56 protein-coding genes and 8 pseudogenes (1 of these 64 only partly in view) are annotated in these 55084 nt (G+C 58.0%); 29 read left to right on the top strand and 35 right to left on the bottom strand.

Translation table 11 applies throughout. The features are described 5' to 3' along the window. The 6 genes from purB to JFU48_RS25995 all read right to left on the bottom strand — a co-directional run. Positions 1-852, bottom strand: partial view of an adenylosuccinate lyase gene (gene purB, locus JFU48_RS26020; RefSeq protein WP_003223822.1) — the 5' portion only. 519 nt of this gene lie to the left of the window's left edge; the window shows 852 of its 1371 coding nt (coding positions 1-852); the start codon lies at positions 850-852; its stop codon lies beyond the left edge, outside the window. A 127-nt stretch (positions 853-979) separates the two neighbouring features. Continuing rightward, positions 980-1603 carry a high frequency lysogenization protein HflD gene (gene hflD / locus JFU48_RS26015; protein WP_003223824.1) on the bottom strand — a complete coding sequence of 208 codons (624 nt, stop codon included), beginning with the start codon at positions 1601-1603 and terminating at the stop codon, positions 980-982. Beyond that, the gene (mnmA, locus tag JFU48_RS26010; protein ID WP_003223826.1) at positions 1600-2724 is read right to left on the bottom strand and encodes a tRNA 2-thiouridine(34) synthase MnmA; all 1125 of its coding nucleotides are present in this window, start codon (positions 2722-2724) and stop codon (positions 1600-1602) included. The genes hflD and mnmA overlap by 4 nt, the downstream gene beginning before the upstream one ends. A 59-nt stretch (positions 2725-2783) precedes the next feature. After that, positions 2784-3230, bottom strand: coding sequence for an NUDIX hydrolase (locus JFU48_RS26005; protein WP_103486069.1), 447 nt, complete (start codon positions 3228-3230; stop codon positions 2784-2786). A 184-nt stretch (positions 3231-3414) separates the two neighbouring features. Next, on the bottom strand, positions 3415-4746 hold the full coding sequence (locus JFU48_RS26000; protein ID WP_201136773.1) for an IS4 family transposase: 1332 nt from the start codon (positions 4744-4746) through the stop codon (positions 3415-3417). 118 nt (positions 4747-4864) lie between these two features. Beyond that, entirely contained in the window at positions 4865-7090 is a 2226-nt protein-coding gene (locus JFU48_RS25995) for an NADP-dependent isocitrate dehydrogenase (protein ID WP_201138134.1), read from the bottom strand. A 481-nt stretch (positions 7091-7571) separates the two neighbouring features. Between JFU48_RS25995 and icd the strand changes: the two genes are divergently transcribed. Next, complete coding sequence (icd, locus tag JFU48_RS25990; protein WP_047601677.1) at positions 7572-8828, top strand: NADP-dependent isocitrate dehydrogenase; 1257 nt, start codon at positions 7572-7574, stop codon at positions 8826-8828. A 61-nt stretch (positions 8829-8889) separates the two neighbouring features. On the opposite strand, the gene JFU48_RS25985 is transcribed toward icd, so the two are convergent. Further along, complete coding sequence (locus tag JFU48_RS25985) at positions 8890-9171, bottom strand: cold shock domain-containing protein (protein WP_103486074.1); 282 nt, start codon at positions 9169-9171, stop codon at positions 8890-8892. Between the two features lie 224 nt (positions 9172-9395). On the opposite strand from JFU48_RS25985, the gene clpS reads away from it, so the two are divergent. Together clpS and clpA are read left to right on the top strand one after the other, a co-directional pair. Continuing rightward, on the top strand, positions 9396-9779 hold the full coding sequence (clpS, locus tag JFU48_RS25980; protein WP_201138133.1) for an ATP-dependent Clp protease adapter ClpS: 384 nt from the start codon (positions 9396-9398) through the stop codon (positions 9777-9779). A 30-nt stretch (positions 9780-9809) separates the two neighbouring features. After that, positions 9810-12080, top strand: coding sequence for an ATP-dependent Clp protease ATP-binding subunit ClpA (clpA, locus tag JFU48_RS25975; protein ID WP_003223837.1), 2271 nt, complete (start codon positions 9810-9812; stop codon positions 12078-12080). 998 nt (positions 12081-13078) lie between these two features. On the opposite strand, the gene infA is transcribed toward clpA, so the two are convergent. From infA to trxB, 4 genes are all read right to left on the bottom strand, one after another. Next, a complete protein-coding gene (infA, locus tag JFU48_RS25970; protein ID WP_002553999.1) occupies positions 13079-13297 on the bottom strand; it encodes a translation initiation factor IF-1 in 219 nt (72 codons plus the stop codon). Positions 13298-13409: 112 nt separating this feature from the next. Then, positions 13410-14117 (bottom strand): arginyltransferase, encoded by a 708-nt coding sequence (locus JFU48_RS25965; protein ID WP_003223840.1) that lies wholly within the window; start codon positions 14115-14117, stop codon positions 13410-13412. A 57-nt stretch (positions 14118-14174) separates the two neighbouring features. After that, entirely contained in the window at positions 14175-14855 is a 681-nt protein-coding gene (gene aat, locus JFU48_RS25960; RefSeq protein WP_201138132.1) for a leucyl/phenylalanyl-tRNA--protein transferase, read from the bottom strand. A gap of 62 nt (positions 14856-14917) precedes the next feature. Then, positions 14918-15877, bottom strand: coding sequence for a thioredoxin-disulfide reductase (gene trxB / locus JFU48_RS25955; RefSeq protein ID WP_201138131.1), 960 nt, complete (start codon positions 15875-15877; stop codon positions 14918-14920). 309 nt (positions 15878-16186) lie between these two features. On the opposite strand from trxB, the gene JFU48_RS25950 reads away from it, so the two are divergent. From JFU48_RS25950 to cysG, 6 genes are all read left to right on the top strand, one after another. After that, entirely contained in the window at positions 16187-18595 is a 2409-nt protein-coding gene (locus JFU48_RS25950; RefSeq protein ID WP_103486101.1) for a DNA translocase FtsK, read from the top strand. A gap of 78 nt (positions 18596-18673) precedes the next feature. Next, positions 18674-19294 carry an outer membrane lipoprotein chaperone LolA gene (lolA, locus tag JFU48_RS25945; protein ID WP_201138130.1) on the top strand — a complete coding sequence of 207 codons (621 nt, stop codon included), beginning with the start codon at positions 18674-18676 and terminating at the stop codon, positions 19292-19294. 190 nt (positions 19295-19484) lie between these two features. Then, on the top strand, positions 19485-20807 hold the full coding sequence (locus tag JFU48_RS25940; protein WP_003223849.1) for a replication-associated recombination protein A: 1323 nt from the start codon (positions 19485-19487) through the stop codon (positions 20805-20807). Then, entirely contained in the window at positions 20807-21181 is a 375-nt protein-coding gene (gene crcB, locus JFU48_RS25935) for a fluoride efflux transporter CrcB (protein ID WP_003223851.1), read from the top strand. The genes JFU48_RS25940 and crcB overlap by 1 nt, the downstream gene beginning before the upstream one ends. 15 nt (positions 21182-21196) lie before the next feature. After that, positions 21197-22477: a serine--tRNA ligase gene (gene serS, locus JFU48_RS25930; RefSeq protein ID WP_003223852.1), complete on the top strand. Its 1281-nt coding sequence runs from the start codon at positions 21197-21199 to the stop codon at positions 22475-22477. Further along, positions 22478-23872, top strand: a complete 1395-nt coding sequence (gene cysG / locus JFU48_RS25925) for a siroheme synthase CysG (RefSeq protein WP_003223854.1) — start codon at positions 22478-22480, stop codon at positions 23870-23872. Between the two features lie 117 nt (positions 23873-23989). Here cysG and JFU48_RS25920 read toward each other — a convergent pair whose 3' ends face one another. From JFU48_RS25920 to tusD, 6 genes are all read right to left on the bottom strand, one after another. Then, entirely contained in the window at positions 23990-24991 is a 1002-nt protein-coding gene (locus JFU48_RS25920) for a glutathione S-transferase family protein (RefSeq protein ID WP_201138129.1), read from the bottom strand. Between the two features lie 91 nt (positions 24992-25082). Further along, positions 25083-26084, bottom strand: coding sequence for a glycosyl transferase family protein (locus JFU48_RS25915; protein ID WP_201138128.1), 1002 nt, complete (start codon positions 26082-26084; stop codon positions 25083-25085). After that, positions 26081-26416: a TusE/DsrC/DsvC family sulfur relay protein gene (locus JFU48_RS25910; RefSeq protein ID WP_201138127.1), complete on the bottom strand. Its 336-nt coding sequence runs from the start codon at positions 26414-26416 to the stop codon at positions 26081-26083. The genes JFU48_RS25915 and JFU48_RS25910 overlap by 4 nt, the downstream gene beginning before the upstream one ends. Continuing rightward, positions 26413-26706, bottom strand: coding sequence for a sulfurtransferase complex subunit TusB (gene tusB / locus JFU48_RS25905; protein ID WP_201138126.1), 294 nt, complete (start codon positions 26704-26706; stop codon positions 26413-26415). The genes JFU48_RS25910 and tusB overlap by 4 nt, the downstream gene beginning before the upstream one ends. After that, positions 26706-27062, bottom strand: a complete 357-nt coding sequence (tusC, locus tag JFU48_RS25900) for a sulfurtransferase complex subunit TusC (RefSeq protein WP_201138125.1) — start codon at positions 27060-27062, stop codon at positions 26706-26708. Before tusC ends, tusB begins: the two co-directional genes overlap by 1 nt. A 1-nt stretch (position 27063) precedes the next feature. Beyond that, the gene (gene tusD / locus JFU48_RS25895; protein ID WP_201138124.1) at positions 27064-27456 is read right to left on the bottom strand and encodes a sulfurtransferase complex subunit TusD; all 393 of its coding nucleotides are present in this window, start codon (positions 27454-27456) and stop codon (positions 27064-27066) included. Here tusD and JFU48_RS30240 point away from each other — a divergent pair. Continuing rightward, the gene (locus JFU48_RS30240) at positions 27455-27589 is read left to right on the top strand and encodes a hypothetical protein (protein WP_274610514.1); all 135 of its coding nucleotides are present in this window, start codon (positions 27455-27457) and stop codon (positions 27587-27589) included. The genes tusD and JFU48_RS30240 overlap by 2 nt on opposite strands. 47 nt (positions 27590-27636) lie before the next feature. Here JFU48_RS30240 and JFU48_RS25890 read toward each other — a convergent pair whose 3' ends face one another. Then, positions 27637-28341: a YoaK family protein gene (locus JFU48_RS25890; protein ID WP_003223866.1), complete on the bottom strand. Its 705-nt coding sequence runs from the start codon at positions 28339-28341 to the stop codon at positions 27637-27639. 25 nt (positions 28342-28366) lie between these two features. Continuing rightward, positions 28367-28696 carry a DUF6388 family protein gene (locus tag JFU48_RS25885; protein WP_201138123.1) on the bottom strand — a complete coding sequence of 110 codons (330 nt, stop codon included), beginning with the start codon at positions 28694-28696 and terminating at the stop codon, positions 28367-28369. A 134-nt stretch (positions 28697-28830) separates the two neighbouring features. On the opposite strand from JFU48_RS25885, the gene JFU48_RS25880 reads away from it, so the two are divergent. Then, on the top strand, positions 28831-29181 hold the full coding sequence (locus tag JFU48_RS25880; RefSeq protein WP_103486093.1) for a hypothetical protein: 351 nt from the start codon (positions 28831-28833) through the stop codon (positions 29179-29181). Positions 29182-29283: 102 nt separating this feature from the next. On the opposite strand, the gene JFU48_RS25875 is transcribed toward JFU48_RS25880, so the two are convergent. After that, the gene (locus tag JFU48_RS25875) at positions 29284-29709 is read right to left on the bottom strand and encodes a GNAT family N-acetyltransferase (RefSeq protein ID WP_201138122.1); all 426 of its coding nucleotides are present in this window, start codon (positions 29707-29709) and stop codon (positions 29284-29286) included. A 148-nt stretch (positions 29710-29857) separates the two neighbouring features. Between JFU48_RS25875 and JFU48_RS25870 the strand changes: the two genes are divergently transcribed. From JFU48_RS25870 to JFU48_RS25855, 4 genes and pseudogenes are all read left to right on the top strand, one after another. Then, complete coding sequence (locus tag JFU48_RS25870; RefSeq protein WP_003223870.1) at positions 29858-30295, top strand: hemerythrin domain-containing protein; 438 nt, start codon at positions 29858-29860, stop codon at positions 30293-30295. 222 nt (positions 30296-30517) lie between these two features. Continuing rightward, positions 30518-31153: a lytic polysaccharide monooxygenase auxiliary activity family 9 protein gene (locus JFU48_RS25865; RefSeq protein ID WP_003223871.1), complete on the top strand. Its 636-nt coding sequence runs from the start codon at positions 30518-30520 to the stop codon at positions 31151-31153. A 40-nt stretch (positions 31154-31193) separates the two neighbouring features. Further along, positions 31194-32195 (top strand): annotated as a pseudogene (locus tag JFU48_RS25860) (chitinase); the annotation flags it as partial. A gap of 153 nt (positions 32196-32348) precedes the next feature. Further along, a complete protein-coding gene (locus tag JFU48_RS25855; RefSeq protein ID WP_003223873.1) occupies positions 32349-32939 on the top strand; it encodes an NUDIX domain-containing protein in 591 nt (196 codons plus the stop codon). Between the two features lie 126 nt (positions 32940-33065). On the opposite strand, the gene JFU48_RS25850 is transcribed toward JFU48_RS25855, so the two are convergent. Next, a complete protein-coding gene (locus JFU48_RS25850) occupies positions 33066-33581 on the bottom strand; it encodes a methylated-DNA--[protein]-cysteine S-methyltransferase (protein WP_201138120.1) in 516 nt (171 codons plus the stop codon). 150 nt (positions 33582-33731) lie between these two features. On the opposite strand from JFU48_RS25850, the gene ggt reads away from it, so the two are divergent. Continuing rightward, entirely contained in the window at positions 33732-35459 is a 1728-nt protein-coding gene (gene ggt, locus JFU48_RS25845) for a gamma-glutamyltransferase (RefSeq protein WP_201138119.1), read from the top strand. Between the two features lie 66 nt (positions 35460-35525). Then, complete coding sequence (locus tag JFU48_RS25840) at positions 35526-36059, top strand: cysteine hydrolase family protein (protein ID WP_201138118.1); 534 nt, start codon at positions 35526-35528, stop codon at positions 36057-36059. Between the two features lie 197 nt (positions 36060-36256). Here JFU48_RS25840 and JFU48_RS25835 read toward each other — a convergent pair whose 3' ends face one another. After that, the gene (locus JFU48_RS25835; RefSeq protein ID WP_045122389.1) at positions 36257-36898 is read right to left on the bottom strand and encodes a TetR/AcrR family transcriptional regulator; all 642 of its coding nucleotides are present in this window, start codon (positions 36896-36898) and stop codon (positions 36257-36259) included. Between the two features lie 142 nt (positions 36899-37040). Between JFU48_RS25835 and JFU48_RS25830 the strand changes: the two genes are divergently transcribed. Both JFU48_RS25830 and JFU48_RS25825 read left to right on the top strand, forming a co-directional pair. Further along, positions 37041-37499, top strand: a complete 459-nt coding sequence (locus JFU48_RS25830) for a GNAT family N-acetyltransferase (protein ID WP_201138117.1) — start codon at positions 37041-37043, stop codon at positions 37497-37499. A 128-nt stretch (positions 37500-37627) separates the two neighbouring features. Then, complete coding sequence (locus JFU48_RS25825) at positions 37628-38263, top strand: hypothetical protein (RefSeq protein ID WP_003223880.1); 636 nt, start codon at positions 37628-37630, stop codon at positions 38261-38263. 41 nt (positions 38264-38304) lie between these two features. On the opposite strand, the gene JFU48_RS25820 is transcribed toward JFU48_RS25825, so the two are convergent. Further along, complete coding sequence (locus JFU48_RS25820; protein ID WP_003223882.1) at positions 38305-38850, bottom strand: hypothetical protein; 546 nt, start codon at positions 38848-38850, stop codon at positions 38305-38307. An 83-nt stretch (positions 38851-38933) separates the two neighbouring features. Continuing rightward, a complete protein-coding gene (locus JFU48_RS25815) occupies positions 38934-39224 on the bottom strand; it encodes a DUF7693 family protein (RefSeq protein WP_003223884.1) in 291 nt (96 codons plus the stop codon). Between the two features lie 162 nt (positions 39225-39386). Between JFU48_RS25815 and JFU48_RS25810 the strand changes: the two are divergent. After that, positions 39387-40223: pseudogene (locus tag JFU48_RS25810) on the top strand (SulP family inorganic anion transporter); the annotation flags it as partial. 314 nt (positions 40224-40537) lie between these two features. Here the strand turns inward: JFU48_RS25810 and JFU48_RS25805 are convergent. From JFU48_RS25805 to JFU48_RS25795, 3 pseudogenes are all read right to left on the bottom strand, one after another. Beyond that, positions 40538-40834, bottom strand: a pseudogene (locus JFU48_RS25805) (integrase core domain-containing protein); the annotation flags it as partial. Beyond that, positions 40833-42209, bottom strand: a pseudogene (locus JFU48_RS25800) (IS30 family transposase). The pseudogenes JFU48_RS25800 and JFU48_RS25805, both read right to left, overlap by 2 nt. A 28-nt stretch (positions 42210-42237) precedes the next feature. Continuing rightward, a pseudogene (locus JFU48_RS25795) lies at positions 42238-42769 on the bottom strand (DDE-type integrase/transposase/recombinase); the annotation flags it as partial. A gap of 682 nt (positions 42770-43451) precedes the next feature. Here JFU48_RS25795 and tcmP point away from each other — a divergent pair. The 4 genes and pseudogenes from tcmP to JFU48_RS25775 all read left to right on the top strand — a co-directional run bounded on the left by tcmP (position 43452) and on the right by JFU48_RS25775 (position 47472). Then, the gene (gene tcmP, locus JFU48_RS25790; RefSeq protein ID WP_201138116.1) at positions 43452-44618 is read left to right on the top strand and encodes a three-Cys-motif partner protein TcmP; all 1167 of its coding nucleotides are present in this window, start codon (positions 43452-43454) and stop codon (positions 44616-44618) included. A gap of 250 nt (positions 44619-44868) precedes the next feature. After that, on the top strand, positions 44869-45612 hold the full coding sequence (locus JFU48_RS25785) for a phage Gp37/Gp68 family protein (RefSeq protein ID WP_201138540.1): 744 nt from the start codon (positions 44869-44871) through the stop codon (positions 45610-45612). Positions 45613-45628: 16 nt separating this feature from the next. Then, positions 45629-46961 (top strand): annotated as a pseudogene (locus JFU48_RS25780) (three-Cys-motif partner protein TcmP). An 88-nt stretch (positions 46962-47049) separates the two neighbouring features. Next, positions 47050-47472 (top strand): hypothetical protein, encoded by a 423-nt coding sequence (locus JFU48_RS25775; protein ID WP_201138115.1) that lies wholly within the window; start codon positions 47050-47052, stop codon positions 47470-47472. 98 nt (positions 47473-47570) lie between these two features. Here the strand turns inward: JFU48_RS25775 and JFU48_RS25770 are convergent. Continuing rightward, positions 47571-48319, bottom strand: a protein-coding gene (locus tag JFU48_RS25770) for an IS5 family transposase (protein ID WP_201138539.1) whose coding sequence is annotated in 2 segments (ribosomal slippage) — positions 47571-47872 and positions 47872-48319 — 750 coding nt in all. Because the reading frame shifts where the segments join, the coding sequence is not laid out codon by codon here. 64 nt (positions 48320-48383) lie between these two features. Beyond that, positions 48384-49586 carry an NAD(P)/FAD-dependent oxidoreductase gene (locus JFU48_RS25765; protein WP_201138114.1) on the bottom strand — a complete coding sequence of 401 codons (1203 nt, stop codon included), beginning with the start codon at positions 49584-49586 and terminating at the stop codon, positions 48384-48386. Between the two features lie 347 nt (positions 49587-49933). On the opposite strand from JFU48_RS25765, the gene JFU48_RS25760 reads away from it, so the two are divergent. The 3 genes and pseudogenes from JFU48_RS25760 to JFU48_RS25750 all read left to right on the top strand — a co-directional run bounded on the left by JFU48_RS25760 (position 49934) and on the right by JFU48_RS25750 (position 51709). Then, a complete protein-coding gene (locus tag JFU48_RS25760; RefSeq protein ID WP_127195457.1) occupies positions 49934-50497 on the top strand; it encodes an RrF2 family transcriptional regulator in 564 nt (187 codons plus the stop codon). Between the two features lie 163 nt (positions 50498-50660). Next, positions 50661-50966 (top strand): annotated as a pseudogene (locus JFU48_RS25755) (EAL domain-containing protein); the annotation flags it as partial. 332 nt (positions 50967-51298) lie between these two features. Then, positions 51299-51709, top strand: a complete 411-nt coding sequence (locus JFU48_RS25750; RefSeq protein WP_201138113.1) for a response regulator — start codon at positions 51299-51301, stop codon at positions 51707-51709. Positions 51710-51721: 12 nt separating this feature from the next. Here the strand turns inward: JFU48_RS25750 and JFU48_RS25745 are convergent, their stop codons facing one another. The 4 genes from JFU48_RS25745 to JFU48_RS25730 are packed head-to-tail and all read right to left on the bottom strand — an operon-like array spanning position 51722 to position 53468. Further along, complete coding sequence (locus tag JFU48_RS25745) at positions 51722-52126, bottom strand: DUF421 domain-containing protein (RefSeq protein ID WP_201138112.1); 405 nt, start codon at positions 52124-52126, stop codon at positions 51722-51724. A gap of 49 nt (positions 52127-52175) precedes the next feature. Then, the gene (locus JFU48_RS25740) at positions 52176-52697 is read right to left on the bottom strand and encodes a hypothetical protein (RefSeq protein WP_342216061.1); all 522 of its coding nucleotides are present in this window, start codon (positions 52695-52697) and stop codon (positions 52176-52178) included. Between the two features lie 5 nt (positions 52698-52702). Continuing rightward, complete coding sequence (locus tag JFU48_RS25735) at positions 52703-53203, bottom strand: CinA family protein (RefSeq protein WP_201138111.1); 501 nt, start codon at positions 53201-53203, stop codon at positions 52703-52705. After that, on the bottom strand, positions 53190-53468 hold the full coding sequence (locus JFU48_RS25730) for a hypothetical protein (RefSeq protein ID WP_201138110.1): 279 nt from the start codon (positions 53466-53468) through the stop codon (positions 53190-53192). The genes JFU48_RS25735 and JFU48_RS25730 overlap by 14 nt, the downstream gene beginning before the upstream one ends. Before the next feature lie 204 nt (positions 53469-53672). Between JFU48_RS25730 and JFU48_RS25725 the strand changes: the two genes are divergently transcribed. Both JFU48_RS25725 and JFU48_RS25720 read left to right on the top strand, forming a co-directional pair. After that, positions 53673-53930 carry a DUF6555 family protein gene (locus tag JFU48_RS25725; protein WP_201138109.1) on the top strand — a complete coding sequence of 86 codons (258 nt, stop codon included), beginning with the start codon at positions 53673-53675 and terminating at the stop codon, positions 53928-53930. Next, a complete protein-coding gene (locus JFU48_RS25720) occupies positions 53927-54214 on the top strand; it encodes a hypothetical protein (protein ID WP_242486718.1) in 288 nt (95 codons plus the stop codon). Before JFU48_RS25725 ends, JFU48_RS25720 begins: the two co-directional genes overlap by 4 nt. 4 nt (positions 54215-54218) lie before the next feature. Here the strand turns inward: JFU48_RS25720 and JFU48_RS25715 are convergent. Together JFU48_RS25715 and JFU48_RS25710 are read right to left on the bottom strand one after the other, a co-directional pair. Then, a pseudogene (locus JFU48_RS25715) lies at positions 54219-54756 on the bottom strand (hypothetical protein). 35 nt (positions 54757-54791) lie between these two features. Continuing rightward, the gene (locus tag JFU48_RS25710; RefSeq protein WP_201138108.1) at positions 54792-55013 is read right to left on the bottom strand and encodes a PLDc N-terminal domain-containing protein; all 222 of its coding nucleotides are present in this window, start codon (positions 55011-55013) and stop codon (positions 54792-54794) included. Between the last annotated feature and the right edge of the window lie 71 nt (positions 55014-55084).

The following is a 55084-nucleotide window of genomic DNA, read 5'->3' as shown; positions in this document are numbered from 1 at the left end:
ATAACCCAGGGAGATGTAGCCCCAGATGTCACGGTCGAAGTCGATCAGGATGGTGTTGAAGCGTGCGATCGCGTCGAACAGCTCGGCGATGTAGTCGTGCGGCTCGATCTGCGTGGTGTACGGGTTGAAGCCCAGGCCCAGCTCGTCTTCGATGAAGGCGCGGGCGTTGGCTTCCCAGTCGATCTGCGGGTAGGCCGACAGGTGCGCGTTGTAGTTGCCCACGGCGCCGTTGATCTTGCCCAGCAGTGGCACGGCAGCGACTTGAGCGATCTGACGCTCGAGACGGTAAACCACGTTCGCCAGTTCTTTGCCCAAGGTGGTCGGCGAGGCCGGCTGACCGTGGGTGCGCGACAGCATCGGCACGTCGGCGAAACGGATCGCCAGTTCGCGGATGGCGTTGGCGGTCTGACGCATCAGCGGCAGCATCACGTCGTCACGGCCTTCGCGCAGCATCAGGGCGTGGGACAGGTTGTTGATGTCTTCGCTGGTGCAGGCAAAGTGGATGAATTCGCTGACCTTGGCCAGCTCCGGCAGCTTGGCCGCCTGCTCCTTGAGCAGGTATTCGATCGCCTTGACGTCGTGGTTGGTGGTGCGCTCGATCTCTTTGACGCGCTCGGCGTGCTCCAGCGAGAAGTTTTCAGCCAGTTCATTGAGAACGGCGTTGGCCTCGGCGGAGAAGGCTGGCACTTCCGGGATACCGGCGTGGGCGGCCAGGCGCTGGAGCCAGCGCACTTCAACCAGGACGCGGGCACGGATCAGGCCGTACTCGCTGAAAATCGGGCGCAGGGCCTGGGTTTTGCCGGCGTAGCGGCCGTCAACAGGGGAAACCGCAGTGAGCGAAGAGAGCTGCATGGGGTGTTCTCGGACAGTCGGGCAACGAAATGGGGCGCGTATCATACATGAAAAAATCCGCCGGTCCGTTGCCAACTGACCGGCGTATTACGCGCTACAGACTACAAAACTTTTATTGCGCGACGATTTACTCGCTGCGCATCAACGGATACAGCTCTTTGAGCAGCTTGCGCCGGCTGATCACCAACTGCCAGCGGTGCCCGCCGAGCTGTCGCCACAGGCGTGCCGAACGGATGCCGGCCAGCAGCAGGGCGCGGATCTTCGAGGCGTTGCTCGGTTGCTGCAGGTTGCGCATGTCGCCATGTACCTGAATCCGCTGGCGCAGGGTGCTCAGGGTGTCCTGATACAGCGCACCGCAGGCGGCGATCACGTTTTCGTGGGCCGGGCCGAAGTGTTCGACTTGCGACTGGATCTGCGGCAGGCGCTTGCCAATGGTGTCGAGCATGTCGTCACGTTTGGCCAGTTGGCGTTCCAGGCCGAGCATCGACAGGGCATAGCGCAGCGGCTCGCGTTGCAGGGTGCTCGGGTCGCGCTCGAGAGCGCCGATCAATGCGCGATAACCCTCGCGCAGATTGAGGTCGTCGCCACCGTACACATCCAGTGTGTCCTTCGGGTCGCGCACCAGCAGGCTGCCGAGCATGCAGCTCAGGCCGGCCTCGCTGGTCTGCCCGGTCTTGGCAATGCGGTCAACCAGCACGGCGGCGAGAAACACGCCGCCCAGCGCCGTCAGTTGCTCCTGAGTCGGGCTCATGCCTGGCCGCTCCACGGCTCGGCGACTTCGATCACGCCACCACCGAGGCAGATTTCACCGTCGTAGAACACCACGGACTGGCCCGGGGTCACTGCGCGTTGCGGTTCGTCGAACACGGCGCGGTAGCCGCTGGCGGTTTTTTCCAGGGTGCAGGCCTGATCGCTCTGGCGATAACGCACTTTGGCGGTGAGGCGCAGCGGCTGGCTCAGGTCGATCGGGTTGACCCAATAGATTTCCGAAGCGAGCAGGGCGCTGGAGAACAGCCACGGATGGTTGTTGCCCTGGCCGACGATCAGCTCGTTGGTGTCCAGATCCTTGCGCAGCACGTACCACGGCTCGTCGCCGGCATCTTTCAGGCCGCCGATGCCCAGGCCCTGACGCTGGCCGATGGTGTGGTACATCAAACCGTGGTGACGGCCGATGACTTCGCCTTCGGTGGTCTTGATCTCGCCCGGTTGCGCCGGCAGGTATTGCTTGAGGAAGTCGCTGAAACGTCGCTCGCCGATGAAGCAGATCCCGGTGGAATCCTTCTTCTTGGCGGTCGCCAGCTCGTATTTCTCGGCAATGGCGCGAACTTCGGGCTTTTCCAGTTCGCCGACCGGGAACAGGGTCTTGGCGATCTGTTCGCCGCCGACAGCGTGCAAGAAATAGCTCTGGTCTTTGTTCGGATCGAGGCCCTTGAGCAGTTCGGTGCGGCCATCGATGTCGCGACGGCGCACATAGTGGCCGGTGGCGATCAGGTCGGCGCCAAGCATCATGGCGTAGTCGAGGAACGCCTTGAACTTGATCTCGCGGTTGCACAGGATGTCCGGGTTCGGCGTGCGACCGGCCTTGTATTCGGCCAGGAAGTGCTCGAACACGTTGTCCCAGTACTCGGCGGCGAAGTTGGCGGTGTGCAGCTTGATGCCGATCTTGTCGCACACGGCCTGGGCATCCGCCAGGTCATCCATGGCGGTGCAGTATTCCGTTCCGTCGTCTTCTTCCCAGTTCTTCATGAACAGGCCTTCCACCTCGTAACCCTGCTCGATCAGCAGGAGAGCGGAAACGGAAGAGTCCACGCCGCCGGACATGCCGACAATGACGCGCTTCTTGGATGTGTCAGAAGGGGCTGGATCACGCATAGGGATTCAATGAGTGTCTTGAAAAAGGACGCGATTCTATCAGGCTCACGGCCTCAAGGCTAAAGAGAAGGGCGGATCAGTTCGAGACTGAAGTGATGGCCGGCCAGATAGTCGTCGATGCAACGGATGATCAGCTCGCTGCGCCAGTTGTCGCGCTGGGCGATTAATTCGCTGCGGGTCAACCACTTGGCGCCGACGATGCCATCGTCGAGTTGATAGTCCGGGTGGTGTTTCACCGCTTTGGCGCTGAAGCACACGCGTTGATAAGTCACGCCGTTGCTCGGCGCGGTGTACAGGTAAATGCCGACCACGCCGGTGGGTTCGACGTCCCAGCCGGTTTCCTCGAGGGTTTCACGGATGGCGGCTTCGATCAGGGTTTCGTCCGGATCCAGGTGGCCGGCCGGCTGATTGAGCACGTTACGCCCGGCCTTGTGTTCTTCGACCATCAGGAAGCGGCCGTTGTCTTCGACGATGGTGGCGACGGTGATGTGGGGGAGCCATTCCATAAAACCTTCCTCAATATCCAGATTAAAACTCAATCCCCCTGTGGGAGCGGGCTTGCTCGCGAATGCGGTGGGTCAGTCAATGACGATGTTGAATGATAAACCGCATTCGCGAGCAAGCCCGCTCCCACAGGGGTTTCGTGTTGTGTTCGGAAATAGAAACCCCGGCACTGGGCCGTAATGCTGTTCACTTAAGTGGAGCAGCCTTACGATCCACAGGAAACCGGGTCTTTGAAATTTTCACCGTCCTAGGTCTCGAAGGCCTTGGGCGGTGATCCAGAAACAATCCTCCAATACCTGCCCTCAACTCTGATAGCCGCCTCCCTGTCGCTGAAATCGGATTGGCTGCTGCCATTACGATCAGTTGGACCGCGATGTACTGACAGGCTGGTTTGAAGCGGATGTCCGAAGGGAGGCGACCCAATGCAACTGCCGCTTGACTGGCTTCCCGACGAACCACGTTGTAAGCCAGCAACAGTCCCCAGACTTCCTGATAGATCAAGTCGACTTTTTTGCTACGCAAGGTCACTGCGTTCTGCTGCATTGAGCTTTTGATGTCTCTGAAGCCTAACTCGATTTCCCAGCGTTCCTGATAAAGCCGGGCAACGGCTTCGGTGCTGTAGGTGCTCGCCGGCAGTGACGTCATGACTGTCTTGAGTTTGCCTTGAATTTCATAGCTGACTTCGCGGGCCTCCCAATGTGTTGAGAGGGCCGGATTTCGGGCTCTGGCTTGCGGTGAGACCTTCATGCGCACCAGGCGATCATGCGGGTTGTAACGAGCCACTTCCTCACAAACCGTGCCTTTTTTGGCTGGAATCAACCAGTGCCGATGTGTACCGGCTTTATTCAGATTCGACAGTAGTTCGGCACCCCAGAACCCTTTATCGAATAACGTCACCGAGTGATCGGGAACCTGCTGCAAAAACTCGTCGGCCAAGCGCATTTCACTGCGTCGGTAAGGGCTCAATTGGGCATCCAGGATTACGTGCGAACGCACATTCATCAACGCCACCAAGCGCAGCATGGGGAACGGAGTCTGGCGCTCGGTCCGGGTGTTTCCCGACCCGAAATGATCTCGAAGTTCGGGCGTATCCGGAGTACGCAAAAGCGCACCGTCCACTGCAAACACTTGCAGGCCCTGCCAAGCATCATCGGTATAACGCTCCGCGCCCCATTGATGACCTGTCTTGCGAAATAACCATTCAACAGGATCGGCACCGAGCCGCTTACGCGCTTCGGTTACACCGCTTCGTGCTAATAGCTGGTCAGAGGCCAGCCCTTGGGCACAAATGTTCAAACGCCTGGCCACTTCGTGGACCGGCTCGTCACGAAACAGCGCCATGCCGAGTACCAGCCAAAGCACTTGATCGGCGGGCAAGCGACGTCGGCGAATGGTCGCCTGACTGGAGAGATCCAGTGCAGACGCTACCCACTCAACCGGAATATGTTGGGTAAAGGTACTCAGATCGCAGAAGTTAAAAAGATCGCCAAGGTCGAGCAGGTCTTGCTGAACAGACATAAAAAATCCGATGCCAGAGGTCTGGCATCGGATTTTCAAGTAAGCCCTGCTGAGACTCAAATGCTTAAGTGAACAGCATTACGGCACTGGGCCGGGGCTTCTATACAGCATTACAACCTTAAACCAGCGCAGCAATCGCCGCGTTGAAGGTTGCGCTTGGGCGCATGGCCTTGCTGATCAGCTCGGCATCGGCGTGGTAGTAACCACCGATGTCGACTGGCTTGCCCTGCACGGCGTTGAGCTCGGCAACGATGGTCGCCTCGTTCTCGGTCAGGGTTTTGGCCAGGGTCGCGAACTGCGCTTGCAGTGCAGCGTCTTCGGTCTGGGCGGCCAGGGCCTGAGCCCAGTACATCGCCAGATAGAAGTGGCTGCCGCGGTTGTCGATGTTGCCGACTTTGCGCGATGGCGACTTGTTGTTGTCGAGGAACTGACCGGTGGCCTGATCCAGGGTTTTCGACAGAACCAGCGCTTTCGGGTTGTTGTAGTTCACACCCAAATGCTCGAGGGACGCTGCCAGCGCCAGGAATTCGCCCAGCGAATCCCAGCGCAGGAAGTTCTCTTCAACCAGTTGCTGCACGTGCTTCGGTGCCGAACCGCCGGCGCCGGTTTCGAACAGGCCACCGCCGTTCATCAGCGGCACGATCGACAGCATCTTGGCGCTGGTGCCCAGTTCCATGATCGGGAACAGGTCAGTCAGGTAGTCGCGCAGTACGTTGCCGGTCACCGAGATGGTGTCCTTGCCTTCGCGGGTGCGCTGCAGGGTGTACTTCATGGCATCGACCGGCGCCATGATCTGGATGTCCAGACCGCTGGTGTCGTGATCCTTCAGGTAAGCCTGAACCTTCTCGATCACTACGCCGTCGTGGGCGCGCATCGGGTCCAGCCAGAAGATCGCCGGGGTGCTGCTGGCGCGAGCACGGTTGACGGCCAGTTTGACCCAGTCCTGGATCGGCGCGTCTTTGGTCTGGCACATGCGGAAGATGTCGCCGGCTTCAACAGTCTGTTCCATCAGCAGGTTGCCCTTGCTGTCGGTGACGCGAACCACGCCGTCAGCCTTAATCTGGAAGGTCTTGTCGTGCGAGCCGTACTCTTCGGCTTTCTTCGCCATCAGGCCAACGTTCGGCACGCTGCCCATGGTGGTCGGATCGAACGCGCCGTTGGCTTTGCAATCTTCGATCACGGCCTGGTAGATGGTTGCGTAGCAACGATCCGGGATCACGGCCTTGGTGTCGTGCAGTTGGCCGTCGGTGCCCCACATTTTGCCGGAGTCACGGATCATCGCCGGCATCGAGGCGTCGACGATGACGTCGCTCGGCACGTGCAGGTTGGTGATGCCCTTGTCGGAGTTGACCATCGCCAGCGACGGACGCGCGGCGTAGACCGCTGCGATGTCCGCTTCGATCTGCGCTTGCTGCTCGGCCGGCAGGGCCTTGATGCGAGCGTACAGGTCGCCGATGCCGTTGTTCAGGTTGAAGCCGATCTGGGCCAGCACGTCAGCGTGCTTGGTCAGGGCGTCTTTATAGAACTCGGCAACGATCTGGCCGAACATGATCGGGTCGGAGACCTTCATCATGGTCGCTTTCAGGTGAACCGAGAGCAGCACGCCCTGGGCCTTGGCGCTTTCGATTTCAGCGGCGATGAACGCGCGCAGGGCGTTTTTGCTCATCACGGCGCAGTCGAGGATCTCGCCCGCCTGAACGCTGGTTTTTTCTTTCAGAACGGTCGCGGTGCCGTCTTTGGCAATCAGCTCGATTTTCACAGTGTCAGCGGCGTCGATCAGGGCAGCTTTTTCGCTGCCGTAGAAATCGCCGGTGCTCATGTGAGCTACGTGGGATTTGGAGTCTTTGGCCCAGGCGCCCATTTTGTGCGGGTGCTTGCGCGCGTAGTTTTTTACCGACAGCGGAGCGCGGCGGTCGGAGTTGCCTTCACGCAGAACCGGGTTCACGGCGCTGCCCTTGACCTTGTCGTAACGCGCCTTGGCTTCTTTTTCGGCGTCGTTGGTCACGGTTTCCGGGTAGTCCGGCAGGTTGTAACCCTGGGCTTGCAGCTCTTTGATTGCTGCTTGCAGCTGAGGCACCGAAGCACTGATGTTCGGCAGCTTGATGATGTTGGCTTCAGGCGTAACGGCCAGGTCGCCCAGTTCGGCGAGGTGGTCGGCTACGGCTTTGTCGCCCAGTTGCTCGGGGAAGCTGGCCAGGATGCGCGCTGCAAGAGAGATATCGCGGGTTTCCACGGCGATATCGGCCGAGGCGGTGTAAGCCTCGATGATCGGCAGCAGGGAATAGGTGGCGAGGGCTGGAGCTTCGTCGGTGAAGGTATAGATGATCTTCGAGCGGGTGGGCATATTCGGATTAACTCTCTCTTCTTTGCTAAAGCGTGCGCAGAAACTCGAGGGGCGCCGGGTAAGCGCGTTCGTTCAAAGTCATCCATGAACCGAATGTCGAGATTCTTCGCGGTGATGTTGGGTGCATCAGTAGAGCGTCAAGCAGTCGGACTGCGGTAACAACCCGACCAATCAGGCGGAAAGTCTCGTGCTAGAGAGGCCAGCCGTCGTGACCCTTTGGTCAGCGGGCGGCATTATACATAGGTAGCTGGCAATCTGCCGATGGTTCATATGCAACGATTCTCGTCCATTGGTCTAAAGGTCGCAGGGGCGGGTGGGGCGTAGAGTCGCTGCGAATGCTTGAGTTTGGCGCTTTTCCCTTTGCTTTCAGGCTTGTACGAAACCAGATGTAGCCGCGCCGTGAACAGAGGGTTTGCGTGTTGATTTAACTGGGTTACGCTCGAACCAAGCCAGATGTTCAATCCAAACAATGGAGTTCAGCATGGGTTACAAGAAGATTCAGGTTCCAGCCGTCGGCGACAAAATCACCGTCAATGCAGACCATTCTCTCAATGTTCCTGATAACCCGATCATCCCCTTCATTGAAGGTGACGGCATTGGCGTCGACGTCAGCCCGGTGATGATCAAAGTGGTTGATGCTGCCGTGGCCAAGGCCTATGGGGGCAAGCGCAAGATTTCCTGGATGGAGGTTTATGCTGGCGAAAAAGCGACCCAGGTCTACGACCAGGACACCTGGCTGCCCCAGGAAACCCTGGACGCCGTCAAAGATTACGTGGTCTCCATCAAGGGCCCGCTGACCACCCCGGTCGGTGGTGGCATCCGCTCCCTCAACGTTGCCCTGCGCCAGCAACTCGATCTTTATGTATGCCTGCGTCCTGTGGTGTGGTTCGAAGGTGTGCCGAGCCCGGTGAAAAAGCCTGGCGATGTCGATATGGTGATCTTCCGCGAGAACTCCGAAGACATTTATGCCGGTATCGAATGGAAGGCCGGTTCCCCTGAGGCCACCAAGGTCATCAAGTTCCTGAAAGAAGAAATGGGCGTCACCAAGATCCGTTTCGACCAGGATTGCGGGATCGGCATCAAGCCTGTTTCCAAGGAAGGCACCAAGCGTCTGGTGCGCAAGGCTCTGCAATACGTGGTGGACAACGACCGCAAGTCGCTGACCATCGTGCACAAGGGCAACATCATGAAATTCACCGAAGGTGCCTTCAAGGACTGGGGTTACGAGGTGGCGAAGGAAGAATTCGGCGCCGAGCTGCTCGATGGCGGCCCATGGATGAAATTCAAGAACCCGAAAACCGGCCGTGAAGTCATCGTCAAGGATGCCATCGCCGACGCCATGCTTCAGCAGATCCTGTTGCGTCCGGCCGAATACGATGTGATTGCCACGCTGAACCTCAACGGCGACTACCTCTCCGACGCCCTGGCGGCGGAAGTGGGCGGTATCGGTATCGCGCCGGGTGCCAACCTGTCCGACACCGTGGCCATGTTCGAGGCGACCCACGGTACCGCGCCGAAGTACGCCGGCAAGGACCAGGTCAACCCGGGTTCGGTGATTCTGTCGGCCGAGATGATGTTGCGTCATCTGGGCTGGACCGAAGCAGCGGATCTCATCATCAAGGGCACTAACGGCGCCATCAAGGCCAAGACCGTGACCTATGACTTCGAACGTCTGATGGACGGTGCCACGCTGGTGTCGTCTTCGGGCTTCGGTGAGGCGATCATCAAGCACATGTAAGCCGTGCAGGTACAAAAAAACCGCCTTCGGGCGGTTTTTTCATGACCGGGTGACGGTTATGTCAGCCCGACACCTTTTCTGTATGAGGGGCATGCGTAGCCGCTTCGTTTGACACCTGCGCCGCCGCGATCTTTACCGCATGCAGGCCTTTGGGTCCCTGGACGATGTCGAAACTCACGACCTGCCCGGCCTTGAGGGTTTTATACCCGTCCATCTCAATGGCGGAGTAGTGCGCAAAGAAATCAATGTCTTTGCCATCCTCGTCACGTCCTTCCCGGGCATCGGTATTGATGAAGCCGAATCCCTTGGCATTGTTGAACCACTTGACCTTGCCGACAGCCATGCTCAAATCCCTCTGCAACAGACTCCATCGCTGGAGTATCATCCAGGACATCCGCAATCTAATCCGTTAAAAGGATTGACTCCGCGGATCTTTTTTACCCACTGTGGGCTCTATTGGTTGTAACACCGTTTTCCCGATAGTCAAGGTGACCGGGCAGTCGGAGTTGAAAAGGTGTACAGCCGCCCCCACCACTGTATTTGCACAACTGACGAACCTTTCTTTCCATGCATGCAATCAGCCAGATTCGACTAACATTCAATCAGGATCGCCCGCTTCTCCAAAAGGATCATCCAGAGGAGCACGACGACGATTCGGCAGGCGTTGCTGTTCAGGAAGCAAAGCCTGCGTTACAGGCGCCGCCGATGTACAAGGTGGTTTTGTTCAATGATGACTACACACCGATGGATTTCGTCGTCGAAGTGCTCGAGATGTTTTTTAACCTGAATCGCGAGCTGGCGACCAAGGTCATGCTGGCCGTTCACACAGAAGGACGGGCAGTATGTGGAGTGTTTACCCGCGACATCGCCGAGACAAAGGCCATGCAGGTCAACCAGTACGCCAGGGAAAGCCAGCATCCGCTACTCTGTGAAATCGAGAAGGACGGTTAATCGCCGACCACTTGGGTATGAGGTGAAGCTATGTTAAACCGCGAGCTCGAAGTCACCCTCAATCTTGCCTTCAAGGAGGCTCGTTCGAAGCGTCATGAATTCATGACCGTCGAACACCTGCTGCTGGCCCTATTGGACAATGAGGCTGCCGCCACCGTATTGCGTGCCTGCGGCGCAAACCTCGACAAACTCAAGCACGACCTGCAGGAGTTCATCGACTCCACCACGCCACTGATCCCCGTCCATGACGAAGATCGCGAGACCCAGCCAACCCTGGGCTTCCAGCGTGTACTGCAGCGTGCTGTCTTTCATGTACAGAGCTCGGGCAAACGCGAAGTAACCGGCGCCAACGTGCTGGTTGCCATCTTCAGTGAGCAAGAGAGTCAGGCCGTATTCCTGCTGAAACAGCAGAGCGTTGCGCGCATTGATGTCGTCAATTACATCGCCCACGGCATTTCCAAAGTGCCGGGGCATGGCGATCACTCTGAAGGTGAACAAGATATGCAGGACGACGAGGGCGGTGAGTCTTCTTCTTCAGGCAATCCGCTGGATGCTTATGCCAGCAATCTCAACGAACTCGCGCGCCAGGGTCGGATCGATCCGCTGGTCGGCCGCGAGATGGAAGTCGAGCGTGTCGCGCAGATTCTGGCGCGTCGGCGCAAGAACAATCCGCTGCTGGTCGGCGAGGCAGGCGTGGGTAAAACCGCGATTGCCGAAGGCCTGGCCAAGCGCATTGTCGACAACCAGGTGCCGGATCTGCTGGCCAACAGCGTCGTCTATTCGCTCGATCTCGGTGCCCTGCTGGCAGGCACCAAGTATCGCGGTGATTTCGAGAAGCGCTTCAAGGCGCTGCTCAATGAACTGAAAAAACGTCCGCAGGCGATCCTGTTCATCGACGAAATTCACACCATCATCGGTGCGGGTGCTGCGTCCGGTGGCGTGATGGATGCCTCGAACCTGCTCAAGCCGCTACTGTCGTCTGGCGACATTCGTTGCATCGGCTCGACCACGTTCCAGGAATTTCGCGGCATCTTCGAGAAGGATCGGGCCTTGGCTCGACGCTTCCAGAAGGTTGATGTCGTCGAGCCGTCGGTGGAAGACACCATCGGTATCCTGCGCGGCCTGAAAGGGCGTTTCGAGCAGCACCACAACATCGAATACAGCGATGAGTCGTTGCGCGCCGCTGCTGAGCTGGCATCGCGCTACATCAATGACCGGCATATGCCGGACAAGGCCATCGACGTGATCGACGAGGCGGGTGCCTATCAGCGCCTGCAACCGGCCGATAAACGCGTGAAGCGCATTGACGTGCCGCAGGTTGAAGACATCGTGGCGAAGATCGCGCGGATTCCGCCGAAACACGTCACCAGCTCCGACAAGGAACTGCTGCGTAACCTGGAGCGTGACCTGAAGCTGACGGTGTTTGGTCAGGACGCAGCCATCGATTCGCTGTCGACTGCGATCAAACTGTCCCGCGCCGGCCTCAAGTCGCCTGACAAGCCAGTCGGTTCGTTCCTGTTCGCCGGTCCGACCGGTGTCGGTAAAACCGAAGCTGCGCGGCAATTGGCCAAGGCACTGGGGATCGAACTCGTTCGCTTCGACATGTCTGAGTACATGGAGCGTCACACCGTATCGCGTCTGATCGGTGCGCCTCCAGGCTATGTCGGGTTCGATCAGGGAGGTCTGTTGACCGAAGCGATCACCAAGCAGCCGCACTGCGTATTGCTGCTCGATGAAATCGAGAAGGCGCATCCGGAAGTCTTCAACCTGCTGCTGCAGGTAATGGACCACGGTACGCTCACCGATAACAACGGGCGCAAGGCGGACTTCCGCAATGTGATCATCATCATGACCACCAACGCCGGCGCCGAAACCGCGGCGCGTGCTTCGATCGGTTTCACCCATCAGGACCACTCGTCTGATGCGATGGAAGTGATCAAGAAGAGCTTTACGCCGGAATTCCGTAACCGTCTGGACACCATTATCCAGTTTGGTCGCCTCAGTCATGAGGTCATCAAAAGTGTGGTGGACAAGTTCCTTACCGAACTGCAGGCGCAGCTGGAAGACAAGCGTGTGTTGCTCGAGGTTACCGATGCAGCGCGCAGTTGGCTGGCGGCCGGTGGCTACGATTCGGCCATGGGTGCGCGTCCGATGGCGCGTCTGATCCAGGACAAGATCAAGCGTCCGTTGGCGGAGGAGATTCTGTTTGGCGAGCTGGCCGAGCATGGCGGTGTGGTGCACATCGACATCAAGGATGGTGAGTTGACGTTTGACTTCGAGACTACGGCGGAGATGGCCTGACGGCTTGGTTGTTGGTTTGGAAGGCGCCTTCGGGCGCCTTTTTGTTGGCTGATGTTTTTGGGTGTATATCCGTTGCTGCGGTTATGGCTGCTTAGGGTTCCGCCCTTACGGCGGGTCACTTTTGGCAAACGCCCCAAAAGTAACCAAAAGGTCTATGCCCTGACGTTCGGCCCTCGCCTGGGCTCGGGTTCCTTCGCTCCGGGATTCATCCGGGGGGCAGCGCCTACGGTTTGCTTCGCTGCACCTCCTCTCGCTGTGTTTGGCTGCGCCAAACGGTCGCTGCGCTCCCACCCCCGGATAAATCCCTCCACTCAGCCTGCCGACGGGCCCTGAGATCAAAAGCGGTACTCGAGCTAACGCTCATTGTGTTGAGTGGGGCGGCTTCGCCGCAGGGGCAGCACGCAATCTGAACTGTACCTGCTGGCGATGGCGGCCTACGAGCCGACCGATCTCTAACTGAATGCACTCAATCCAAATGTGGGAGCGGGCTTGCTCGCGAAAGCGGCCTGCCAGTCGACCAATTTCTTAATGAATGTACCCAGTCCCATGTAGGAACTGCCGAAGGCTGTGATCTTTTGATCTGCTTTGGCTTTGGCTTTGGCTTTGGCTTTGGCTTTGGCTTTGGTTTTTGATCTTCAGGCCCATCGGCAGGCCGAGCGAAGGTGTCCATCAGGGGGGTAGGCGCGCAGCGCCATGCGGCGAAGCCGCATCCATCGAGAGGAGGTGCAGCGCAGCAAACCGTAGGCGATGCCCCCTGATGGGCACCGTAGCGAGGGAACACTGAGCCTCAGCGAAGTGCCGTACGCCGGGGCAAAGCCTTTTGGGTTACCTTTTCGGCGTTTGGAAAAGGTGACTCGCTGTAAGAGCGAAACCATAGGAGGCCGTTACCGCAGCAACGGATATACACCCAAAACCCAGGCCCAAACCAAACCAAACCAAACCCAAATCGCAGACAAACAAAAACGCCCGGCAAAGCCGGGCGTCTTGTATTGACTTGATTAGCGAGCGCGGTAAGTGATGCGCCCTTTGCTCAAGTCATAGGGCGTCAGCTCGACGCGCACTTTGTCACCGGTAAGAATACGAATGTAGTTCTTGCGCATCTTGCCGGAGATATGCGCGGTTACGACGTGCCCATTTTCCAACTCCACACGAAACATGGTGTTGGGCAGGGTGTCGACGACAGTGCCTTCCATTTCGAAGCTGTCTTCTTTCGACATGCAGTAAAGCCCTCGGTGTCCAATGAATGGCCCGGTGCAACTGCGCCAGGCAAAAGCGGCGTGCATTGTGCCCGAAAAAGGGGGTTCAAGCCAAGGGGTTTACGGCTTGCGATTAGTTCAGGATCACCCAGCGCTGATTAATCAGCAATTCGATGGGGCGATATTGGGTCTTGTAGTTCATCTTTTTGCAGTTCTTGATCCAATAACCGAGATACACCGCCTCCAGCCCCAGGCGCTGACTTTCAGCGATTTGCCACAGGATTGCGAAACGCCCCAGGCTGCGGCGCTCTTCGTCAGGCTCGTAAAACGTATAGACCGCCGACAAACCGTTGGGCAGCAAGTCGGTGACGGCGACGGCGAGTAACCGTCCGTCGAGACGAAATTCGTAAAAGCGCGAAAAGGGCAGGTCACGTACCAGGAAGGTCGAAAACTGGTCGCGGCTCGGCGGGTACATGTCGCCATCGGCATGTCGCTGCTCGATATAGCGCTGGTACAGATCGAAATATTCTTCGCTGAAGTGCGGTTTTACCGGGCGCACCTGCAAGTCGGCATTGCGTTTGAAAATGCGTTTCTGCTGGCGGTTGGGGCTGAACTGCGACACCGGGATGCGCGCAGGCACGCACGCATTGCAATTCTGGCAATGAGGTCGATACAGATGATCGCCGCTGCGACGAAAACCCATTTCCGACAGGTCTGCGTAGACATGCACATCCATGGGCTGACTAGGGTCGAGGAACAGCGTCGTCGCCTGCTCCTCGGGCAGATAACTGCAGGAATGAGGCTGAGTGGCATAGAACTTCAAGCGCGCCAACTCGGTCATGATCAACCCTCGGGATAAGCTGGTGAATTAAGTGTAAGCCACGCGCGCAAAAGTCGCTCAGCAAACCCAGGTGGCACGACTGGGTTGATCCAGGTGGCGAGCCAGATAGTCGGCGAATTCGCGACGGGAGATCGCCCGCGCGCCAAGGCTGTGCAGATGATCGGTCGGCATCTGGCAGTCAATCAGGACGAATCCGGCGTCTTTGAGATGCTGCACCAGCGTTGCAAAGCCAAATTTGGAGGCATTGTCGGCGCGACTGAACATCGATTCGCCGAAAAACAGCTGACCCATCGCCAGGCCATACAGGCCGCCGACCAGTTGGCCCTGATCCCAGACTTCGACCGAATGGGCGAAGCCGCGGCGGTGCAGTTCGAGGTAGGCGTCCTGCATGGCTTCGGTGATCCAGGTACCGTCGGCGTAGTCCCGTGGTGCAGCGCAGGCGCGAATGACGGCTGCGAAATCCTGATCGAAGGTCACCTGATAGCGTTGCTGGCGCAGCAGTTTGCCGAGGCTGCGCGAGACGTGCAGTTCGTCGGGAAACAGAACGGTGCGCGGATCCGGAGACCACCAGAGAATCGGCTGGCCTTCGGAGAACCACGGAAAACAGCCATGCCGGTAAGCCTGCACCAGGCGATCGGCGGACAGATCACCACCGGCAGCCAGCAATCCATTGGGATCGCGCATGGCCTTTTCCAGAGGTGGGAAAGTCAGGGAATTGCGTTGTAACCAAGTCAGCATGGCGTCCAGGCTTGCAGAAGGGGAGGGCGGTGCGGGCATCAGGCCCGCGATAAAGTGTGCCGTTAAATGACAGGAATGTCGTCCAGATACTTCTCCGCGTCCAGTGCCGCCATGCAGCCGGCTCCTGCCGAGGTCACGGCCTGGCGATAAACGTGGTCGGCCACGTCGCCGGCAGCGAAGACGCCGGGGATCTCGGTGGCGGTGGCGTCACCGTCATTGCCGCCCCTGACCAGCAGATAGCCGTCGCGCATCGGCAACTGGCCCTGGAACAGGTCGGTGTTGGGTTTGTGGCCGATGGCAATGAACACGCCGGCCAGCGGCAACTCGCGGGTTTCGCCTGTGTGGCTGTCACGCAGGCGTGCACCGGTCACGCCGCTGGCGTCGCCCAGCACTTCATCCAGATTCTGGTTCCAGTGCAGGCGAACGTTGCCGTTGGTGGCTTTTTCGAACAGTTTGTCCTGAAGGATTTTCTCCGAGCGCAATTTGTCGCGACGGTGGATCAAGTGCACCTCTTTGGCGATGTTCGACAGGTACAGCGCTTCCTCGACGGCGGTGTTGCCGCCGCCCACCACCGCGACTACCTGATTGCGGTAGAAGAAGCCGTCACAGGTCGCGCAGGCCGACACCCCTTTGCCGGCAAAGGCTTCTTCCGAGGGTAGTCCCAGATACTGCGCCGAAGCGCCGGTGGCAATGATCAGCGCGTCGCAGGTGTAGGTGCCGCTGTCGCCGATGAGTTCGAACGGGCGCTGCTGCAACTTGGCGGTGTGGATGTGGTCGTAAACGATCTCTGTGGCAAAGCGCTCGGCGTGTTTCTGCATGCGCTCCATCAGTACCGGGCCGGTCAGGCCTTCGACGTCGCCGGGCCAGTTGTCGACTTCGACTGTGGTGGTGAGCTGGCCACCGGCCTGCAGGCCAGTAATCACCACCGGTTTGAGGTTGGCGCGGGCGGCGTATACGGCGGCGCTGTAACCGGCCGGGCCGGAGCCAAGAATGATCAGGCGTGAATGCTTCGCTGCGTTCATCAAATACACCTCATAAGCCTTTGTCACAAAAGACAATGCATGCTCAAATTGAACCGCAGGGTTTGTGGGATTGGCTATGCTCAGCTAAGGGTTTTGAAGCATGGCATCAGCCGCACAAACCCGTACAATGCCGGACTGTTACAGAATATTCGACGTGCGCAGTGTTTATAGCTGTGTTTATAAAAGCAGCGGCACAGTGTTAAAAGTAGTCTCAGTTGCGCCGGTTCACTTTTTTACCTGCCTGGATTGGGCAGTTTTTTATCGTCATTCAATAGATGGACGCGCCCCGGGCGCAGGAAAAGAAGCGTTTTGAAGAAATCCACCGCAGCACCAAAAACAGTCGTTCCGCTCTGGCGCCAGCAATTGCACTACCGGCTCAAGGAAGGTGCATTGATCGCCATCGGTGCCTTGTGCCTGTTCCTGATGATGGCCTTGCTGACCTACGGCAAGGACGATCCGGGCTGGAGCCACAACAGCAAGATCGACGACGTGCAGAACTTCGGCGGCCCGGCCGGTTCCTACAGCGCCGACATCCTGTTCATGGTGCTGGGTTACTTCGCGTACATCTTCCCGTTGCTGCTGGCGGTCAAGGCGTATCAGATCTTCCGTCAACGTCACGAGCCGTGGCAGTGGAGCGGCTGGCTGTTCTCCTGGCGTCTGATCGGTCTGGTGTTCCTGGTGCTGTCGGGCGCCGCGCTCGCGCATATCCATTTCCATGCGGCCACCGGGCTGCCGGCGGGTGCGGGCGGGGCGCTGGGGGAAAGTCTCGGTGATCTGGCGCGTAACGCGCTGAATATCCAGGGCAGCACGCTGCTGTTCATTGCGCTGTTCCTGTTCGGCCTGACCGTATTCACTGACCTGTCGTGGTTCAAGGTGATGGACGTCACCGGCAAGATCACCCTCGACCTGTTCGAACTGTTCCAGGGCGCGATCAACCGCTGGTGGTCGGCGCGTACCGAGCGTAAGCAACTGGTTGCGCAGCTGCGTGAAGTCGATGATCGCGTCCACGACGTGGTGGCGCCGACCGTTACCGACAAGCGTGAACAGGCCAAGGTCAAGGAGCGCCTGATCGAGCGCGAACAGGCCCTGAGCAAGCACATGTCCGATCGCGAGAAACAGGTGCCGCCGGTCATCGCTCCGGCTCCGGTCAAGGCGCCCGAGCCTAGCAAGCGCGTGCAGAAAGAGAAGCAGGCGCCGTTGTTCGTCGACAGTGCCGTGGAAGGCACCTTGCCGCCGATCTCGATTCTCGATCCTGCGGAAAAGAAACAACTTAATTATTCGCCGGAATCCCTGGCAGCGGTCGGCCACTTGCTCGAGATCAAGCTCAAGGAGTTCGGCGTCGAGGTCACCGTGGACTCGATCCATCCGGGCCCGGTGATTACCCGTTACGAAATTCAGCCTGCCGCCGGCGTCAAAGTCAGCCGCATCGCCAACCTGGCCAAAGACCTTGCACGTTCGCTGGCTGTGACCAGTGTGCGGGTGGTCGAGGTGATTCCGGGCAAGACCACGGTCGGTATCGAGATTCCCAACGAAGACCGGCAGATCGTGCGTTTCTCCGAAGTGCTGTCGACCCCCGAGTACGACAACTTCAAATCGCCGGTCACCCTCGCTCTGGGCCACGACATCGGCGGCAAACCGGTCATCACCGACCTGGCGAAGATGCCGCACCTGCTGGTCGCCGGTACGACCGGTTCCGGTAAGTCGGTGGGTGTGAACGCGATGATCCTGTCGATCCTCTTCAAGTCTGGCCCGGAAGACGCCAAGCTGATCATGATCGACCCGAAAATGCTCGAGCTGTCGATCTACGAAGGCATTCCGCACCTGCTGTGCCCAGTGGTCACCGACATGAAGGACGCCGCCAACGCCCTGCGCTGGAGCGTTGCCGAGATGGAGCGCCGCTACAAGCTGATGGCGAAGATGGGCGTGCGTAACCTGTCCGGCTTCAACGCCAAGGTCAAGGAAGCGCAGGACGCCGGCGAGCCGTTGAGCGATCCGCTGTACAAGCGCGAAAGCATCCACGACGAAGCGCCGCTGCTGCAGAAGCTGCCGACCATCGTCGTGGTCGTCGACGAATTCGCCGACATGATGATGATCGTCGGCAAGAAGGTTGAAGAACTGATCGCCCGTATCGCGCAAAAGGCGCGTGCTGCCGGTATTCACTTGATCCTCGCGACCCAGCGTCCTTCGGTGGACGTGATCACCGGTCTGATCAAGGCCAACATTCCGACGCGGATGGCGTTCCAGGTGTCGAGCAAGATCGACTCGCGGACCATCATCGACCAGGGCGGTGCCGAGCAACTGCTCGGTCACGGTGACATGCTCTACATGCCGCCGGGCACCAGCCTGCCGATCCGGGTTCACGGCGCGTTCGTTTCCGACGATGAAGTACACCGCGTGGTGGAAGCCTGGAAACTGCGTGGCGCACCGGAATACAACGATGACATCCTCAACGGTGTCGAAGAGGCGGGCAGCGGTTTTGAAGGCAGCAGCGGTGGCGGCGACGGTGATGATCCGGAGACCGACGCGCTGTATGACGAAGCCGTGCAGTTCGTGCTGGAAAGCCGCCGGGCGTCGATTTCCGCGGTACAGCGCAAGCTGAAGATCGGTTACAACCGCGCTGCGCGCATGATCGAAGCCATGGAAATGGCCGGCGTGGTGACTTCGATGAACACCAACGGTTCGCGTGAAGTGCTGGCCCCGGGGCCGATGCGCGACTGATTCAGCCGCTCCGATTTGCAACAAAGGATGGCGCAATGACGCGCCGTCCCCTCCCCACAAGTATTCAAGAGGACTCCCATGCGTCTTATCCGCATGCTGTTGCCAGTACTGGCGCTGACCACTTTCACGGCCCACGCCGATGACAAGGACGTGGCGCGTCTGACCCAATTGCTGGAAACATCGAAAACCCTGACCGCGAATTTTTCCCAGCTGACCCTCGACGGCAGCGGCACGCAGTTGCAGGAAACTCGCGGTGATATGGTCCTGCAGCGTCCGGGCCTGTTCTACTGGCACACCGAAGCGCCAAACGAGCAGACCATGGTCTCCGATGGCAAGAAAGTCACCCTGTGGGACCCGGACCTGGAACAGGCCACCATCAAGAAGCTCGATGAGCGTCTGACCCAGACCCCGGCGCTGCTGCTGTCCGGTGATGTGTCGAAGATCAGCCAGAGCTTTGATATCAGCGCGAAAGAGGCGGGCGGCGTGATCGACTTCACCCTCAAGCCGAAGACCAAGGACACCCTGTTCGACAGCCTGCGCCTGTCGTTCCGCAACGGTCTGGTCAATGACATGCAACTGATCGACAGCGTCGGCCAGCGCACCAACATCCTGTTCACCGCGGTCAAGGCCAACGAACCTGTCTCGGCGTCGAAGTTCAAGTTTGACGTCCCGAAGGGTGCTGACGTTATCCAGGAATAAATCTCGGATCCCGGGTTGGGCTGTTGTGGCTTGGAGCTTTTGTGGCGAGGGAGCTTGCTCCCGCTGCGGCGCGAAGCGGCCCCGCTCTTGAATCAAAAGCGGGGACTGCTGCGGAGTCCAGCGGGAGCAAGCTCCCTCGCCACAGGGTTTACCCCAGGTTTCAGATAATCAGAGGTTTCAACGCTACGTGATGGATCTGTTTCGCAGTGCACCGATTGCCCAGCCACTGGCCGCGCGTTTGCGCGCGACCAATCTGGATGAGTACGTCGGTCAGGAGCACGTGCTCGCTCGCGGCAAGCCTCTGCGTGAGGCGCTGGAGCAGGGTGCCCTGCATTCGATGATCTTCTGGGGGCCGCCGGGCGTGGGCAAGACCACCCTCGCGCGCTTGCTCGCGGAAGTCTCGGATGCGCACTTCGAAACGGTCTCGGCGGTACTTGCCGGGGTCAAGGAGATCCGCCAGGCGGTGGAAATCGCCAAGCAGCAGGCCGGCCAGTATGGCAAGCGCACGATTCTGTTCGTCGATGAAGTGCACCGTTTCAACAAGTCGCAGCAGGATGCGTTCCTGCCGTATGTTGAGGACGGCACGCTGATTTTCATCGGCGCCACCACCGAAAACCCTTCGTTTGAATTGAACAACGCGCTGTTGTCGCGGGCCCGTGTCTATGTGCTGAAAAGCCTCGACGAGACCGCGCTTCGCAAACTGGTGCACCGCGCACTCACCGAAGAGCGCGGGCTGGGCAAACGCAACCTGACCCTCAGCGATGAAGGCTTCCAGATGCTGCTGTCGGCCGCCGATGGCGATGGCCGGCGCCTGCTCAATCTGCTGGAGAACGCCTCGGATCTGGCTGAAGACAACAGCGAGATGGGCACCGAGTTGCTGCAAAGCCTGCTCGGCGACACCCGGCGACGCTTCGACAAGGGCGGCGAAGCGTTCTACGACCAGATCTCGGCGCTGCACAAATCGGTACGCGGTTCCAACCCCGATGGCGCGCTGTACTGGTTCGCGCGAATGATCGACGGCGGCTGTGATCCGCTGTATCTGGCGCGGCGTGTGGTGCGCATGGCCAGCGAAGACATCGGCAACGCCGACCCGCGTGCCCTGAGCCTGTGCCTGGCGGCGTGGGAAGTGCAGGAGCGCCTCGGCAGTCCGGAAGGCGAGTTGGCGGTGGCTCAGGCCATCACCTATCTGGCCTGCGCACCGAAAAGCAATGCGGTGTACATGGGTTTCAAGACTGCGCTGCGCGCCGCTGCCGAATACGGTTCGCTGGAAGTGCCGCTGCACTTGCGCAATGCCCCAACCAAGCTGATGAAGCAGTTGGGCTATGGCGACGAATACCGTTACGCCCACGACGAGCCGGACGCCTATGCCGCCGGCGAAGACTATTTCCCGGAAGAACTCGAACCGATTCCGTTCTATCAACCGGTGCCCCGTGGCCTGGAATTGAAGATCGGCGAGAAGCTCAACCACCTCGCTCAACTCGACCGTTTAAGCCCAAGACAGCGGAGAAAATAGTGCTTCCATTGATCGTTGCGGTCTCCGTCGGCGGAATTGCCGGCACCCTGTTGCGCTTCGCCACCGGCAATTGGGTCAACGCCAATTGGCCGCGGCACTTCTATACCGCGACGCTGGCCGTTAATATCGTGGGCTGTCTGCTGATTGGCGTGTTGTACGGCCTGTTTCTGATACGCCCGGAGGTGCCGATCGAGGTGCGTGCCGGGTTGATCGTCGGCTTCCTCGGAGGGCTGACGACTTTTTCATCCTTTTCACTGGATACGGTGCGTCTGCTGGAAAGCGGGCAAGTGCCGCTGGCCCTGGGCTATGCGGCAATCAGCGTATTCGGCGGGCTGCTCGCGACATGGGCCGGCCTGTCCCTGACCAAACTTTGATAACGAGAAACCGACATGCTCGATTCCAAACTGTTACGTAGCAACCTTCAGGACGTAGCGGACCGCCTGGCTTCCCGTGGCTTTGCCCTGGATACCGCGCGCATCGAAGCGCTGGAAGAACAGCGCAAGACCGTCCAGACCCGCACCGAAGCACTGCAGGCTGAGCGTAACGCGCGTTCCAAATCCATCGGTCAGGCCAAGCAGCGCGGCGAAGACATCGCGCCGCTGATGGCGGACGTCGAGCGCATGGCGGGCGAGCTGAGTGCCGGTAAAGTCGAGCTGGACGCGATCCAGACCGAGCTGGACTCGATCCTGCTGGGTATCCCCAACCTGCCGCACGAATCGGTACCGGTCGGCAAAGACGAAGACGACAACGTCGAAGTGCGCCGCTGGGGCACCCCGACGCAGTTCGATTTCGAAGTCAAAGACCACGTCGCCCTCGGTGAGAAGTTCGGCTGGCTGGACTTTGAAACCGCCGCCAAGCTGTCCGGCGCGCGTTTCGCCCTGCTGCGCGGCCCGATCGCCCGTCTGCACCGCGCCCTGGCGCAGTTCATGATCAACCTGCACGTCAACGAGCATGGCTACGAAGAGGCCTACACGCCTTATCTGGTTCAGGCCCCGGCGCTGCAAGGCACCGGTCAACTGCCGAAGTTCGAGGAAGACCTGTTCAAGATCGCTCGCGAAGGCGAAGCCGATCTGTACCTGATCCCGACCGCCGAAGTGTCGTTGACCAACATCGTGGCCGGCGAAATCGTCGACTCGAAACTGCTGCCGATCAAGTTCGTCGCCCACACTCCGTGCTTCCGCAGTGAAGCCGGTGCGTCGGGTCGCGACACTCGCGGGATGATCCGTCAGCACCAGTTCGACAAAGTTGAAATGGTGCAGATCGTCGAGCCGTCGACGTCGATGGAAGCGCTGGAAGGCCTGACCGCCAACGCCGAGAAAGTCCTGCAACTGCTGGGTCTGCCTTACCGCACCCTGGCGCTGTGCACCGGCGACATGGGCTTCAGCGCCGTCAAGACCTACGACCTCGAAGTGTGGATTCCGAGCCAGGACAAGTACCGCGAAATCTCGTCGTGCTCCAACTGCGGCGACTTCCAGGCCCGCCGCATGCAGGCGCGTTTCCGCAACCCGGAAACCGGCAAACCTGAGCTGGTGCACACCCTCAACGGTTCGGGCCTGGCGGTCGGTCGTACGCTGGTGGCGGTGCTGGAAAACTACCAGCAGGCCGACGGTTCGATCCGTGTGCCGGACGTACTGAAGCCGTACATGGGTGGCCTTGAGGTCATCGGCTAAATGAAATATCTGCCGCTGTTTCACAACCTGCGCGGCAGTCGTGTGTTGGTGGTCGGCGGGGGGGAAATTGCCTTGCGCAAATCCCGCCTGCTGGCCGATGCCGGTGCGCTGCTGCGGGTGGTCGCACCTGAAATCGAAGCGCAACTGCGCGAACTGGTCAGCGCCAGCGGTGGCGAATGTCTGCTGCGTGGTTACGTGGAAGCGGATCTGGACGGTTGCGGGCTGATCATTGCCGCCACCGACGATGAAACGCTGAATGCCCAAGTCTCCAGCGATGCCCATCGGCGTTGCGTGCCGGTCAATGTGGTCGACGCGCCGCAGCTGTGCAGCGTGATCTTCCCGGCGATCGTCGATCGCTCGCCGCTGATCATCGCGGTGTCCAGCGGCGGCGATGCGCCGGTGCTGGCGCGGCTGATTCGCGCCAAGATCGAAACCTGGATTCCCTCAACTTATGGCCAATTGGCCGGACTGGCCGCACGTTTCCGTAATCAGGTGAAAAACCTGTTTCCGGATGTGCAGCAACGTCGTGGTTTCTGGGAAGACGTGTTTCAGGGGCCGATTGCCGATCGGCAACTGGCCGGGCAGGGCAGCGAGGCCGAACGTCTGTTGCAGGCCAAGATCGATGGCGAAGCGGCGATCACCACCGGTGAGGTGTATCTGGTGGGGGCCGGGCCGGGTGATCCGGATCTGCTGACCTTCCGCGCCTTGCGCCTGATGCAGCAAGCCGACGTGGTGCTGTACGACCGTTTGGTCGCTCCGGCGATTCTTGAGCTGTGCCGTCGCGATGCCGAGCGCGTCTATGTCGGCAAGCGTCGCTCTGATCACGCGGTGCCGCAGGATCAGATCAACCAGCAATTGGTCGATCTGGCCAAGGCTGGCAAACGCGTGGTGCGCTTGAAGGGCGGTGATCCGTTCATCTTCGGCCGTGGCGGTGAAGAAATCGAAGAGCTGGCGGCCCACGGGATTCCATTCCAGGTGGTGCCGGGCATCACGGCGGCCAGCGGTTGCGCGGCGTATGCCGGGATTCCGCTGACCCATCGCGATTACGCGCAGTCGGTGCGTTTCGTCACCGGGCACCTGAAGGACGGTTCCACCGATCTGCCTTGGGCCGACCTCGTCGCCCCGGCGCAGACGCTGGTGTTCTATATGGGCCTGGTGGGCTTGCCGGTGATCTGCGAGCAACTGATCAAGCATGGTCGTTCGGCGGACACTCCGGCGGCGTTGATCCAGCAGGGCACTACGGTCAATCAGCGGGTCTTTACTGGCACGCTGGCCGATCTGCCACGCCTGGTGGCGGAGCATGAAGTGCATGCGCCGACCCTGGTGATCGTCGGCGAAGTGGTGCAGTTGCGCGAGAAACTGGCGTGGTTTGAAGGGGCTCAGGCGCAAGTCTGAAAACCGAGTTGCCCTCATTCGCGAGCAAGCCCGCTCCCACATTGGATCTGTGTCATGCACAAATCCAATGTGGGAGCGGGCTTGCTCGCGAAGAGGTCCTCAAAAACACCGAATCAATTAACCCCGCCGCCAAACTCCTTTCCCATTCAGCCGCTCCCGATCATGAGCGATGGTGAAATCCTGCTTCGGCCCCTTCGGCACAATCCCCGTCGGATTGATGGTCTTGTGGCTACCGTAGTAGTGATTTTTGATGTGCTGAAAATCCACCGTCTCGCCAACTCCCGGCCACTGATACAGCTCACGCAGCCAGTTCGACAGGTTCGGATAATCAGCAATCCGCCGCAGATTGCACTTGAAGTGTCCGTGGTACACCGCATCGAAGCGAATCATCGTGGTGAACAGTCGCACATCGGCCTCGGTCAGGTATTCACCCGTCAGATAGCGATTGGCGCCCAGCACCCGTTCCAAGTGATCCAGCTCGGCAAACACCTCATCGAACGCCTCTTCATAAGCCTGTTGCGAGGTGGCGAACCCAGCGCGATACACGCCGTTGTTGACTGCGGGATAAATCCGTTCATTCAGTGCATCGATCTCGCCGCGTAACGGCGCCGGGTAGAAGTCCAGCTCGTTACCGGTCAGGTCATCGAAGGCGCTGTTGAACATGCGGATGATTTCCGCCGATTCATTGCTGACGATGCGCTTGAGTTTTTTGTCCCACAGCACCGGCACGGTGACGCGGCCGGTGTAGTCGGGCGTGTCGGCGGTGTAGCGCTGGTGCATGAAATCGAAGTGATCGAGCTTGTCGCCAGTCGAGCCGTGGGCCTTGTCGAAGGTCCAGCCGTTTTCCAGCATCAGCCAACTGACCACGGAGACGTCGATCAGATTTTCCAGGCCTTTGAGCTTGCGCAGGATCAGCGTGCGGTGTGCCCAGGGGCAGGCGAGGGAAACGTAAAGGTGATAGCGCCCGGCTTCGGCGGCGAAACCGCCTTCACCGCTCGGCCCTGGCTGGCCGTCAGTGGTGACCCAGTGACGGCGTTGCGCCTGTTCGCGCTGGAACGCGCCGTCCTTGCTGCTTTCGTACCACTTGTCCTGCCAGTGGCCGTCGACGAGTAAACCCATGATCAAGACTCCTGAATCCAATAAGCGTTGGAGCCGAGTCTATTCCGATGAGTTCGAACAAAAAGCGCAAAGATCGGGCGTCGATGATCGGTTAAATCGATTTGTTACGCGTCGCCCAGTATTGCTCGGCGGTTTCGAACGCCTGCTCGCGACTTTGACCGAGACCGCGCAGGGCCAAGGCCATGGTCGAGATCAGCGCCATCTGCGGATAGCTGTCGACCACCTCGCCGCGCCAAACCGCTTTCAAATGCTCGACATCCAGCGAGGCCGGTTTGACGTGGCGCTGGCTCGACAGTTGCGGCCATTCCTCGTCCCAGCTCTCGCCGTTTGTGGTGCCATAGAGGTGGCTGTCGGCATCCGGGTTGATCTCGATTTCGCCGCCATCGCCCTTGACCACGATCGCCGTGTCGCCGAGCAGACCGCTGGCCTCGCGATGCACCGCTTGATAGCCCGGGTGGAAAATGCTCTGCAGGCCACAACGCGCGCGCAGTGGATTGAGAATCCGTGCCAGCGAATGGATCGGCGAGCGCAGGCCCATGGTGTTGCGCAGGTCGATCATCTTCTGCAACTGCGGCGCCCAGTCCATCAGCGGCATGAACGCCAGACCGCCGTTGTCCAACGCGCTGCCGACCTGCTGCCAGGTGCGGCACAGCGGAATGTTCAACTCGCCAAGCAGTTGTTCGGTGTACAGACGCCCGGCGGTATGCGCGCCGCCGCCGTGCATGAAAATCCGCACGCCGTTTTGCGCCAGGCACTTGGCCGACAGCAGATACCACGGCAGATGGCGTTTCTTGCCGGCGTAGGTCGGCCAGTCCAGATCGACGTTCAGCGTTGGTGCTGACAGGCGCTCGCGGAGGGCTTCGGTGAAACCGGCCATTTCCTCGGCGCTTTCTTCCTTGTGCCGCAGCAGCATCAGAAAGGCCCCGAGCTGGGTGTCTTCGACATTGTCGTCGAGCACCATGCCCATCGCCTCCCGCGCTTCTTCACGGGTCAGGTCGCGGGCGCCGCGCTTGCCCTTGCCGAGGATCCGCACGAATTGGGCGAATGGGTGCTCGGCGGGCGTTTCGAGGGTCAGCGCTGGAAAGTCGGTCATAAGCAATTCGTCGGTTTGGGCAGGCCCGCCAGTTTCGCGGCGAGTTTGGCAGGGGTGCCTTTGAACAGTCGGTTCAGGTGCAGGCTGTTGCCTTTGTCCGGGCCGAGTTTGAGTGCGGTGTACTTGATCAGCGGGCGGGTGGCCGGCGACAGCTGGAATTCCGCGTAGAAGCTGCGCAGCAGTTCGAGGACTTCCCAGTGTTCCGCAGTCAGTGCGATGTCTTCAGCGGCGGCGAGGGCGCTGGCGACGTCATGGGACCAGTCGTCGAGGTCGAGCAGAAAGCCGTCCTTGTCCAGTTCGATGTCGCGGGCGCCGACAATCATTGAGTTCATAGCCAGCTGTTGACCTTGTCGTGGTGGATCGACAGTTCGACGAACGCCGGGTAGTCGATGGCTTCGGCCCAGTCGGGAGCCACGATGGCACGGGCCTGCAAGTCTTCGGCGAGGGCGAACAGCTTGACTCGGCGTTCGTTCAGCGTGTTGAACGGCGCGGTGCCCGGTTGCAGGGCGTAGACCGCGTCACCGGATAACAGCAAAGCGTCGGCAGCGCCGATCACGCGCAGGCAACTGCTCAGGCGAGCATCGCCGAACGGGGAATGAGACAACACATGCAAAGTCGACATCAGAGGGTGATCACCTGGTCGTAACGGTCAATAAGGGCGGTGATTTCGCTGGCAGCGAGCGGCTGCGCTTCGTCCAGCGACAGCGCGCTCAGGCCACGAGCGCTGGCGCTGTCGGTGCAGTAGAACAGTTCTTCAACGCCGAACATCGGCAGCGCCTGCAGGTTGGCGCTGAGGTCTTTCTGTTGCAGGGCCTTGGCGTTCTGTCCAGCGGCCAGTTGCAGCACGCCGTCGTCGAGAAACAGCAGGCCGATCGGCAGATCGAACGCGCCGCCGGCCAGCACGATGTCCAGCGCTTCGCGGGCGCCGGGGCCGGACCACGGCGACTGGCGGCTGATGATCAACAGGGATTTGGCCATCTCACGCGCCTCCGAAACAGATCAGTCGATCGGCGTCCTGCACCGCATCGTGCAACTGGCCGAGGCCGGACAATTCCCACGGCGCGCTGACCGCGACCGCTTCACGCTGGTAGCGTTTGGCTTCTTCGTCATTCAGCACACCACGGCGCAGGGCGGCGGCGATGCACACCACGCCGTCCAGTTGCTGCTCGATGATGAACGCGCGCCATTGTTTGGGCAGGTCCATTTCGTCCTGCGGGGTGACCACCGCGTCCGAGGCGTTGTAGACGCCGTCCTGATAGAAAAACAGCCGGACAATCTCATGCCCGCCGGCCAGCGCAGCCTGCGCAAACAGCAGGGCACGGCGCGAGGAGGGCGCATGGGCGGCGGAAAACAGCGCGATGGCGAACTTCATGACGGACTCGATCAGCAAAACTGCGGCCATGATAATGCTTTATGACGGCATCCGCGAAACCGAAGTCAGGCGCATGCCTTCTGTGGGAGCGGGCTTGCTCGCGAAGGCGTTGGGTCATTCAAAAAATCTTTGACTGATGCACCGCTTTCGCGAGCAAGCCCGCTCCTACAGGATCGTATTTCAGCGGGGCATATAGCCCAGTTGCCAACGCCGCGGAATGCTCAGTGACAGCACGCCCAGCACAGCAGCCAGCAAGCCACTGGCGAACAATGCCCGAAGCCCGAAATGCTGTTCCAGCACCGCGCCGAGAATCGCGCCGATGAACATCCCGCTCCATGGCACCAGTTGCACCCGCCAGCCGTTACGGCGCTCGCCGAGCATCCAGCGCCCCAGTCCACGGCCGAACCGCGACAACGCTCCGGTCACGTAAGTCAGGCCGACCGGCAGACCGTTCACTTCCTCGACCGCCGCGTTGAGCATGCCCATCGCGATGATCGCCGCCAGCAGCGCCGGCAGTTGCGTGTCATACGGCCAGGCAGCCGCCAGGCAGAGCAAGGTGGCGATGCACAGCAACAAGGGCAATGTGCGCCGACCACCGAGGCGCCCGATCACGATCCCCAAGGCATTACCGATCACGAAGGTGACGACGAGGATGATCAGGCGCAACGTCAGTCCGAGATCGCCGTCACTGATCGCCACCGCCAGGCGCGTGGTATTGCCGCTCATGAACGAAACGAAATCGCCGCTGGCCATGAAGCCGATCGCGTCGGTCATGCCCGCCAGCACCGACAGACTGGCCACCAGTGCCAGACCGATACGGCCACGCCACTTCTGCCGGTGCAGATGTCCGGACGTGGCGCGGTGAGTCGAGGTCGAAGGCAGCATCGGCGGCGATATCCTTGAGCGGCGGTTACGGTTCTAACCCATACAGGTCGCAATAGTCCGGCCAGCTCATGTGCGCCATTTCCGCCACCTCGCGGTGCACCTCCATGCGCTGGGCCTGATAGTCCTCGGGCGTTGCCGCCGTCAGGAGCAAGGTCAGTTCCCAGGCGAACAGGCCTTGATGCTCCGCCTCGGCCTCGAAGGCTTCGTGCAGGCGTTCTTCACGATACTGCGCCGGGGTTTCGCCCTTGGCCTGGGCCAGCAGCGGATTGAGATGATCGAGGGTTTCGCGCAGTTCGGGGCGCGCGTCGAGAAACAGTTTCAGGGCTTGTTCATGTCGCTGGTCGGTGGGCGCCATGTGTGTTCCTTGTGAGGCTGATGACCCTAGGGTGCCGGAGCGGCCGATGCGTGTCGCGCTATAAATGCAGTAAAGCAGAACGATTTTGCCTGTTGCGGTGATACAGTCCGCTTTTTTCTGAATGAGCGAATGCAATGCGAATTCTGATGGTAGCGCTGGCCGCGACCGTGCTGGCTGGCTGCGCGGGTTCGGTGATGGACGATTCTCGCACCAAAGCCCCTTACAAGGTTCTGACCTCGGACAAGCCCGAGCAAGTCGTGGCCCAGTGCGTGCAATTCGCCTGGCAGGACGAGGCGGTGTTTGGCGTGGATGCGGGGGCCTATCTGCAACCGGGCAAGAAGGGTGGTTCGACGGTTTATACGCGTTCGGCGGAGTCGTTTGTCGACGTGACCAGCGATGCGTCGGGGACCGTGCTCAATTATTACGTGCAGAAGGATGACTTTGTCGCCAAGCGCCGGTTGGCGGGGTTGGCGACCTGCCTCTGATCTTGCGTTGAGGCGGCTGCCGCCATCGCGAGCAGGCTCGCTCCCACTTTTGAAATGCATTCCATTGTGGGAGCGAGCCTGCTCGCGAAGGGCCCTTGAGGTTCAACCCTTCAAACGCTTCTGGAAGTAATGCCTGCTATGCCCCGGCGGGTAGTCGACGATCTCGCCAAACTGGCTGTATCCCAGCTTCTTGTAAAACTCCGGCGCCTGAAAATCGAAGGTGTCCAGCCAGATGCCCAGGCAGTTCTTCTCTCGGGCCAGATTTTCCGCCATGGCCATCAGTTCCGAGCCGATGCGTTGTCCGCGGCCCTGTTCCGGGACGCACAGCAACTCAATGTACATCCAGGTAAAAATCACCCGGCCATACAAACCGCCGAGAATCGCGTCGTGTTCATCGCGCACCAGCAGGGCGAAGGGTTCTGACACGGAACCACCGGTCTGGGCGTCGTTATACGCAATCAAAGGCTCGAGAATGGCCTTGCGTTGTTCTTCCGTGGGGTTCTGCGACAGCTCGATTCGTAACGTCATGCGCAACTTCCTTGTGAAGTGAATCCGCAGCCTATCCTGCCGGGGGGCGTCCTCCAAGTCCTTCCTCAAGCCTTTGGAACCGTCGCTGAGACGTCGGGGTCTAGGTTTTACAGCGTCATTTCCGAACGCGACTGATGAGGATTACCCCATGAATATTTTTGAAGCCCTTCGCGAAAGCCATGACCGCCAGCGCAGCTACGCCAAAGCCCTGGTCGAAACCAGCGGTGATACTCCGGAGCGGGTTGAGGCCTACAAACAGCTCAAGGCTGAACTGCAGGCCCATGAAACCGCCGAAGAACGCCACTTCTACATCCCGCTGATGGAATTCGACAACGGTGTCGACCTCAGTCGCCATGCCATTTCCGAGCACCATGAAATGGACGAGATGATGGAAGAGCTGGACGAGACCGAGATGTCCAGTCCGGCGTGGCTGGCGACCGCCAAGAAGCTCTCGGACAAGGTTCATCACCATCTCAAGGAAGAGGAACAGAAGTTCTTCCAGATGGCAGGCAAGTTGCTTGACGACAAGCAAAAAGAACAGCTCGCCGGGCAGTACGAAAAGGAATACCAGGCACAACTGGAGTGAGTGGTGAATGCAGGTTTTTGCTGTGTCGGCGTGTAGGCCTTTAGCCATGCGTCAGGTGGGTGTTGTCGCAATTGACTGGATATCCATCCAGTATTTTCGGTGTTTTCAATGCGGGCGGTCGATTGCCTGCGACAAAACCGCCGATGGACAAAAAAACCACCTCCGTTAGCTTGAAGGCCTCTCCTCGGACAGGAGAGTTCTTAAATCAACGGAGTGAAAAACATGAATCAACCACAAGCTCAAACCCAACTGCGACACGGTCGCGTCACCTCTCCAGCCAGCCGCGGTGCGGTAGCCATCGAGCAAGGATTGCTCGGTGCCTGGCAGGTCAACGAAATGGAAGGCGGCAAGAACTTCCCGGCGCTCGTGGCAGGGCCTTTTCCTGCTCCCTATGGCAGCGACAGTGACAGCGTCACACCGCCCGCCGATGGTTACATTCTCAGCGGCGGCAAGACCGATGCCCGTGACTGCGTAAACTTCACCGACGAGGAAATGAGCAAGAAGCTCAACCGTCCGTTCAACTGGCCGCTGCTCAGCGTTACCCCGGGCCAGACACTGGAAGTGAAGTGGGAATACACCGCGCCGCACACCACCCGTGGCTATCGCTGGATGATCACCAAGGATGGCTGGGATCCGAAACAGCGGATTTCCCGTGCACAGCTCGAGGCGCAGCCTTTCGCCGAAGACTTCTACACTCAAGTGCCGTATTACAGCTATCCGGGGGAATTGAAGGCCAAGGTCAATCATTCGGTGAAATTGCCGGCCAATAAAAAGGGTCGTCACGTCATCGTGTTGATGTGGATCGTCGCCAACACCGGCAACGCGTTCTATCAGGCGTTCGACGTCGACTTCAAATAACGGCGTTACGCTCAACCCACAGGTTCTGAAGGATTAGAACATGTCAAATATCGACTTCACGCTAGTGCAAAACCAGGCGGCCGACGCGGCCTCGCTGATGCCGAGCATCGCCGGCAAAAAAATACTCATGGGCTTCTGGCACAACTGGCCAGCGGGTCCGAGTGACGGCTATCGCCAGGGCCGATTCGCCGAGATCGCTCTGGAAGCCGTGCCCAAGGAGTACAACGTGATCGCGGTGGCGTTCATGAAGGGCAGCGGAATTCCGACTTTCAAGCCGTACAACGTCTCTGATGCCGAGTTCCGGCGTCAGGTCGGCGTACTCAACAGCCAGGGGCGGGCGGTGCTCTTGTCCCTGGGGGGCGCCGATGCACACATCGAGTTGCGCAGCGGGCAGGAACAACCGCTGGCCAATGAAATCATCCGTCTGGTGGAAACCTACGGCTTCGATGGGTTGGACATCGATCTTGAACAGAGCGCGATTGATTTCGCTGCCAACAAGACCGTGCTGCCAGCCGCGCTGAAACTGGTCAAGGATCACTACGCAGGCCAGGGCAAGCACTTCATCATCAGCATGGCCCCGGAGTTTCCGTACCTGACCACCAACGGCAAATACCTTGGTTACCTGCAGGCACTCGAAGGCTATTACGACTTCATCGCCCCGCAGTTCTACAACCAGGGCGGCGACGGAGTCTGGGTGCCGGAAGCCAATAACGGCAATGGCGCGTGGATCGCGCAGAACAACGATGCGCTGAAAGAGGACTTCCTCTATTACCTGACCGAAAGTCTGGTGACCGGAACCCGCGGTTTCACCAAAATCCCGGCGGACAAATTCGTCATCGGCCTGCCGGCCAACGTCGATGCGGCCGCCACCGGTTATGTGATCGACAGCACCGCAGTGGGCAATGCGCTCAAGCGTCTGGCGATCAAAGGGCTGCCGATCAAGGGCCTGATGACCTGGTCGGTGAACTGGGATAACGGTGTCAGCAAGGATCGCGTGCCGTATAACTGGGAGTTCAGCCGGCGTTATGGGCCGCTGATTCACGGCGTCCGCACAGCAGTGCAGGAAACGGATGAAGCGTTATCGCGTCTCGCCCGTTAATCGTAAATAAAGAAGCCCGGTAGCGCTGCCGGGCTTTTTTTGTGGGCGCGATTAATCGACTATGGACGTTTTCCGATGGCACAAGGATCTGGCGTCATGATCAAGACAGCCGAGCGGGTCAACATTGTCGACACCGAGGTGTTGTCCCACGACTGGTACCTGTTGCAGAAAATCACCTTTGACTATCTGCGCAATAACGGCGACTGGCAGCGGCAGACGCGCGAGGTTTACGACCGTGGCAATGGTGCCGCGATCCTGTTGTTCAACCGCGCACAGCGTACCGTGGTGCTGACCCGCCAATTCCGCTTGCCGGTGTTCGTCAACGGCCACGACGGCTTGTTGATCGAAGTGGCAGCGGGGCTGCTGGAAGGTGCTGCGCCGGAACAGCGGATTCGCGATGAGGCCGAAGAGGAAACCGGCTACCGCGTGCATGACGTGAAGAAGGTATTCGAGGCTTACATGAGCCCTGGCTCGGTGACCGAAAAGCTGCACTTCTTTATTGCCGAGTACGACGCGAAGTCGAAGGTCAGCGAGGGTGGCGGACTGGAAGAGGAAACCGAAGAACTGGAAGTGCTGGAGTGGGGTTTCGACGAAGCACTGGCGGCGTTCCAGCGCGGCGAAATCTGCGACGCCAAGACCATCATGCTACTGCAGTATGCGGCGATGAATAACCTGTTCCACACCTGATTCAGCGCCAATCCATTGTGGCGAGGGAGCTTGCTCCCGCTGGGCTGCGCAGCGGTCCCAGGTTTTTGCCAGCGCTGCGCACCGGAGCGGGAGCAAGCTCCCTCGCCACACAATGGCTTTACAGGGTTAAAACAGGTCGCCTGTTCTACCGACATCAGACCAGTCACCCCCTTCCAGCACCAGCAACCGCTCTTTGGCCTCAAGCCCACCCGCAAACCCCGTCAACTTCCCCGACGCGCCAATCACCCGATGACACGGCGCCACGATCGAAATCGGATTGCGCCCATTCGCCGCTCCCACCGCGCGCACGGCGCTCGGGTTACCGATCTGCTCGGCGATCTGGCTGTAGGTGCGGGTTTCGCCAAATGGAATCGTCAGCAGCGCCGCCCAGACCTTTTTCTGAAAATCGGTGCCGACAAAATCCAGTTCCAGGTCGAAGCGATCACGCGTGCCGGCAAAATATTCTTCAAGCTGCTGCGCGGTTCGCTGCAGCAGCGGATTGTCCGGCGCTTCGCTCATCGGACCGAGGCGCACCCGGCCCGGTTTGTCGTTTTCCCAGAGGATGGCCGCCAGTCGCGAGCCGTTCGCAACCAGCTTCAATTCGCCGACCGGTGAGGGCAGGGTGATGAACGTGTAGGGCATGGGCAAAACTCCGGATCGGCGCGGCAACGGCGCCCAGCATACTGCCTGAACGGGGAGGCGCAAATCGCAATAGCGACCATACTGCTTGTTGCCTTTAAAGCGTTCCCCCCTGTTCTGCACACCATCCAATAACAAAAAAGAGATCGACTCATGAAGTACGAACCTTTGGCCAAAACGCTGATTGCGACTTCACTGGCACTGAGCTGCCTCATGGCCCACGCCGCCTCCGTGGCACCGGTTGCCGCCGAGAACGGCATGGTGGTCACCGCCCAGCACCTGGCCTCCCATGTCGGCGTCGATGTGTTGAAAAACGGCGGTAACGCGGTGGATGCGGCGGTTGCTGTGGGCTATGCGCTGGCGGTGGTATATCCCGCGGCAGGCAATCTTGGCGGTGGCGGTTTCATGACCATTCAACTGGCGGACGGGCGCAAGACCTTCCTCGACTTCCGCGAAAAAGCCCCGCTGGCGGCGACGGCCAACATGTACCTGGACAAGGACGGCAACGTCGTTCCCGACCTGAGCACCCGTGGTCACCTCGCCGTGGCGGTGCCCGGCACCGTATCGGGCATGGAGCTGGCGCTGAGCAAGTACGGCACTAAACCGCGCAAGGAAATGATCGCCCCGGCAATCAAACTGGCTGAAGACGGTTTCGAGCTGGAGCAGGGCGACGTTGATCTGCTGGACTACGCCACCGATGTGTTCAAAAAGGACATGCGTGATTCCGGGTCGATCTTCCTGCACAACGGCGAGCCGATGCAGGTCGGGCAGAAACTGGTGCAGAAGGATCTGGCGAAAACCCTGCGCACCATTTCCGAAAAAGGTGCTGACGGCTTCTATAAGGGCTGGGTGGCCGACGCCATCGTCACGTCCAGTCAGGCCAACAAGGGCATCATCACCCAGGCCGACCTTGACAAGTACAAGACCCGCGAGCTGGCGCCTGTTGAATGCGATTACCGTGGTTACCATGTGGTCTCGGCGCCACCGCCAAGCTCCGGCGGCGTGGTGATCTGCGAGATCATGAACATTCTTGAAGGCTATCCGATGAAGGATCTGGGCTTCCATTCGGCCCAGGGCATGCACTACCAGATCGAAGCGATGCGTCACGCCTATGTCGATCGCAACAGCTATCTGGGTGACCCGGATTTTGTGAAGAATCCGATCGAGCATCTGCTGGACAAGAACTACGCGACCAAGCTGCGCAACGCGATCCAGCCGCAGAAGGCCGGGATCTCCGCCGAACTGAAACCCGGCGTCGCGCCGCATGAAGGCAACAACACCACGCACTATTCGATCGTCGACAAGTGGGGCAACGCGGTGTCGGTGACTTACACCCTCAACGACTGGTTCGGCGCCGGGGTGATGGCGAGCAAGACCGGGGTGATCCTCAACGACGAAATGGACGACTTCACCTCCAAGGTCGGCGTGCCGAACATGTACGGTCTGGTGCAGGGCGAGGCCAACGCCATCGCCCCGGGCAAAACCCCGCTGTCGTCGATGAGCCCGACCATCGTCACCAAAGACGGCAAAGTGGTGATGGTGGTCGGCACGCCGGGTGGTAGCCGCATCATCACGGCTACCTTGCTGACCATGCTCAATGTCATCGACTACGGCATGGGCCTGCAGGAAGCGGTCGACGCGCCACGCTTCCACCAGCAATGGATGCCCGAGCAGACCAACCTCGAAGACTACGCCGCCAGTCCCGACACGAAGAAAATCCTCGAAAGCTGGGGCCACAAATTTGCTGGCCCGCAGGATGCCAACCACATCGCCGCGATCCTGGTCGGTGCGCCGTCGCTGGGCGGTAAACCGGTGGGCAACAACCGTTTCTACGGGGCCAACGATCCACGGCGTAATACCGGGTTGTCACTGGGTTACTGAGAGGCGTAAAAAGGGGGCGGATTCAGGTCCGCCCCTGTTTCGAGGATCGATCAAGGAAGACCCATCATGTCTACTGCATTGCTGATCATCGACGTCCAACAGGCGCTCTGCTCGGGCCAATACCAGTGCTTCGACATCCTCCGCGTGATCGACACCATCAACCAGCTCAGCACCCGCGCGCGCAAGGCCGGCGTGCCGGTGGTGCTGATTCAGCATGAAGAAACGGGCAGCCCGCTGGCCCATGGTGCCGAAGGCTGGCAACTGGCCGAAGGCCTGCTGACTGAAGCAAAAGATCTACGCGTACGCAAAACCACCCCGGATTCGTTCTACCAGACAGACCTGGGCAAACTGCTGCCCAGCGAAGACTTCGAGCGCCTGATCATCTGCGGCCTGCAAACCGACTACTGCGTCAACGCCACCGTGCGCAAGGCGCATGAACTGGGCTACGACGTGGTGCTTGCCGCGGACGCCCATTCCACCCTCGACAACGGCAACATGAGCGCCGAAGACATCATCGCCGAACACAACAAGGACTTGGCGCACCTGACCGGTGCCACGGCCCGGGTCGATGTCAAACCTGCAGCCGAGATCATTCTCTAAACCAGCGAATACCCCTGTGGGAGCGGGCTTGCTCGCGAAAGCGGTGGGCCTGTGACGCATGTGGGGGCTGATCCGACGCCTTCGCGAGCAAGCCCGCTCCCACATTGATTGATGGTGTTCACGGATTCCATGTCCAGCATAAGTCCCCTGTGGCGAGCGAGCTTGCTCGCGCCGGGCTGCGCAGCAGCCCTAACACCTCAAGTCGCAAACAAAACCCCACGAATCTCCCCAGCCCGCGGTGCCACGACGCCCTCCAGCACCATCCGCGTAATCGTCTCCGCCGCCGTCTGATAATCCTCATCCTGCGGCACGGCGCGCCCGGTGATGCAGCCCATTTGCCAGCCAATGTTGGTGTAGGTGCGGGTCGCCGACCAGATGAACAGCATCAGGTGTTCCGGGTCTACCGGGGCCAGGAGGCCGCGTTCGATCCAGCTGCGCAGGCAGTCGACGTTGCGCCGGGCTTCGGCGTGCAGCAGGTCGCGGCACTCGTCTGGCAGTTGGCGACCGCCGAGTAGCAGTTCGCCGCTGAAGACCTTGGCGATGGCCGGGTGTTCGCGAGCGATGCGGATGCGCGCGGCGACGTAGGCGCGCAGGCCGATCATCGGATCGTCGCTTTCGCGCAGCGCTGCCGAGGCTTCCAGCAGTGGTTCGACAAACCCCAACAGGACCTTGGAATAGAGGTTTTCCTTGGTCTGGAAGTAGTAATACAGGTTGGCCTTGGGCACGCCGGCACGGGCGGCGATGTCGCGGGTCTGGGTGGCGTCGAAGCCGTTGGCGGCGAACTCTTCGCTGGCGGCGGCGAGGATCAATTGCTCGTTGCGTACGCGAATGGCGCTCATGGGAACACGGTGTGAATGAATGGCATGGGCGGATACTGGAAAATTCGGTTTCGCAATATACAAAACTATATAGCGATGAGGCCAGCTAACTCGTTCGAGAGCGCTATGCTGGTTCGATAATCAACAAAACGGGGGAGGGAGCATGGCAATCAAGGCACTGCGCGCTACGGCGGCTGATTTGGAGGCGGTGGCAAAACTGTTCGACGCCTATCGCGGTTTCTATCAGCAACCCTTGAACCTGGCGCAATCGCGCGCCTTCATCGCCGAACGCATGGCCGGCAACGAGTCGGCAATTTTCCTCGCGCAGGATGAAAACGCCGAAGCGCTGGGTTTCGTGCAGCTGTATCCGACGTTTTCCTCGATAGATGCCCATCGCACCTGGTTGCTCAGCGATTTGTTCACCGCGCCCGTTGCTCGTGGCCGTGGAGTGGGCAGATTGCTGATGAACACCGCGCGTGACTTTGCGCTGCAGACTGGCGCCAAGGGGCTGGTGCTGGAAACCGCCACCGACAACTTCACTGCGCAGGGTTTGTATGAATCGCTAGGGTATGTGCGCGATACCGGTTACTACACCTACGTGCTCGATTTGCGGCAGGGCTGAGCGGGGTTTTTTGTGTAAATTTTCCGATTCAGCCTTTCCTCACGCGACCGCTCTCTCTAGAATCCGCCCCGCCTCCGCAATGGAGGCTTATTGCTATCATTTGGCTCGGTTCATATAGGGAAGACAACATGCAATTCGGGAAAATCGTGGCGCTGGGCCTGGTGCTCACGCTCGGTGGTTGTGCCAGTTTCACCAAAGACGAAGTCGCGCCGGTCAAGCTGCCATCGATGGCCAGCTACGCGAATAAACCGAACGTGTATGTGGACTTCGACTTCTATCAGGGCGAGCCGAAAAGCACTTCGGCCGTAGAAGTGCCGCAAGCGCGAGATCAGCTCAAACCAGAGCTGCAAAAAATTCTGACCGATTCGGGTCTGTTCGGTCGTGTCACCCTGGACGAGTTCCAGAAGCAGCCGGGTGACTACAGCCTGCGTCTGAAAATGTACAACCATCCGCCGAATGCCGGTTCGATGGTGCTGGCCTTCATCAGTGGTTTCAGTCTGATGGTGATCCCGGCGTACGGCACCGATCAGTACACCATGAGCCTCGAAGCCGTCGATGGCACAGGCCAGGCCCTGACCACCGCGAGCAACCATGATGCGGTCGGTACCTGGATCGGTATCTGGTTCATTCCGCTGATGGGCAACACTCCGAAGGCTGCGGTCAACGACACCTTCGCCCGTCAGGTCAATGCGCTGCTCAAGCAGATGATCGACAACAACACCCTGAAATACTCGGCGCTCGAGACCCGCACTCCGCGGGCTTGATGCCAAAAAAAAGAGCCGCAATCGCGGCTCTTTTTTTGCCCTTACTTCAGGGCCTGGATGAACTGCGGATCGCTGTACAGTTCCTTCAGCAAATCGCGCAGCATCGGGTTATAGGCGTTGACCGCATTCGGAATCGCGATGAAACCGAAGAAGCTGCTGCTCCACTGGCTGCTGACATTTTTGGTAGCGTCGTAAACCACGTTCTGGCCATTGAGCAGGGTGAAGCGTGCCGCGAGTTGGCCTTCGCCCGTGCCCATGCCGGCCGACAGATTGTTCTTCACCACCAGCACTTTCAGCTGACGCTGAGCTTGCGGATCAAGCAGGCCGGCCTTGCGCAGTTCTTCAGTGATCGCGTCCTGGATGTGCGCCGGGATGCTGCCGGACGGCGAGCGCACCGGATTGGCTCGAACTGTCAGCGAACCTTCGCCGGACTCGGCAGTCACCTGCGGATTGCTGACCGCATGCAGGGGCGGAGTCTGCTTGAGCTTTTGAACGTTTTCGAAGCTCGGCTCGTAGCGGGTCATGGTCATGCCACAACCTTGCAGCAGCACTGCCAGCATCGGGATCAACAACAGAGACTTTTTCACGGCGTTTCCTTGCGTGAGGAATAAGGGGGGCGAATTATGGGCAGAGTGCCATCATTGAGCAATCGACTTTGTCCGTGAGGTGTTCAGGGCTTCAACAGATTTTCGATCTGCGCCAGTTCCCAGGTACTGAGCAGATTCACCGGGTCGGTGCCGTAACGGCTATTGAAATGCCATTCGCGGCCATCCGGGCAACGGCAATGTTCACAGTGATGCAAGCGCCCACCCTCAACATCCAGCAATAGGCGCCAGCCCTCGATATCGACCGCAACCAGTCCGGCAGCACCGGACGCCTCTAATCGGTTGAACATCAACACACCCAGCGCAGCCTCGCGCAAGCGCTGGCAAACGTCGCGGGCGGTCAGCAATGCAGTCATGGTCATACTCGGTGGAGGCATAAGCGCGTCAGGATAAATCGCACGGCTACACGTGTCAGCGATCACTGGCCCGATCCCGGACAATTCCGTAACATCCGCAACCCTCTTTTACTCCCGCGAACACCCTCGGCCACGCTCTCAGGTCGTTTAGTCAGGTAAGCCATGAAACCACAACGTCTGCGCGCCGATGTCCTGGCCGGACTCACCACCTCGTTTGCCCTGTTGCCCGAATGCATTGCGTTTGCGCTGGTGGCCCACCTCAATCCGCTGATGGGCCTGTACGGCGCCTTCATCATTTGTACGCTGACCGCGTTGTTCGGCGGGCGGCCGGGGATGGTCTCCGGGGCGGCAGGCTCGATGGCGGTGGTGATCGTCGCGCTGGTGGTGCAGCACGGCGTGCAATACCTGCTCGCGACGGTGTTGCTCGGCGGTCTGATCATGATCGCGTTCGGGCTGCTGCGCCTGGGCAAACTGGTGCGCATGGTGCCGCACCCGGTGATGCTCGGCTTCGTCAACGGCCTGGCGATCATCATTGCACTGGCGCAACTGGAGCATTTCAAGAGCGGCGAACACTGGCTCAGCGGCACGCCGCTGTACCTGATGACCGGGCTGGTGCTGCTGACCATGGCCATTGTCTACATTCTGCCGCGCCTGACCCGTGCGGTGCCGCCGGCACTGGTGGCGATCCTCGGCGTGGGCCTGCTGGTCTACCTGTTCGGCCTGCCAACGCGCACCCTCGGCGACATGGCGCACATTGCCGGCGGTCTGCCGAGCTTCGCGCTGCCGGACATCCCGTGGAACCTGGAGACCCTGCGCATCATCGCCCCATACGCGATTCTGATGGCGTTGGTGGGGCTGCTGGAAACCCTGTTGACCCTGAACCTCACCGACGAAATCACCGAAACCCGTGGTTACCCGGATCGCGAATGCGTCGCCCTGGGTGCGGCGAACGTGGTCTCCGGCGCGTTCGGTGGCATGGGCGGTTGCGCGATGTTAGGTTTATATAAGTAAAAAATTTACGTCCGAGAGCTGAATCGACATAGATGGGCGCTATAAGTGGTTTATAGTTTTCAAAAAAGTATTTAAACTGAATAGGCGTAAATATTTTTACGCCTATTAGATATTTCGAGAGCCATCATAGGTCAATTGAGTAACTACAATCCATGTTGGGTCATTTTTTTATCGGCAGGGTGGGTCAGGCTCAATCAGCGCCAACAGGTAGGGGTTAGCGTCGATTTATCAATTCAGAAAAGTGCTTGGCGGATTCTTCAAGCATCATCTTTGTAGTGGTCTAATGAACCGGACTGTCGTGGTCAACTAATCCCGGACACGACGTTAAGTTTTTTGTCGGCCCGCGCCGGGGCGAACCCATTATTGAACTGATGCGGTCTAATCCTGTTGTACCAATGCATTAGGTAACGCCTGATGTCTCGGTGCGCTCCTTGAGCTGTCATGTAATCCACGGTCGGTATCCATTCAGTTTTCAAGCTGCGAAACACACGCTCCATCGGCGCATTATCCCAACAGTTTCCACGACGGCTCATGCTTTGACGCATGCTGCAACGCCAGAGTCGTTGGCGAAACTGGCGGCTGCCATACTGGGCGGATTCAACCGGTCGTCGCAACACTGGATTGTTGTACAGACTTTAGATACTCATTCAGTGCTTCGGCAGGTGTTTTCCAGCCGATTGTTTTTCGAGGTCTAGTGTTAAGTACGTGAGCTACCGCCTGTATTTTTTGAGCGCTCCAACGAGAGAGGTCAGTGCCTTTCGGGAAGTATTGCCGTAGAAGGCCGTTCGTATTTTCGTTTGTGCCGCGCTGCCATGGACTATGTGGATCAGCAAAGAAAAGCTTTACTCCGGACTCGATGGTAAATCGAGCGTGATCCGACAGCTCCTTTCCACGATCCCAGGTCAAAGATCGCCACAGCTCGATGGGAAGATCAGTCACCGTCTTTTTCAATGCATTGGCCATACTAACAGCCCCATAGCCAGCCAGCGCCGGGCCGTTCTTCGTGCGGGGAATTAGCCCATAACCTTTCTCGCGAGGCAGATGGACGAGCATGGTAAATCGAGTTGAGCGCTCGACCAGAGTTCCAATCGCAGAACGGTTCAGACCGATGATCAGGTCGCCCTCCCAATGCCCGGGTACAGCCCGATCTTCTACCTCAGCAGGGCGACTGGAGATCATGACGTCCTCGCTGACATGTGCCCACACTTTGGCCTGCGCTCTGGCTCTCGGCACGCGCAATGCTCATCCTGAGCGCAGGCAGCTCACCAGTTCGCCCTTGAGAGCTACTCGACCCTAAATGTAGAGCGCCTGATATATGGCTTCATGAGAGATGGGCATGGATTCATCATCCGGAAAATCGATCTGGAGCCGGTTGGCAATCTGTTCAGGCGACCAGCCATTGACTCATTTACGGTCACTGCGATGCGGTTTATTTCGGCCTTTGAAGGGCGCTCGCCGAGGCCCAGAAATCTCACGACCATCGGCGTCTTGAACCTTGCCCTCAAGGCGGTCGCGTACGTATTGGTGCAGTCGCGGATTAGTGACCAGTTTCGCTGGTTTCGGCCTCTTGGCCACCAGTTCTGCCTTCCATTGCGCTACTGACGCTCGATATTCAAGCAGACCGCAACGGGTAGCAGCATTTCGTGTCAGCTACCGTGAAACTGTCGATAGACTTCGTCCAAGGCGACGGGCGATCTCGCGAACGCCAACACTTTGCGCTCGAAGTAGCCCAATCTCTTCTCGCTCTGCAAACGATAAGTATCGTCCTGATATGTGATTCGACATGAATAATGGCATCCCGCCTCGATGACGAAACCAGCGTGTACCTACCGCTGTTGATACGCCAACGGCATGTGCTGCCTTTTCGCTTGTGATGCCTGTTGCAATCTGCACCCAAAATAGCCGCTCGACCTCATTACGAAGTGAGGGTGCACCTGGAGAACGCATCGCTCCCCGGCCCGTCAATTTTTGCATCCATTCTGCGGGTCGTCCAATAAACACCTCGATCAAGGTGTTGCGACGACCGGTTGAATCCGCCCTGCGCGCCCTGATCCGAGTGAAACAGCAGACCTTGAGGCCTACCACGCTGTTCGTAAGCCATGCCCCGCGCCTTGATGACCAGATCCTCATCCGGCTTGTTTAACAGCGCCAAACCCACAATTCGGCGTGCGTAGAGATCCAGAACGACAGCCAGGTAATGCCATTTCCGTTGAGCCCAGATGTAGGTGATGTCGCCACACCAGACCTGATTGGGTGCCGGCACATCAAACTCTCGATTTAAGATATTCGAATATCAGGTCGCTCGACCGTCGCCTGTTTGTAGGCATGTGATCCAGGTTGTTTGCTGACGAACTCCAGTCCCGCATCAGACCACGCACCTTGAACCGCCCGATTTGCTCGCCGTCTTTCGGTATCATCGACACGATGCTGCGGCTATCGGCGGCGCTTCGACTTTGCGTAAAAGTTTTGTTGACCCGACTGCGCAATCGAAGTCGCTAAACGTCCGGAGTTCGGCGCCTGTGGCGGCGGGCGTAGTCATTTGCGACGGACATAAAACGGCTAAAATCTTCTCATCACAACAAACCGGAAATGGCCCAAAGCTGTCATCGTAAATCAACAAAAGGATTACATGGTTTCCGCTTTTTTCAGCGTCGCGCAGACAGTGGGACAAAAAGAAATAAAAGAGAAAACAAGGAATAAATTGAGAAAAATTGGGGGGTACGCGTTTCGCCGTGGTTACCGCGGTACCTGCCACAGCTCGTGAGTTCACTCAATTCTTTGAGTGTGCCCGTGCCGTGCAAATCTGCAAGGTGAACTGCTTAGACCCAGTGTCCAGCACAACCCTTTATTCGTAGCCCAGCTATACCTCATAGCAATTATGTTTTTTTGCATAATTGTGCATAAAGCTATTTTTTGACTCTGAAGTCATGCGCTCGCCCGGCTTTCAAAGTCCTAGCTGCCAGATCTGGGTAGCGTGCGAGATCGAGTGACTTTTTCAGTTGGCGATCACACTCATGTGTCGTAGCGAGCCTGTTTCTATCGGCTTGGCCCGACTGCTAGGGTCAATCTTTAGCAGGCGTAACCAACACGATAGCGCCAATCGCGGGCGTCTCCACCGTAGCCATCCCGCAACGGCTCAGATATCGTATCGCCACTACGAAATATCCATATCGTTCGATTGGCTTCAGTGAGCGAGCGCATCAACAGGGAAGTATTATGGCGGCGATACCAGTGGAGTACCACGGTCGGGAACAGGCTTACGTTAAGCACACGATACTAAAGACCTATCTCCAACGGCTTTTCATGATTATTGGCAGAAATGAAACAGTCATCAATTACGTAGACTGCTTCGCTGGGCCGTGGTCTGAAGAATCTGAGGATTTGCGCGACACCTCTATCGGCATTTCACTGAAGCTGATGAAAGACTGCGCCAAGTCGCTCGAAGAGGTTCACGGCTGCAAAGTTAAATTCCGTGCCTTATACATCGAGAAAAACAAAGAAGCTTTCTCAAAGCTGAAAAGCTTTCTCGACAACGATTCGAGTTCCTGCGTTGCAGCAGACTGCATCCAGGGCGATTACACCACCAAAATTCCTGAGATTGCCGCGTGGGCATCGCATAACTTCACCTTCTTTTTTATCGACCCTAAAGGGTGGCGCAAGGTCATCAACGCTCCGGTGCTTGCTCCACTACTGGCGTTGAACAAAGCAGAGTTCCTCATCAACCTGATGTATGACTTCATCAACAGAGCGATGTCGATGAAAGCCCAGCAGGCAAACGTGGAAGAGCTGTTGGGCAAACCGGTCAGCTTTTCGGGTAATGAGTCGGCGACCGAGCGACAGCGCATTATCGTCACGCAGTACCGCCAGGCCATTGGAAGCCTTTACGGTGGCAGGTCGGCACACGTGACGGTGGAACGTCCTGGGATGGATCGCGTGTTGTATTTCCTGATTTATCTCACCCGACATCCAAAAGGCCTGATTGTCTTTAAAGAGGCCGCCGAGCAAATGCACATGATTCAACGCGTCAGTCAGTTTGAGACAAAATTGCGACAACAATCGAGCAAACGCGCGCCAATCGACGACCTGTTTGGCACCATCGAGGAGCCGCCTGAGGCAACGGGTGCTCACGACAATCGAACGCTTGCAAAGACCTACTTGCTCACAAAGCTCTCGACGAGTCCGATGCTCATAGACAATGAGTGCTGGGCGGGCTTTTTGGAAGAAACGGACCTATACCCTACGGACTTCCAGCTCGCTTTTAAAGAGCTCGTGAAGGAAGGAAAAATATACAACTTGGATACTGACGTTAAAAGTCGGACAAAGAAACCTGTCCGACCTAATTGGCCAAGAGCAAGCGAGCGCTGGGCACTTTGCGCAGAATGATCTCATCAATTCATTGGTGATACCCATGAGCAGAAATAAGTAAAATCCAACCCGTCACCGCTTGTCTTATATATCAAAACAAAGTGACTTTTATTTATGTCGCCAGACTATTTTCCTAGTTTTTTGAAAGCTTTGTGGTATGCTTGAAACTTAGCAGGGATTAGAATATATGCGCCGTCTCTTCGGTGGCGAGTGTTATTTCAAACCCATGATTAAGACTTTCCTGCATGACGACAGGAGTGAAAGTGCAATGAGTACCCAGACGAGCATTGAATGGACTGAAATGACTTGGAACCCTATTGTTGGGTGCACCAAGGTATCGCCGGGCTGTAAGCATTGCTATGCAGAAAACATGGCACATCGTTTGCAAGCGATGGGTACGCCAGGTTACGAGAATGGATTTAAACTTAGCCTGCGCCCGGAAAAACTGCGAGAACCACTTCAGCGCAAAAAGCCGACCATTTATTTTGTAAATTCGATGTCTGACCTGTTTCATGAAAAAGTCCCGGATCATTATATCGATCAGGTCTTTGAGGTAGTTCGCGAAGCAACGCAACATACCTTCCAAATTCTGACAAAACGGGCCGAAAGACTCGCAGACTATTTTAGCAAGCGCACACCACCGACCAATGCCTGGCTGGGTGTCTCGGTTGAGGACAAGGCATACGGTGTTCCTCGTATTGATTGCCTGCGTCGGGTCAATGCAACAATCAGATTTCTTTCGGCAGAACCTCTTCTGGAGGATTTAGGCGAGATCGATCTGACCGACATCCACTGGGTGATTGTCGGTGGCGAGTCAGGTAATAAGGCACGCCCAATGCAACAGGAATGGGTCGATAACATCCATCGCCAGTGCGACGTATCGGGCTCGGCCTTCTTCTTCAAACAATGGGGAGGCTGGGGGGCAGACGGCGTCAAACGCTCGAAGAAAGCCAATGGGCGGCTGTTGAACGGTCAAACCTGGGATGAGATACCTCTTTTGAATTTAGCCTGAGTTAGGGACAGACGGCATGGCCAAGGATGAAAAATACAAATGGAATATTTTCACAGGAACGTATCCCCAGATTGACCCGCACAGCAAGATAAAACACAAAATCATTGAGGATTATATTCGAACTTACATCACAGTCGTGATGAGCAATCAGCGAATCCCCAAGATCGGGATAAATATCATTGACGGTTTCTGCGGAGGTGGTGTTTACCAAGATGACGACGGTGTGGGCATCCACTACGGCTCGCCGATCATTGCCTTGGATACCGTTCGACAAACCGTTGCCGAGCTCAACATTCTAAGGCGACAAGATCGCGAGGTTGCAGCCAACTACTACTTCGTAGACATCAAGAAAGACAATATCGATTATTTACGTGGTGTGCTTTTTGAAAGGGGATACAGCCACCTTATCGATCAGAATGTATTTCTGCTCAAGTCCCGCTTTACCAATGCGCTTCCCACTCTGATTAACCAAATCAAGAAATTCAAGCTCTCCGAACGAGCGCTGTTTCTGCTGGATCAATACGCGTACAAAGATGTGCCATTTTCGAGCATTCGAACCATTTTCAATGAAGTGGATAATGCAGAAGTTTTATTAACATTCAACGTGGACAGTTTGATTGACTACTTGTCCGAACGAGATGAGAACCGCAAGGCACTGCAAAACATCGATCTTGAGAAATACATTCCGTGGGAAAAGCTTCCCTCTTTCAAGGCCACGATGCGTCGTGAATGGCAGCACCTCATACAGAGATTTCTGGCAGAAGGTATTCTGAAAGAAAGCGGCGCGGAATTCATGACGGTCTTTTTTCATTACACCCTTCAGTTCCAATCCAAGGACTTACTGGTTCATCCACCTTGCCAACAGCTATCGCGCCAATGCGGTGATGAAAGAAATCCATTGGAAATACGGCAACCACTTTTCGCACTCCATGACACCTGCATTGTTTGTTGGCTACGACACCAAGCGCGACATCCAGGTGACCGATCAGCGAAACCTGGGTTTCGGTGAGGAGCATTTTTTCAATGGTGTAACGGGCAAGCGGATCGAGACGGAGCTGTCTGAACTGCTGCCACGCAAGATCTACGACCAGCCAACCCAGTCATTCGGAATGATGATGAGGGGCATGGCCAACGGAACTATGGCTAACGAAAGCATCGTTCGTGAAGCGCTTCACATGCCGATTCTGTGCAAGGACATCGAAGTCTTTGACAAGGATGGGCGAACCAAGCGCCGCAAAGGCAGCAGCATCAAGTCCACTGACATCCTGATGCCGGCCTCTCAACGCACCATGTTTTTCACCCCGTCGGTATCGGTGCCTCGCAAGGCGCAGTCAGACGCTGACGATTGAAGACCACCCGAGTAGATTCACAAAATATTATTTCGCCCATTATCGAATTGTTTTTTGCGCGGCGGCTCACTGATGTCAGGAGTTGTTGATGGTAGGTAAAAAAATAATTTGGGCCACTGCGGTGACTCTCGTATTGCTTTTTGCGGGTTTGGCGCAGGCTCAACAGCCGGCGGTAGTCGCTCAGCGACCCGTGACCGTGCCATATGAAGTAACTGAAGGTACGTTCCTTAATCTGACACTGGAGCGTGTAGACCCGAACTATGTTGCGGCAATGGTCTACGAGAACGTGGCAATCGCACGAGGTAGCCGCTTGTTTGGACGTCTGGTCAACAAGGTCAACGACTCACACGATGTGTATTTCACACAGCTGCCGCTCAGCACCGGGCAAACGCTCAGTCTTGATCCTCCACTGCAAGCCACTTCTCCACTGGGTTCTGCAGGCATCATCGACTTCAAGCCAGCAGCCATTGCTGGAACCATCTGGCGACGAGATCAGGTAATGCCCCATTAATGGCATTGCGCTCAAGAAAACGGGTGCACACAACAGCTACTCCCGATGGACAGGGCTCTACCCAGAGCCGTTCCCCATAGATAGGGCCTGTTGACGTTTCACATGGGCAACCATAGGAACCCGCAGGCCATGGCTATCATGCTCTCATAATTCCGCTTCAGCTTGTCGTATCGAAACGCCACGGCCCGGTAGTGTTTCAGCCGCGCAAAGGCGTTTTCAACCAGATGCCGGTAGCGATACAGCCCCCTGTCCAAGTCGGCATTGCCCCTGATCGAGTTGCGCTTTCTGGGGATCACCGGTCGGGCGCCCTGTGTCTCGATCTGTTCGCGGATGGGCTCACTGTCATAACCCTTGTCCGCCACGATCACCTCGGCAGACGGCAGCTGTGCAATGAGTCGGGAGCTGCTGTGCAGTCGTTGATGTCACCTCCGGTAATCTCGAAAGCCACAGGCAAGCCATGCGCATCAACAGCCAGGTGGATCTTGCTCGTATGGCCGGCGCGACTTTTACCGATCGCTTCAGGCTGACCACTGGCCGCACCGGCACTGTGCTGATGAGCCTTTACATAGGTGCCATCGATGAATGCCCACTCAAAGTCGGGCTCCTCGAGCAAAGCGTTGAAAACGCTGAGCCACTTGCCGGCCGCCGACCAGGCGTTGAAGCGTTTGTAGACCGAGTTCCAGCAGCCGAAGGCGCGGGGCAGGTCTCGCCAGGGACAGCCCACACGCATTCGGTAAAGCATTCCCTCAACTGTCATCCGCAGATGTGGCTTGTGATAAATCGCTTGTTGAAGCAGAATTTTTTCCAGCTTCGGCCAAAGCTCGTCACTGAGCATCAATCGGGGCATTGCAAGCCCGCAGGATTTTTCAGAAGGAAGCGTTATCAAGATAACGCCTCCCAGGGCTAGCATCTCAGGCAATGGGGATCAATGGATCCGCCGCCGCCCACGCTGCATCACGGTTGGCGGCCGGAGGGTAGATCCACACAGTGTTGATCTGCGTTTTGAGCGATTTGCCTTCCTGCCGGGTCAACTTGACCTGGCGATCCCATCCTTCGGTGTAGACCGCACCCCAGCCCCCCAAGTCCAGGCAGGTGACGTACTTGGGCTGACTGTACGAGGTCGGATCCACACCTAAAATCTGCGCGGCAACGTTGTTGCCAGCGTGGCGGCCCAGGACGATGGCGTGCTGGCAAGTCATCAGTGCATGGTTGCCAAGGTCATCGGTGGCGGCGTAAGCAACATCGCCGGTGGCAAAGATGTCTTGCTGGCCGATGACTTTCAGGTGGGAATCCACATGCAGACGACCGAGGAAATCGCGTTCACCTGGGATCTGCTCGGTCAGCGAGCTGGCCCGCACACCAGTGGTCCAGACCACGGTCTTCGCTACAATACGCTGGCCATCGTTAAGGGTTACCCCATTTTCATCGACTGCTACCACAGACGATTTCAAGCGCCATTTCACCCCTAGCTCATCGCTGGCCTCGGCGATCGACCTACTGATTTCGGCCCCCATTGACGCCCCGACTTTTTCACTACGATCTACGATGATCACTTCTATGTCCGCATGATCACCTAGTATGGCCCGCAGACGAGCCGGCATTTCGGTCGCCGTTTCAATGCCGGTGAAGCCGCCGCCAGCAATCACTACAGTATTGCGGCCTTTGCTTTCTGGAAGGCCTGCCAGGGACTTGAGGTGGTTCTCCAAACGTACGGCTTGCTCGATCTGGTCCACATCGAAGGCGTATTCCGCCACACCTTGAGTGTTGGGCATCGCGAGCCGGCTGCCAGTGGCTAGAACAAGTTTGTCGTAGCTGCGCACTTGCTTGGTGCCAGAGGTATCGATGTAACCGACACATTTTTGCTGAACGTCGATGGTCTCTGCGGCTCCCTTGATGAACTTGACACCTACCGCATCGAACAGCTCGCCAATCGGCGCGACCAGTCGGTGCGCATCAGGCTCGTAAAAACGCGGACGGACGCGCAACTCGGCCTGAGGGGCCAGCACGGTCACTTCAACGTCGTTGTGACCATGAATGTCGAAAAGGCGCGTGGCACTCAAAGCCGTCCACATACCACCGAAACCTGCGCCAATAATCAGAATCTGCTGTTTCATTTTTAACCCCTGGTGGGAAGTCATGAATTCGTTAAAGAGTCACGCTTATCGGTAGCGGACGTGAAGCCGGAGCAAGGCGATCTTGGAAAACAGCCACCGTAGAAGCTCGAGAAACAACGACTATATTAGTCGTAGTTTTTAATGGCAAGATATTTTTCATGAGCCATCCGAGCGAATTTCTGAAGAGAATTTTTGAGCAATGGGTACTCAATAGAATATTTTCACCACAAAATTAGGCGTGTAAGTGATTTTTAAAGGTAGAAAGTCCCATGTCACAGCGTGCGAGGATCGTTGTCCCCCTCACTGATCGCTGCTAATATATGCGACTAATTAGGTCGGAGATCTAAATGTCTCTTTACAGCGCGGGCGTTGAGTACGGCATTCATTGCCTGATTTTTTTGGTGGGCGATGGCGGCGAAAGCCGTGAGGCGAGCGTGCGTGATCTTGCAGAATTGCAAGGCGTACCTCTGGATTACCTGGCGAAGATTTTCACCAAGCTGGCTAAGTCCAAACTGGTTGTAGCAACGGAAGGCGTGCGCGGAGGGTTCAAGCTGTCGAGGCCTTCTGACGAAATCAGCATTCTTGATATCGTCAACGCCATCGACGGTCAGAAGCTCATTTTTGATTGCCGAGAGATTCGCGGCCGTTGCGCCCTGTTCGAAGGCTCTCCGCCTGCCTGGGCGCTAGACGGCCATTGCTCGGTTCACGCGGCGATGATGACGGCACAGAAACGCATGGAAGAAGCTCTCGCCCAACAAACCATTCTTGATCTTGCAAGAAAGGTCGGACGAAAATCTCCAACTGACTTCCCGGCCCAGGTAGGCAGATGGATAAACGATCGTCGAGAAAAGAAAAGCAGCGCGCAGACTGCTGACGACCGGACCATCCAAGTGACCAACATTTCGGACTGAGTAATCGGCGGTCTCAAGGAGCAAGTGCAGCACTTGATGTAAGGGGTTGCCATGTCTACCCAATACAACCACCTGAGTACCGGGGAGCGCGTCACCATTATGGTTATGCTATTTCAACGGCAGACGCTGCGAGCTATTAGGCCGGCATGTGAAACGTCAACAAGCCCTAGGCTATCTGCGAGCCTACCCGTTTGACGGTATCAAGATCGACAAGCGATTTATCGCCTCCATCGGCAACGGTGAAAATGACCGCGCGGTGGTGCAGGCCATCATCAGCCTCGGCAAGGCGATGGGGTTGACCGTGACCGCCGAAGGCGTTGAGACCGAGGAGCAACTGGGCATTCTGGGCAAAGATGCATGCCATGAGGTCCAGGGTTACCTGATGAGCAGACCGGTGGACAAGGCGACGTTTGCAAAGCTGCTCAAAGCATCGAGATTCGAACAGCGACTCGACCCACGCGTCCTCTGAAGTCTTGGCTTACCGTCGGGACCGGAATCTAGGCGTCGGCCGACAGTATACAAGCCACTAGAGAACGTACAGGACATGCGGTGCCGCATTGGAGTGCTTCGTCGCCACGCCCTCAACATTTTCACAGCGCAAGCTTGTCATCAGCCCTGGTAAGGAAAGAACAGATGGGTGGACAGGGCTTGAAGAGAATCTCAGCGCTTTGGGGAACACATCGCCCTCTGCCGACTCCTATTTCCACCGCCGGCGTACACCTTTGCTACCTGGCGCTTGTAAGTTGTCGGACTACAATGCGAGTTCGACTATCTCAATAAGCCTAGAGTAGGGATCAGGAATTGAAGCTCAATTGGGAAAGTTTGTTGCCCGTATCCGGCAAAGTCATTGTTATTGAGGATGACCCCACGCTTCGCGCACTGATGGTCGACATCCTTTCGGAGATTGGCGCACCTTCTCTGGCATTCGCCACCGCGGATGATGCTCTCACGCATTTGCTCGAAGCCCATGTCCCTTGTCCCCTGGTGGTAGTCGATCATGCACTGCCTGGGCAAATTCAAGGGGCCGAATTTATCGAAATGGTGAAGGTTAAATGGCCGTCAACAGGCTCAATCCTCATCTCGGGGTATATGTTGGAACCTGCGACCATTCCTCACTCCACGACCTGTCTGCAAAAACCCTGGGCCATGGATGACTTCATCGCCGCCGTGGCGGAGGTTTTACAACCCGGCTACCCCTTACGCAAAACCTGAACCCGTTGGCTTTCAGTGATCCTTGGGGATCACTGAAATCTTCCCGTTTCGCTCCAATATCGCAAATTTGATCTCCTCCACGGTCTCGATGCCCTGGTTTGAACGTGCGGCCTCCATGAGGTCTGCCTCTATCAGGTGCGCGTGACGCAAGCGTTCGTACAGGATCTTGCCGTGTTCGACGAGAACCGTGGGTTCGCCATCGATGAGTCGGGAAACGAACGAGGAGCGTCGTTTCAAAAGCGACAGTCCGACATCGACGGCGATCAGCGTGACCATCACGACGATGGAATTGGTCAGCGAAAAGTCATCCCCAAGCAACGCCTGCTGCGTAGCCTCGCCGATGATCATGAGCAGCACGAAATCGAAGGTCGTCAACTCCGCCAAAGACCGCCGGCCGGCAATCTTGAACAGGATCATCAACGCCACTTACATGGCGGCCGCACGTATAACCGAGTCCATAGCGCACCTAAGGGAGAATGTATTGAGTAACGTTCACCGGCGAAGATCCCGGCACCGATAGGCGGCTGGTGTAACCGCCGAGGCCATCGCCTCGCAGCGTCAAATAAAGCGTCGCCCGTCCTTGCGGATCCGTTTGCAACCAGGCCTTGATCCCGTCCCCGGCGCTGACCGATTTCACAGGCTCCGGTTGCATGGATTCAATGCTGAAGCCGTCGAGAAAATCCCCCGAAAGCTCAATCTCCACCTGCGACTCAGGCCGACCACTGACAGCAATCTTCATCGGGTTCGTCGAACCGTTGCGGTGAACGATCTCGTAGTGTGCCGAAAGCCTGCCGTCTGCGCTGTGGACTTCCCGAGCGCTAAGTGGCCCGCGTGAAAACACGCCTAACAGGCCCATCAACACCACGGCGACCAAGGCATACCAACCCCATCGCTCAAACCGCCAAACCTTCAGTTGATACGGCATGTCTTCGCACACCGGATGCTTGCGGCTTTCGAAATCAGAATGCTGATGATCATCCTTGGCCACTGTCCTCAGGTTTGCTCGCCGGCGAGGGTCCGCTGATGGAAATGAGCGAGTGCCTCCAAGGCATGCTCGGCGGCCAGCAGTTGTACCTCACAGCGAGAGCCAAAAAACCGAAGCTGACGGGTGAATACACTCTGGCCCTGATTCGTCTGAAAGGCCCAAGCAAAACAGATGGTCCTGGCCGGAATACCGTCTACATCGTCGGGGCCGAGAATGCCGGTGGTGGCCAGCGCCACATTGGCGGGACTGTCGCGCAAGGCGCCAACTGCCATTTCCCGCGCCACCTCACAGCTGGTGAGGTTGAACTTCTCGATGGTGGTCGGACTGACGTTCAACAAGCGCTTTTTCGCCTCCGGCGAATAGACCACGTAGCCGCTCTCGATCAACTCGCCACTGCCTTCGACCTCAGACAGGAGCGTGATGATTTTACCGGCGGTGCACGACTCGGCCGTTGTTAACCGCAACGCGTTTTGGCGTAGATCAGAGACCGTGACGTCAGCCGTGGACATGCATTCTTCCTTGCCTGTCATGGTAGTCAGCACCTGCGACTGCTAGCAGGTACGCCTTGTCTGCCGTCATCCGCAACTCTCGCCACTCCTGCCAGTTCACGACGTCCAGCCGATCCATTTCATCAGCCTGGCGCAAGAGCTCCTTGTGGTACGCGTCCGGACAGTCCATCCGCAGCGAGCAATCATCCAGCGCCCTGTGCCATCGCGCGTAGGCACGCAGCTTGGCCTCCTGTTCTGGGGAAAGAACATTTCTGCAGGTGTTCATGGCGAGAGTTCTCGGGCACGGTTTGAAGGTTGAGCCTAAGAAATCAGGGACAGTTCACCAGAGTCGACCAAAGGAAGCGCTGCCCTTCATGAACCAGATGCAGGGGGCGACAGAAAGTGGTCGTGACAAGAAGAGTGCTGCATGTTTTTTTGGAATTTTTCTGCCCCGGATTGCTCCTTAGCATATGAGCATAAGGAGGGCCTCATGAGTCAGAACGATCTGTACGTCATTGAATATCAGCTGCATGGGAAGCCTAAGTCATTCGTTATTCGTTCTCCCAAAATGCGTAACGCCGATGCTTGGCATTGGGCTTGCTGCGACGCGGACCTGGCGCCCATTCCAAAACCCGGAAAGCCGCCGCTCAAAGTTTTCAGCAAACCGATGGCCGAACGATTTGGCGTGACGGATGTAAAATGGCGTGAAACCACTGAAGTGGAATGGACTGAGGCAGCCTCACCATGAGCCAGACCACGCCATCGTCGGCTGACCAGAAGGATGATGAGCTGGCACGTAACGCCGCTCTTTTCTTCGAGGCAGACCGCCTGGAAGCGTATGCCTACAGCCTGATCGAGGGCGATTCGACCAGTGCTCTCTCGTGGGAGCGCTTTACCGAGGCAAAGGGGTTGGCGGATGCCAAACGCAGCGAGGCGCAGCAGGATCTGTTGCGCATTCGCGGCCAGTCTTCGACTGCTGCACCGACGGAACCAAGCAGCGAAGCGTCGGGGCCTAAGTCGCCCGGCGAGTAACAGACTAACCAAAGGGATCGGTAAGCTGGATGGCGATCGACCAAAGACCCAGCACTATCCAGAACGTCGCAAAGATCCAAGGCGTGCGCACTGAGAACAGCAGCGCCTTGCGGTAGCCCTTGTGGGTGGATTCCCGCTCGCAGAACAAAGGCGATTCGTCATACGCCATGCCCATCACCGGCTCGCTGCGCAGCAGTTCACTCTGCTTGTAGTACCAGTGATCAATGATGTCGTATGCCGCACAGATACCCGGCCATGCGTTGAGCGTGCTCAACAGTCCCAGCAGCGCGAGAAATGGAGGCACAAACAGCGTGAACAGCCTTGCCCCACTCAGGGTTGAGATTGCCCATGCACGACGCAAAGGCGATCACGAGAAAGGACTGCGCCGCCAGGTACGCATCGGTTCGATTGGCTAATATCGCCGTCTCGTAATGAATCTCCCCCCGGTAAAACTCCAAACGTTCCTTGGGTGATCCAAACATCTTGGCATTGTGTTCATCCAGCTCATCTTCGCTGGTCTGGGAAGTCAGGATCCGTGGCAAAGCGTATTACCCCAAAAATGAACTGAAGATACCGGTCATCCTTTGCTGTGTTCGGGTGAAGTTGGCCCTTTAGTGACTCCGCGCGGCCCGGCCACGCCCCAGATCACCACACCCAGTAATGGCAGCAGGAAGATCAGAGTCGTCCAGCCCGCCTTGGTACCGGAAGACCTATCGCTTCTCAAAACGCTGTTCATTGCCCACAGGTCGAGCAGCAAGAGAATGGCTGCAAGGGCAATCCAAAAATATTCGGTTTGCATGATGCACCTCCGTTGTTCGTATAGCTTGGGCGAACAAACAATGGGCAAGGTTCATACAGCGTGACGGTCGG

This window comes from Pseudomonas sp. TH49 (assembly GCF_016650625.1).
GTDB classification, from domain to species: Bacteria; Pseudomonadota; Gammaproteobacteria; order Pseudomonadales; family Pseudomonadaceae; genus Aquipseudomonas; species Aquipseudomonas fluorescens_H.
The sequence above is the reverse complement of the archived record's forward strand: the minus strand, read 5'-3'. Positions and strand labels throughout refer to the sequence as shown.

What these genes read in the sequence shown, in the direction of transcription:
- JFU48_RS25830 (WP_201138117.1), top strand. Translation starts at nt 37,041, where the DNA reads ATGGCAATCAAGGCACTGCGCGCTACGGCGGCTGATTTGGAGGCGGTG.
- JFU48_RS25910 (WP_201138127.1), bottom strand. Translation starts at nt 26,416, where the DNA reads ATGAACTCAATGATTGTCGGCGCCCGCGACATCGAACTGGACAAGGAC.
- JFU48_RS25825 (WP_003223880.1), top strand. Translation starts at nt 37,628, where the DNA reads ATGCAATTCGGGAAAATCGTGGCGCTGGGCCTGGTGCTCACGCTCGGT.
- JFU48_RS25850 (WP_201138120.1), bottom strand. Translation starts at nt 33,581, where the DNA reads ATGCCCTACACGTTCATCACCCTGCCCTCACCGGTCGGCGAATTGAAG.
- JFU48_RS25995 (WP_201138134.1), bottom strand. Translation starts at nt 7,090, where the DNA reads ATGCCCACCCGCTCGAAGATCATCTATACCTTCACCGACGAAGCTCCA.
- JFU48_RS25835 (WP_045122389.1), bottom strand. Translation starts at nt 36,898, where the DNA reads ATGAGCGCCATTCGCGTACGCAACGAGCAATTGATCCTCGCCGCCGCC.
- tusB (WP_201138126.1), bottom strand. Translation starts at nt 26,706, where the DNA reads ATGTCGACTTTGCATGTGTTGTCTCATTCCCCGTTCGGCGATGCTCGC.
- JFU48_RS25915 (WP_201138128.1), bottom strand. Translation starts at nt 26,084, where the DNA reads ATGACCGACTTTCCAGCGCTGACCCTCGAAACGCCCGCCGAGCACCCA.
- JFU48_RS25890 (WP_003223866.1), bottom strand. Translation starts at nt 28,341, where the DNA reads ATGCTGCCTTCGACCTCGACTCACCGCGCCACGTCCGGACATCTGCAC.
- JFU48_RS25760 (WP_127195457.1), top strand. Translation starts at nt 49,934, where the DNA reads ATGTCTCTTTACAGCGCGGGCGTTGAGTACGGCATTCATTGCCTGATT.
- ggt (WP_201138119.1), top strand. Translation starts at nt 33,732, where the DNA reads ATGAAGTACGAACCTTTGGCCAAAACGCTGATTGCGACTTCACTGGCA.
- JFU48_RS25785 (WP_201138540.1), top strand. Translation starts at nt 44,869, where the DNA reads ATGAGTACCCAGACGAGCATTGAATGGACTGAAATGACTTGGAACCCT.
- JFU48_RS25985 (WP_103486074.1), bottom strand. Translation starts at nt 9,171, where the DNA reads ATGGCTGTCGGCAAGGTCAAGTGGTTCAACAATGCCAAGGGATTCGGC.
- infA (WP_002553999.1), bottom strand. Translation starts at nt 13,297, where the DNA reads ATGTCGAAAGAAGACAGCTTCGAAATGGAAGGCACTGTCGTCGACACC.
- JFU48_RS25940 (WP_003223849.1), top strand. Translation starts at nt 19,485, where the DNA reads ATGGATCTGTTTCGCAGTGCACCGATTGCCCAGCCACTGGCCGCGCGT.
- trxB (WP_201138131.1), bottom strand. Translation starts at nt 15,877, where the DNA reads ATGAACGCAGCGAAGCATTCACGCCTGATCATTCTTGGCTCCGGCCCG.
- clpS (WP_201138133.1), top strand. Translation starts at nt 9,396, where the DNA reads ATGCATGCAATCAGCCAGATTCGACTAACATTCAATCAGGATCGCCCG.
- JFU48_RS25735 (WP_201138111.1), bottom strand. Translation starts at nt 53,203, where the DNA reads ATGTCCACGGCTGACGTCACGGTCTCTGATCTACGCCAAAACGCGTTG.
- JFU48_RS25765 (WP_201138114.1), bottom strand. Translation starts at nt 49,586, where the DNA reads ATGAAACAGCAGATTCTGATTATTGGCGCAGGTTTCGGTGGTATGTGG.
- serS (WP_003223852.1), top strand. Translation starts at nt 21,197, where the DNA reads ATGCTCGATTCCAAACTGTTACGTAGCAACCTTCAGGACGTAGCGGAC.
- aat (WP_201138132.1), bottom strand. Translation starts at nt 14,855, where the DNA reads ATGCTGACTTGGTTACAACGCAATTCCCTGACTTTCCCACCTCTGGAA.
- JFU48_RS25775 (WP_201138115.1), top strand. Translation starts at nt 47,050, where the DNA reads ATGGTAGGTAAAAAAATAATTTGGGCCACTGCGGTGACTCTCGTATTG.
- JFU48_RS25730 (WP_201138110.1), bottom strand. Translation starts at nt 53,468, where the DNA reads ATGAACACCTGCAGAAATGTTCTTTCCCCAGAACAGGAGGCCAAGCTG.
- JFU48_RS25880 (WP_103486093.1), top strand. Translation starts at nt 28,831, where the DNA reads ATGCGAATTCTGATGGTAGCGCTGGCCGCGACCGTGCTGGCTGGCTGC.
- JFU48_RS25885 (WP_201138123.1), bottom strand. Translation starts at nt 28,696, where the DNA reads ATGGCGCCCACCGACCAGCGACATGAACAAGCCCTGAAACTGTTTCTC.
- JFU48_RS25855 (WP_003223873.1), top strand. Translation starts at nt 32,349, where the DNA reads ATGATCAAGACAGCCGAGCGGGTCAACATTGTCGACACCGAGGTGTTG.
- tusD (WP_201138124.1), bottom strand. Translation starts at nt 27,456, where the DNA reads ATGAAGTTCGCCATCGCGCTGTTTTCCGCCGCCCATGCGCCCTCCTCG.
- JFU48_RS25865 (WP_003223871.1), top strand. Translation starts at nt 30,518, where the DNA reads ATGAATCAACCACAAGCTCAAACCCAACTGCGACACGGTCGCGTCACC.
- JFU48_RS30240 (WP_274610514.1), top strand. Translation starts at nt 27,455, where the DNA reads ATGACGGACTCGATCAGCAAAACTGCGGCCATGATAATGCTTTATGAC.
- JFU48_RS25725 (WP_201138109.1), top strand. Translation starts at nt 53,673, where the DNA reads ATGAGTCAGAACGATCTGTACGTCATTGAATATCAGCTGCATGGGAAG.
- JFU48_RS25840 (WP_201138118.1), top strand. Translation starts at nt 35,526, where the DNA reads ATGTCTACTGCATTGCTGATCATCGACGTCCAACAGGCGCTCTGCTCG.
- JFU48_RS26000 (WP_201136773.1), bottom strand. Translation starts at nt 4,746, where the DNA reads ATGTCTGTTCAGCAAGACCTGCTCGACCTTGGCGATCTTTTTAACTTC.
- JFU48_RS25920 (WP_201138129.1), bottom strand. Translation starts at nt 24,991, where the DNA reads ATGGGTTTACTCGTCGACGGCCACTGGCAGGACAAGTGGTACGAAAGC.
- JFU48_RS25815 (WP_003223884.1), bottom strand. Translation starts at nt 39,224, where the DNA reads ATGACTGCATTGCTGACCGCCCGCGACGTTTGCCAGCGCTTGCGCGAG.
- icd (WP_047601677.1), top strand. Translation starts at nt 7,572, where the DNA reads ATGGGTTACAAGAAGATTCAGGTTCCAGCCGTCGGCGACAAAATCACC.
- cysG (WP_003223854.1), top strand. Translation starts at nt 22,478, where the DNA reads ATGAAATATCTGCCGCTGTTTCACAACCTGCGCGGCAGTCGTGTGTTG.
- tusC (WP_201138125.1), bottom strand. Translation starts at nt 27,062, where the DNA reads ATGGCCAAATCCCTGTTGATCATCAGCCGCCAGTCGCCGTGGTCCGGC.
- clpA (WP_003223837.1), top strand. Translation starts at nt 9,810, where the DNA reads ATGTTAAACCGCGAGCTCGAAGTCACCCTCAATCTTGCCTTCAAGGAG.
- hflD (WP_003223824.1), bottom strand. Translation starts at nt 1,603, where the DNA reads ATGAGCCCGACTCAGGAGCAACTGACGGCGCTGGGCGGCGTGTTTCTC.
- JFU48_RS25875 (WP_201138122.1), bottom strand. Translation starts at nt 29,709, where the DNA reads ATGACGTTACGAATCGAGCTGTCGCAGAACCCCACGGAAGAACAACGC.
- JFU48_RS25720 (WP_242486718.1), top strand. Translation starts at nt 53,927, where the DNA reads ATGAGCCAGACCACGCCATCGTCGGCTGACCAGAAGGATGATGAGCTG.
- mnmA (WP_003223826.1), bottom strand. Translation starts at nt 2,724, where the DNA reads ATGCGTGATCCAGCCCCTTCTGACACATCCAAGAAGCGCGTCATTGTC.
- JFU48_RS25745 (WP_201138112.1), bottom strand. Translation starts at nt 52,126, where the DNA reads ATGATCCTGTTCAAGATTGCCGGCCGGCGGTCTTTGGCGGAGTTGACG.
- JFU48_RS26005 (WP_103486069.1), bottom strand. Translation starts at nt 3,230, where the DNA reads ATGGAATGGCTCCCCCACATCACCGTCGCCACCATCGTCGAAGACAAC.
- JFU48_RS25965 (WP_003223840.1), bottom strand. Translation starts at nt 14,117, where the DNA reads ATGACCGAGTTGGCGCGCTTGAAGTTCTATGCCACTCAGCCTCATTCC.
- JFU48_RS25870 (WP_003223870.1), top strand. Translation starts at nt 29,858, where the DNA reads ATGAATATTTTTGAAGCCCTTCGCGAAAGCCATGACCGCCAGCGCAGC.
- lolA (WP_201138130.1), top strand. Translation starts at nt 18,674, where the DNA reads ATGCGTCTTATCCGCATGCTGTTGCCAGTACTGGCGCTGACCACTTTC.
- JFU48_RS25710 (WP_201138108.1), bottom strand. Translation starts at nt 55,013, where the DNA reads ATGCAAACCGAATATTTTTGGATTGCCCTTGCAGCCATTCTCTTGCTG.
- tcmP (WP_201138116.1), top strand. Translation starts at nt 43,452, where the DNA reads ATGGCGGCGATACCAGTGGAGTACCACGGTCGGGAACAGGCTTACGTT.